42 protein-coding genes and 7 pseudogenes (1 of these 49 running past the window's edge) are annotated in these 51,677 nt (G+C 31.7%); 22 read left to right on the top strand and 27 right to left on the bottom strand.

Annotated features, from left to right (window positions below; all coding sequences use genetic code 11):
• Positions 1–362: 362 nt before the first annotated feature.
• Both MHB70_RS29980 and MHB70_RS29975 read right to left on the bottom strand, forming a co-directional pair.
• On the bottom strand, positions 363–1,952 hold the full coding sequence (locus MHB70_RS29980; protein WP_097927570.1) for a M56 family metallopeptidase: 1,590 nt from the start codon (positions 1,950–1,952) through the stop codon (positions 363–365).
• Positions 1,953–1,954: 2 nt separating this feature from the next.
• Complete coding sequence (locus tag MHB70_RS29975) at positions 1,955–2,305, bottom strand: BlaI/MecI/CopY family transcriptional regulator (RefSeq protein ID WP_371399626.1); 351 nt, start codon at positions 2,303–2,305, stop codon at positions 1,955–1,957.
• 759 nt (positions 2,306–3,064) lie between these two features.
• Between MHB70_RS29975 and MHB70_RS29970 the strand changes: the two genes are divergently transcribed.
• Together MHB70_RS29970 and MHB70_RS29965 are read left to right on the top strand one after the other, a co-directional pair.
• Positions 3,065–3,307 carry a hypothetical protein gene (locus MHB70_RS29970; protein ID WP_061530620.1) on the top strand — a complete coding sequence of 81 codons (243 nt, stop codon included), beginning with the start codon at positions 3,065–3,067 and terminating at the stop codon, positions 3,305–3,307.
• A 392-nt stretch (positions 3,308–3,699) separates the two neighbouring features.
• Positions 3,700–3,972: an HU family DNA-binding protein gene (locus MHB70_RS29965; RefSeq protein WP_061530621.1), complete on the top strand. Its 273-nt coding sequence runs from the start codon at positions 3,700–3,702 to the stop codon at positions 3,970–3,972.
• A 153-nt stretch (positions 3,973–4,125) separates the two neighbouring features.
• Here MHB70_RS29965 and MHB70_RS29960 read toward each other — a convergent pair whose 3' ends face one another.
• The 6 genes and pseudogenes from MHB70_RS29960 to MHB70_RS29935 form a co-directional block, all read right to left on the bottom strand.
• A complete protein-coding gene (locus MHB70_RS29960; RefSeq protein WP_090978987.1) occupies positions 4,126–4,812 on the bottom strand; it encodes an ABC transporter ATP-binding protein in 687 nt (228 codons plus the stop codon).
• A gap of 11 nt (positions 4,813–4,823) precedes the next feature.
• Positions 4,824–6,167, bottom strand: coding sequence for an ABC transporter permease (locus MHB70_RS29955; protein ID WP_061530678.1), 1,344 nt, complete (start codon positions 6,165–6,167; stop codon positions 4,824–4,826).
• Between the two features lie 328 nt (positions 6,168–6,495).
• Complete coding sequence (locus MHB70_RS29950; protein WP_255298245.1) at positions 6,496–6,618, bottom strand: hypothetical protein; 123 nt, start codon at positions 6,616–6,618, stop codon at positions 6,496–6,498.
• A 387-nt stretch (positions 6,619–7,005) separates the two neighbouring features.
• Positions 7,006–7,485: pseudogene (locus MHB70_RS29945) on the bottom strand (hypothetical protein); the annotation flags it as partial.
• A gap of 631 nt (positions 7,486–8,116) precedes the next feature.
• Positions 8,117–10,060 carry an FtsX-like permease family protein gene (locus MHB70_RS29940; protein ID WP_061530613.1) on the bottom strand — a complete coding sequence of 648 codons (1,944 nt, stop codon included), beginning with the start codon at positions 10,058–10,060 and terminating at the stop codon, positions 8,117–8,119.
• A complete protein-coding gene (locus MHB70_RS29935; protein ID WP_061530614.1) occupies positions 10,032–10,805 on the bottom strand; it encodes an ABC transporter ATP-binding protein in 774 nt (257 codons plus the stop codon). The genes MHB70_RS29940 and MHB70_RS29935 overlap by 29 nt, the downstream gene beginning before the upstream one ends.
• Positions 10,806–11,419: 614 nt before the next feature.
• Here MHB70_RS29935 and MHB70_RS29930 point away from each other — a divergent pair.
• Complete coding sequence (locus MHB70_RS29930) at positions 11,420–11,674, top strand: SunI/YnzG family protein (protein ID WP_000900581.1); 255 nt, start codon at positions 11,420–11,422, stop codon at positions 11,672–11,674.
• A 509-nt stretch (positions 11,675–12,183) separates the two neighbouring features.
• Here MHB70_RS29930 and MHB70_RS29925 read toward each other — a convergent pair.
• The 3 genes from MHB70_RS29925 to MHB70_RS29915 all read right to left on the bottom strand — a co-directional run bounded on the left by MHB70_RS29925 (position 12,184) and on the right by MHB70_RS29915 (position 14,278).
• Complete coding sequence (locus MHB70_RS29925; protein WP_061530561.1) at positions 12,184–13,365, bottom strand: DUF7018 domain-containing (lipo)protein; 1,182 nt, start codon at positions 13,363–13,365, stop codon at positions 12,184–12,186.
• Between the two features lie 425 nt (positions 13,366–13,790).
• Entirely contained in the window at positions 13,791–13,991 is a 201-nt protein-coding gene (locus MHB70_RS29920) for a hypothetical protein (protein WP_061530562.1), read from the bottom strand.
• Positions 13,992–14,077: 86 nt separating this feature from the next.
• Complete coding sequence (locus MHB70_RS29915; RefSeq protein WP_000420156.1) at positions 14,078–14,278, bottom strand: hypothetical protein; 201 nt, start codon at positions 14,276–14,278, stop codon at positions 14,078–14,080.
• A gap of 593 nt (positions 14,279–14,871) precedes the next feature.
• Here MHB70_RS29915 and MHB70_RS29910 point away from each other — a divergent pair.
• The gene (locus tag MHB70_RS29910) at positions 14,872–15,096 is read left to right on the top strand and encodes a hypothetical protein (RefSeq protein ID WP_000521113.1); all 225 of its coding nucleotides are present in this window, start codon (positions 14,872–14,874) and stop codon (positions 15,094–15,096) included.
• Between the two features lie 411 nt (positions 15,097–15,507).
• On the opposite strand, the gene MHB70_RS29905 is transcribed toward MHB70_RS29910, so the two are convergent.
• The 5 genes and pseudogenes from MHB70_RS29905 to MHB70_RS29885 all read right to left on the bottom strand — a co-directional run bounded on the left by MHB70_RS29905 (position 15,508) and on the right by MHB70_RS29885 (position 18,446).
• Positions 15,508–15,834, bottom strand: a complete 327-nt coding sequence (locus tag MHB70_RS29905; RefSeq protein ID WP_061530563.1) for a hypothetical protein — start codon at positions 15,832–15,834, stop codon at positions 15,508–15,510.
• 26 nt (positions 15,835–15,860) lie between these two features.
• On the bottom strand, positions 15,861–16,058 hold the full coding sequence (locus MHB70_RS29900) for a helix-turn-helix transcriptional regulator (protein ID WP_061530564.1): 198 nt from the start codon (positions 16,056–16,058) through the stop codon (positions 15,861–15,863).
• A 204-nt stretch (positions 16,059–16,262) separates the two neighbouring features.
• Positions 16,263–16,550 carry a hypothetical protein gene (locus tag MHB70_RS29895; RefSeq protein WP_061530565.1) on the bottom strand — a complete coding sequence of 96 codons (288 nt, stop codon included), beginning with the start codon at positions 16,548–16,550 and terminating at the stop codon, positions 16,263–16,265.
• A gap of 46 nt (positions 16,551–16,596) precedes the next feature.
• A complete protein-coding gene (locus MHB70_RS29890; RefSeq protein WP_061530566.1) occupies positions 16,597–16,773 on the bottom strand; it encodes a hypothetical protein in 177 nt (58 codons plus the stop codon).
• Positions 16,774–17,009: 236 nt separating this feature from the next.
• Positions 17,010–18,446, bottom strand: a pseudogene (locus MHB70_RS29885) (IS4 family transposase).
• Between the two features lie 210 nt (positions 18,447–18,656).
• Here MHB70_RS29885 and MHB70_RS29880 point away from each other — a divergent pair.
• From MHB70_RS29880 to MHB70_RS29865, 4 genes are all read left to right on the top strand, one after another.
• Complete coding sequence (locus tag MHB70_RS29880; protein WP_061530618.1) at positions 18,657–19,229, top strand: histidine phosphatase family protein; 573 nt, start codon at positions 18,657–18,659, stop codon at positions 19,227–19,229.
• Positions 19,230–19,414: 185 nt separating this feature from the next.
• Positions 19,415–19,798 (top strand): hypothetical protein, encoded by a 384-nt coding sequence (locus MHB70_RS29875; RefSeq protein ID WP_061530617.1) that lies wholly within the window; start codon positions 19,415–19,417, stop codon positions 19,796–19,798.
• A 371-nt stretch (positions 19,799–20,169) separates the two neighbouring features.
• A complete protein-coding gene (locus MHB70_RS29870; RefSeq protein WP_061530616.1) occupies positions 20,170–20,619 on the top strand; it encodes a GNAT family N-acetyltransferase in 450 nt (149 codons plus the stop codon).
• A 149-nt stretch (positions 20,620–20,768) separates the two neighbouring features.
• Entirely contained in the window at positions 20,769–21,056 is a 288-nt protein-coding gene (locus tag MHB70_RS29865; protein WP_061530615.1) for a DUF5316 family protein, read from the top strand.
• A gap of 350 nt (positions 21,057–21,406) precedes the next feature.
• Here MHB70_RS29865 and MHB70_RS29860 read toward each other — a convergent pair whose 3' ends face one another.
• Positions 21,407–21,718: a hypothetical protein gene (locus MHB70_RS29860; protein ID WP_061530623.1), complete on the bottom strand. Its 312-nt coding sequence runs from the start codon at positions 21,716–21,718 to the stop codon at positions 21,407–21,409.
• Positions 21,719–22,019: 301 nt separating this feature from the next.
• Between MHB70_RS29860 and MHB70_RS29855 the strand changes: the two are divergent.
• Together MHB70_RS29855 and MHB70_RS29850 are read left to right on the top strand one after the other, a co-directional pair.
• Positions 22,020–22,166: pseudogene (locus MHB70_RS29855) on the top strand (nucleoid-structuring protein H-NS); the annotation flags it as partial.
• Positions 22,167–22,172: 6 nt separating this feature from the next.
• Positions 22,173–22,400, top strand: coding sequence for a zinc ribbon domain-containing protein (locus MHB70_RS29850; protein WP_098088251.1), 228 nt, complete (start codon positions 22,173–22,175; stop codon positions 22,398–22,400).
• Between the two features lie 234 nt (positions 22,401–22,634).
• Here MHB70_RS29850 and MHB70_RS29845 read toward each other — a convergent pair whose 3' ends face one another.
• The 4 genes and pseudogenes from MHB70_RS29845 to MHB70_RS29830 form a co-directional block, all read right to left on the bottom strand.
• The gene (locus tag MHB70_RS29845; RefSeq protein WP_061530624.1) at positions 22,635–23,864 is read right to left on the bottom strand and encodes an NAD(P)/FAD-dependent oxidoreductase; all 1,230 of its coding nucleotides are present in this window, start codon (positions 23,862–23,864) and stop codon (positions 22,635–22,637) included.
• Positions 23,865–23,997: 133 nt separating this feature from the next.
• Positions 23,998–24,185: pseudogene (gene hfq, locus MHB70_RS29840) on the bottom strand (RNA chaperone Hfq).
• A 48-nt stretch (positions 24,186–24,233) separates the two neighbouring features.
• A complete protein-coding gene (locus MHB70_RS29835) occupies positions 24,234–24,548 on the bottom strand; it encodes a hypothetical protein (protein WP_061530625.1) in 315 nt (104 codons plus the stop codon).
• Positions 24,549–24,796: 248 nt separating this feature from the next.
• Positions 24,797–25,075 carry an AbrB/MazE/SpoVT family DNA-binding domain-containing protein gene (locus MHB70_RS29830; RefSeq protein ID WP_000648348.1) on the bottom strand — a complete coding sequence of 93 codons (279 nt, stop codon included), beginning with the start codon at positions 25,073–25,075 and terminating at the stop codon, positions 24,797–24,799.
• A gap of 331 nt (positions 25,076–25,406) precedes the next feature.
• Here MHB70_RS29830 and MHB70_RS29825 point away from each other — a divergent pair, with 331 nt between their 5' ends.
• Positions 25,407–25,625 carry a hypothetical protein gene (locus MHB70_RS29825; RefSeq protein WP_000739869.1) on the top strand — a complete coding sequence of 73 codons (219 nt, stop codon included), beginning with the start codon at positions 25,407–25,409 and terminating at the stop codon, positions 25,623–25,625.
• 690 nt (positions 25,626–26,315) lie between these two features.
• Positions 26,316–26,444: a hypothetical protein gene (locus MHB70_RS29820; protein WP_000721373.1), complete on the top strand. Its 129-nt coding sequence runs from the start codon at positions 26,316–26,318 to the stop codon at positions 26,442–26,444.
• Between the two features lie 33 nt (positions 26,445–26,477).
• Here the strand turns inward: MHB70_RS29820 and MHB70_RS29815 are convergent, their stop codons facing one another.
• The 3 genes and pseudogenes from MHB70_RS29815 to MHB70_RS29805 all read right to left on the bottom strand — a co-directional run.
• The gene (locus MHB70_RS29815; protein ID WP_088911273.1) at positions 26,478–27,140 is read right to left on the bottom strand and encodes a restriction endonuclease; all 663 of its coding nucleotides are present in this window, start codon (positions 27,138–27,140) and stop codon (positions 26,478–26,480) included.
• Positions 27,133–28,110: a DUF3991 and TOPRIM domain-containing protein gene (locus tag MHB70_RS29810; protein WP_061530238.1), complete on the bottom strand. Its 978-nt coding sequence runs from the start codon at positions 28,108–28,110 to the stop codon at positions 27,133–27,135. Before MHB70_RS29810 ends, MHB70_RS29815 begins: the two co-directional genes overlap by 8 nt.
• Positions 28,111–28,196: 86 nt before the next feature.
• Positions 28,197–30,521 (bottom strand): annotated as a pseudogene (locus MHB70_RS29805) (DNA topoisomerase); the annotation flags it as partial.
• On the opposite strand from MHB70_RS29805, the pseudogene MHB70_RS29800 reads away from it, so the two are divergent.
• The 5 genes and pseudogenes from MHB70_RS29800 to MHB70_RS29780 form a co-directional block, all read left to right on the top strand.
• Positions 30,510–31,115: pseudogene (locus MHB70_RS29800) on the top strand (Replicase RepFR55); the annotation flags it as partial. The pseudogenes MHB70_RS29805 and MHB70_RS29800 sit on opposite strands and share 12 nt — an antisense overlap.
• 1,639 nt (positions 31,116–32,754) lie before the next feature.
• Positions 32,755–33,309, top strand: coding sequence for a MerR family transcriptional regulator (locus MHB70_RS29795; RefSeq protein ID WP_061529998.1), 555 nt, complete (start codon positions 32,755–32,757; stop codon positions 33,307–33,309).
• A gap of 219 nt (positions 33,310–33,528) precedes the next feature.
• Positions 33,529–33,927 (top strand): annotated as a pseudogene (locus MHB70_RS29790) (RNA-guided endonuclease TnpB family protein); the annotation flags it as partial.
• A gap of 4,608 nt (positions 33,928–38,535) precedes the next feature.
• Positions 38,536–39,723 (top strand): ParM/StbA family protein, encoded by a 1,188-nt coding sequence (locus tag MHB70_RS29785; protein WP_000157618.1) that lies wholly within the window; start codon positions 38,536–38,538, stop codon positions 39,721–39,723.
• Between the two features lies 1 nt (position 39,724).
• Positions 39,725–40,162 (top strand): hypothetical protein, encoded by a 438-nt coding sequence (locus MHB70_RS29780; protein ID WP_061529997.1) that lies wholly within the window; start codon positions 39,725–39,727, stop codon positions 40,160–40,162.
• 70 nt (positions 40,163–40,232) lie between these two features.
• On the opposite strand, the gene MHB70_RS29775 is transcribed toward MHB70_RS29780, so the two are convergent.
• The gene (locus tag MHB70_RS29775) at positions 40,233–41,900 is read right to left on the bottom strand and encodes a helix-turn-helix domain-containing protein (RefSeq protein WP_061529996.1); all 1,668 of its coding nucleotides are present in this window, start codon (positions 41,898–41,900) and stop codon (positions 40,233–40,235) included.
• Between the two features lie 1,102 nt (positions 41,901–43,002).
• Here MHB70_RS29775 and MHB70_RS29770 point away from each other — a divergent pair.
• The 5 genes from MHB70_RS29770 to MHB70_RS29750 all read left to right on the top strand — a co-directional run bounded on the left by MHB70_RS29770 (position 43,003) and on the right by MHB70_RS29750 (position 50,647).
• Positions 43,003–44,694, top strand: a complete 1,692-nt coding sequence (locus MHB70_RS29770; RefSeq protein ID WP_061529995.1) for a hypothetical protein — start codon at positions 43,003–43,005, stop codon at positions 44,692–44,694.
• A gap of 1,118 nt (positions 44,695–45,812) precedes the next feature.
• Positions 45,813–46,121, top strand: coding sequence for a hypothetical protein (locus MHB70_RS29765; protein WP_001176242.1), 309 nt, complete (start codon positions 45,813–45,815; stop codon positions 46,119–46,121).
• 250 nt (positions 46,122–46,371) lie between these two features.
• Positions 46,372–48,969: a bifunctional acetaldehyde-CoA/alcohol dehydrogenase gene (gene adhE / locus MHB70_RS29760; protein WP_080451850.1), complete on the top strand. Its 2,598-nt coding sequence runs from the start codon at positions 46,372–46,374 to the stop codon at positions 48,967–48,969.
• Positions 48,970–49,149: 180 nt separating this feature from the next.
• On the top strand, positions 49,150–49,311 hold the full coding sequence (locus MHB70_RS29755) for an aspartyl-phosphate phosphatase Spo0E family protein (RefSeq protein ID WP_061529993.1): 162 nt from the start codon (positions 49,150–49,152) through the stop codon (positions 49,309–49,311).
• Between the two features lie 217 nt (positions 49,312–49,528).
• Positions 49,529–50,647: a TIGR04053 family radical SAM/SPASM domain-containing protein gene (locus MHB70_RS29750; RefSeq protein WP_097927567.1), complete on the top strand. Its 1,119-nt coding sequence runs from the start codon at positions 49,529–49,531 to the stop codon at positions 50,645–50,647.
• 151 nt (positions 50,648–50,798) lie between these two features.
• Here MHB70_RS29750 and nrdG read toward each other — a convergent pair whose 3' ends face one another.
• Both nrdG and MHB70_RS29740 read right to left on the bottom strand, forming a co-directional pair.
• Positions 50,799–51,254 (bottom strand): anaerobic ribonucleoside-triphosphate reductase activating protein, encoded by a 456-nt coding sequence (gene nrdG, locus MHB70_RS29745; RefSeq protein ID WP_061529991.1) that lies wholly within the window; start codon positions 51,252–51,254, stop codon positions 50,799–50,801.
• A protein-coding gene (locus MHB70_RS29740; RefSeq protein WP_061529990.1) for an anaerobic ribonucleoside triphosphate reductase crosses the window boundary here: on the bottom strand, positions 51,251–51,677 show its end. 1,439 nt of this gene lie beyond the right edge of the window; only the last 427 of its 1,866 coding nucleotides appear in the window; its start codon lies beyond the right edge, outside the window; its stop codon occupies positions 51,251–51,253. The genes nrdG and MHB70_RS29740 overlap by 4 nt, the downstream gene beginning before the upstream one ends.

The raw sequence follows: 51,677 nt of genomic DNA, 5'->3' as shown, positions 1-51,677 counted from the left end.
AAAGCATGTATGACAACATTTCACTTCCAATTATTAATAAACATAATAGGGTACAGAAAAACATCCTTTTAGTATAAAATTCTATGAGGTATCTAACAAATGAAAGTAGAACCTGCCTTACTATCCCCTTCAAGCCAAGTCTTGGTGTTCTATGAACTTTTGCCTATAGAATTAATATTTTGATACGCTTGCCAAATAATTTTTGATGGATAAATATATCTCACCGAAATTTTTTAGCAAACAAATGAAACTCATTTTTAAATAAAAACGCCATCCTTTCTATAGATTTCTATAAAAAAAATGACGCTTTCTATTAATTATAAGCATAAATTCATCTTAGATTTTTGGTAATATAACTAGACTTATTCCCATGCAGCAAATGCTACATAATGTTCTTTACCATATTTGTTTTGATATTCATCTGCGTGAATTATATCAACTTCTCCAACATGGTCTGGCTGAAATCCTGTTCCATCTCCATTATCAATAGATTTCACTAGAGAAACTAACATAAGCCCCGTAACTTCAGATTCTTTAGAAGTTTGCTTCACTGGAAGACCTTTAGATTTAAGATATTGCTTTTGTTTTTCGGTAAGTTTAAGTACTGCTGCTTTTGAAATATCTGTGTTCTTTTTACTTTGCTCAAGCCTGTTCATCTCTGATTGTTTTGCCGCTTCTTCTGCCTTGCTCTTTTCAAGCTTGTCCATCTCTGATTGTTTTGCCGCTTCTTCTGCCTTACTCTTTTCAAGTTTGTCCATTTCTAATTGTTTTGCGACTTCTTCTGCCTTACTTTTTTCAAGATTATTCATTTCTTCTGGTTTAGCAGCTTGTTCAATTTTATTTTTTGTAGCCTGTGATTCACTCTTAAGCTCCTCAGCACTTGCATTCATTAAACAAAAAGTAGATATACCTAATACAGCTGTCAATCCTAAAGCTGACCAACGATACGATTTTTTATTGAATTTTTTAATCATAACAATTCTCCTTTTCAATGCTTTTTTATTTTTACTTAGATTTGCTAAACTAGGCATTTGATAATAATTTGAATAGTGTTCTAATAATGTAATAATTGTATGCCCATATTCGATTTTTTCTTCCGAATCAATAAAGGTAAGAGCCAATGCATCACATGCGATTTCTTGATCTTCGCGCATTGAATAATAGGCATACCAAAGGATTGGATTAAACCAATTTAGTATAAGCAAATGATGCATAAGCCAATTAACCCCAACATCTTTACGTTTAAAATGAGCTAATTCATGATAGAAAATAAACCGTAGCTGATTATCATTTAATCGTTGTATATGCTGTTCACATAATAATATTCTAGGTTTTCTAAATCCAAGAAGTGTCGGACTAGCAATCTTGCCGGCTAATTGCAAAGGAATATCCTCTTTTATAGACATCGTTTCTTTACAACCTTTGAAAATATTTAAAATTCTTTCATCTGTTATAATTGGTTGCTTTTGTATGTATAAATATAAACGTCTATTTGCAATTAGTGTTAAAGTCCCTAAACAAAGAACACCAAGCATCCATACATATAAACAGATTTCATACATTGATATGTGTTTGGCACCCTGTTCTTTTTCTTTGGAATCTGTTTCAACTGGTAATTTATTGTAATCACTTGAATTAACGGTATACTTCGCAGGCTCATTCATCACTTTTAAACCAGAAGCATTCGATTCCTTCTGAATTAGAGAAGTAGAAGTTACATATCCATGTGAAAGTATGGAGTATAGACTATAAGAACTATCTGGTGACCAAGGTAAAAGTAATCTTACAATCAAAATTAACCACAATGCGTAATGCCATCTTGCTGTTAATTGATTCCTTAGTAGAACTTTGATACATAAGATAAAACCTACCAATATACTAGCCATAATAGTAGTTTCTAAAAGCCAATCAAAAAAAGTAGAGAGATACGTCTGTATTAACACATTTACCATAATTATTCTCCCTCTTTTTGATTACTTTTATCATCTAGAATACGTTTGAGCTCATCAATCTCTTTTGAAGATAGCTTTTCATCTTGTAAAAAATTAACAAGCAACGGTTTCAAAGCAGCACCGTAAAAACGCTTAATAAAAGATTTAGTTTCTACTTGTAAATATTCATCTTGTGAGATTAAAGGACCATACATGTACGTTCTTCCTATTTTCTGCTGAGAAAAAACAACTTGTTTTTGAACTAACCTATTAATTAATGTTCTAACTGTTTTTGGATTCCAATCCATTTGTCCTTCAAGAGCTTGAATTACTTCATTTGCCGTTTGTGGAGATTTTGACCAAAGGACTTTCATTACTTCTAACTCAGCTTCAGATATCTTAGGTATTTTTTTCACGTTTCCAATTCCCTCCTCCCTTTGATTACAAATGTAATCATAAAGTCGATACTACATTTGTAATCTTAAATTTGCAACCCCTATTTTAACATTGGAATAAATTACTTAAAATAGGGATATCATTAAATAAATATATGACTACAAATGTAATCCTATATTTAGATTACATTTGTAGTCTCGATTTGTCAATCTCATTTAATTATCCCCTAATACAACATCTCCATATGTTTTAAGTAAATCATTATACTTTAATTAGTTATGTATATTCTTCCCTTTTTCTTTGCAAGGTAACCTGTTCTAGTTAGTTGGATAAAAATATGGCGACATCCGTTCGCCATCAAGCTAATAAAATATAGATAGCCCTAAATCAAAAAATAGGAGTAAGCCAGTTATATTTATAAATCCAAAGTTCTTTTCATACAAGAAAACAAATATTTCTTCCCCATATTAATGAGAAATTTCTATTACTATCAATCAAACCGAAATTAAGGGAATTTAGTTTAAAAAAGCATTCTTCTTTTTCTAAAAAGCTAAATTATTAAATTAAAGAAAATATATATTTTTTGCTTCACTCATATATATAAAACAATTAACCCTTTTGCCTAATACCTACAAATTTGTTACACAAAACTGAGCTCCAAAAAATTTGAATTTAAAAACACCAAGGCATACAATGAATATTATATATACCCTATTTCTTAGAAAGAAGGCTTGAACATGAAAACCAAAGTAACTAAATCAATCGAAAATTTGCAAGTGAAAACATTTGAAATGATGACAAATTCTGTTTCTTTTAAATCTATTTTGCGTGGAACTGGCATTACTTTTGTAATTATTTTTGGTTCATCTTTGGTTAACAACTCTTCTTTATTTTCATTAAATTCTTTGATGGTGATATTGGGGTTCTTTTTAATCTTTATGCCATATATTTTTAATATTCCTGAGAAGTCTAATATTTGATTTAATTCCCGATATTTTATCATTAATTTTTAAATTTTAAGCACACAAAACAAGAAATTCGCACACTTTTAATTAAAAGGTGCGAATTTTTTCGTTTGGTTCTATTTCCCTTTAAATTTATGGTTATAAGGCACTATTTCTATTAATTAATTTTTATTTCTAGTTTATAAATTTGCAAATGGATAGCCTGTATCTTCTCTACAATACAATTCTCTTTATTTAATTATTTATATAGTATATATTTCAAAATAAAAATACCTAATCTCCCTTTACAAAACTGTAAGAGTATCTCCAACCTTTTAATATTATATTTATATAGAATTTGCCCCTTTCTTGAAAACATACTATACTATAAAATTAAATTAAAAAATATTATTTAATGGGGGTTCATAATGAATAAAACAGAACTAATTAACCAGGTATCCGAGAAAACATCACTTTCTAAAAAAGATGCTACCGCATCTGTACAAGCTGTCCTAGATCAAATTACACAATCTCTTCAAAAAGAGGAATCCGTACAGTTAATTGGATTTGGTACATTTGAAATACGTGAGCGTTCTGCACGTACTGGGCGCAATCCCCAAACGGGCGAAGAAATGCATATCCCAGGAGGAAAAGCACCTGCATTTAAAGCTGGGAAAGCTTTAAAAGAGGCTGTTAAATAAGGCTTAAATTACCTATCTAAAAAGGAATGGAAATTTTTATCTCCATTCCTTTTTAGATTAATCATATATTTTTTTCGGAAAATAATTAACTAGTTTTTTATCATTTTCACGATTTCCATACCCTTCAAACTTTTTTAATCATAGAATTTATTTTTAGATGCTAGGCGCATCTTTTACTGCTAATTTTTTCTTACTTAAATAAACAGCTCGATCCGACTTTTTTGCAACTTCCTGTGAATGCGTCACAACAATTACACATTTATCTTCTTGGTGTGCGAGCTCCTGGAACAACTCAATAATGTCATTTGCTGTTTCTTCATCAAGGTTTCCTGTCGGCTCATCCGCAATCAGTAAATCAACATTACAAGATAGTGCTCGAGCAATTGCTACACGTTGTTGTTGTCCGCCGCTTAGTTGCAAGACATTTCGTTTCGCTTCTACTTCTGTGAGTCCTACCTTCTCTAATAATTCTAATGCTCTTGCTTTTTTATTTTGTACCTTCACACCTGTAATTTCCATTGCCGTTAATACATTCTGAAGAGCCGTCATATAGGTAATCAAATTATAGGATTGGAAAATTACAGATACATATTGATTACGGTATTGATCCAAACCAATTTTTCGAATATCCTTGCCTTTATACAGTACATACCCATTTTTAGGTATATCCAGCCCACAACCTAAGCTAAGCGTTGTGGTTTTACCAGATCCAGATGGTCCTAAAATGGTGTAGAAATGCCCTGTTTGAAAAGAAAAATCGACATTATCTAGTATCGTTACTTTCTTTCCGTTACTTTCATAATAATAATTTAAGTTTTTAAATTGTAAAATTGTCTCCATACCGGGCCTCCTTATTCATCTTTTAAAAGGATTTGTTTTGGATTTAAACGAAGAATTGATAATGCTGGAAGAATCGTTGCCAGGATAGCGATCCCTAATCCAATTCCCCCTATTTTTCCTAAATCTTCAGTTGAAATACTTACATCAATATTATCTACTGGATCTACTTCTGCAGTAGGATTACCACTAAGTAGTGCTATAGGGTCTTCTGGTCTATCTTCATTCTTTTCTATTTCACTAGATAGCAGATTATCACCGATTTTTTGAGAAATTTTCTCTCCTGTTGATAAAGATAAACCAAATGCTAATATGGCAATACATACTGTCTCAACTAGTAATTGGCCCATTAACTTCCACTTTTTCTCACCTATAGATAACAAAATCCCCATTTCTTTTCTACGTTCCTTAATAGATAACATAATAATTAATCCTAAAATAGTTGCACCTGCAATGGAGGCAATCATTACAATCATTTTCGAAAAAGATGCAATATTTTCGATTGGACCAATCATTTGTTTATATACCATATCTTGTGCATCCAATTCATAGTAATCTGGTAATCCTAATTTTTTTGCTTCCTCCTTAAATGCATCAATATCCTTAGGGTCCTTTAATGAATACATTGCATTTTCCAATGAATTCATTAAAGAATACGGTACATATATTTGATTAGCAGGCTCTAATAAAGCAAAAGATTGTCCTCCAAAAGATGAGGCCTCTTCTTTAGACTCATATATACCTATAATTTCTAGCTCTTTCGTGGTAAGTTCCTGATCCATTACTTCACCTATTTGCAGTTTATCACCCACTTTTAAATTGTTTTTTTCAGCTAGTCTTTTTTCAATCATAGCAACGTTTTTCCCTACTGTTTTTGGCGTAATGCCCTTTCCTTCAACTAGTTTTAATTTTCTGTCTTGAGCAGCTTCTAATAAAGAAAAGTCTCTAATACCCTGTAAAGTGAAATTTAAATTATTATTTGGGCCAAATGATTGAGCTCCTCCAAGTGATTCGACATAATGGAGTTCTTTCAGCTCAGCATTAGCATTTTTTAGATAATTATAGTGAGCTACATACTTAGAGTTCTTTAATTTATCAGCTTCTTTCACTTCGATAGCAGGTACCATTCCTGCTCCACCAATATTTTGATCACTGTTTATATATTTGTTTATATCTATTATCAAATTAACATTTGCTCCTAATTGTTGTCTGGCCGAATCGGTGGCTTTACTTGATGCACTGTTAATTGTAAATCCAGCAAACACCAAATTAATTACAACTAGAAAAATAGCAAGTAATATAAGTGCCTTTCCTTTTCTTAATTTTAAACTTAAAAATGATCGTTTGATAAAATTCATGTTTATAACCTCCTAGAGATTTAGCATAAAGTAGTAATCTGTAGGTGGTATGGAGTTAAACTGGTTCTTTTGTAAAGATTAAAAAAAGTTTGATAGAACACATAGAATATCATCATACTAAAAAGTCAGGTGCAACCCATGTTAGTAAATAGGGCATCCTTTTCTATAGTATGGACACACTGCTTTATTTTTTATAATTTATATTATTTTACAAATAGTTAAAGAGCTCTTATTTACTTCTAAATTCTTGTCAATTTATCTTCTTTCACTATACTTATCTATTTTCTTTTTATAACTCAAACTTCTTCGAATCGTACTTTTCTAGAGTTTATTGCCATTCATTTTGTTTATATGGAATATGTTTATCTGTCTGTACACCTTCAACATTTTCTCCATCTGCTAATAATCTCCTGTACTTAAAAGAGTGCCCTGTTAATACTGTTTTAATCATTTTGTATTGCCCTCCTTTTGTTTGATTACTTGTATCATAAAACAAGTATCTGAAGTTTATATGTAGCCTACCTAGAGTGTATGTAAATTTAAAAAATCTCTAACAAAATGTTTGTATTGTAACGTTACCGCTAAAACTACTGTTTCAAACACCATGGTTTGAAGAGACAGTACCCCATGTTCTAGCCTCAATTCCTCCTACAGTTCTATATTGAGTAAAACTAGTTGATCCCTATCATATAAAAAGAGCACCACTTTTTGGATGCTCTTCGTTATAACTATATATTATTTAATTTCATTCTTTTGTTTCTACCATTTTTCCTTCTTCAGAATCTGTACCTGTACCTTCTGTTTTTTCAACAGTTTTTGCACCTTCTCGTTTTTCAGGGGCTCCCACTTTTGTTTCTACCATTTTTCCTTCTTCAGAATTTGTACCTGTACCTTCTGTTTTTTCAACAGTTTTTGCACCTTCTTGTTTTTCAGGGGCTCCCACTTTTGTTTCTACCATTTTTCCTTCTTCAGAATTTGTACCTGTACCTTCTGTTTTTTCAACAGTTTTTGTACCTTCTTGTTTTTCAGGGGCTCCCACTTTTGTTTCTACCATTTTTCCTTCTTCAGAATTTGTACCTGTACCTTTTGTTTTTTCAACAGTTTTTGCACCTTCTTTAGGAGTTGCTGGCACTGCATCTTTAGGTACATCAAAGTTTTGTAAGAAAGACGTTGTTCCATCTGCACCCTGTGTAATTACTTGATTTGAACTACCTTCATTTGATTTTAAATTATCCATTTTCGCATCATCTGCACCTACTGCACCTCCCGCTACTAATCCTGTACTTAAAATTGCTCCTGCTAATAATGTTTTAATCATTTTTCATTACCTCCTGTTTATTTGTAATATTCATCAAAAAAGTATCTAGAGTTAATAATTTTAGTTATTATCTTTATCTACTTGCTTTTTGATTACATTTAGCATAAGACAAGAATCTATAGTTGATATGGAATGTATCTGGAGATTATGTAAAGAAAAATAGATAATCAGTTGCATATCCTAATGGGTGTTTAGACAGGATTGAAACTTTATATGAGTTTGATAATTGAGTTACCTTTCATTTTTGGTCGTAAGGTTTATGGCTGGGGTGAAGCCTATCGAGGATCTAACCTTTTCTGATTTGAAAGTAAACTTTTGGTTAAAAGTTTACATTGGAGACACCTTATTATTATGATTGGAATTTTACATCTGGAATGAAATCCCAAATACAAAAGTGAAAAATATGGAAATGGAAATTTTGAAAACTTAAAATATACATTGCAATCTGAATATAAGGAGTGCGGCAACCATTCCTTCTTTTTGGATCCACTTACAAATGATTAAGTCAACAGTGTCAAGAGAAATTGGAACAAACACAGATTAATCTTGGTATCTTTTTTAACATATTGAAGGTGCAGACTCAATCATATTTAGTGATTGAGTCTGCACCTTCAATTTTTTGTTTCTCTTTTTATGAATATATTTTTGTACATATGCGTTTTATATAGTGATTTCTAATAATAAGGAAGTAAATAATTTGCATACAAATAAAGCTTACTAATACAACAATTGAGCTTTGAATAACGGACAGTTCCCTACTTACTGTTTGTCCTAATTGGTGAAAAGTTATAAATGCAAAACTGCTGTGAAACATAGCTACTACAATCGGCAAGAAAAATAGAATCATCATTTGTCTTGTCACAATTTGCTTTAATTCTTTTTGTCTTAAACCTAATTTTGAAAGCATCTGATATTGCTCTTTATCACGTTCTAAATCAGTAAATAGACGGAAATATAGAAAGCTTAGTGTAAATACGAAAAATACAATCCCCACCAATACACTTGAAATAGAAAGTAATCCATTTTGTTGTTTCAGTTCAAGCCATTTTACATACAAAGATGAAAAGGCATAATAATCATCTTGACTCGTACCAATGAACTTCATAAGTTTTGTAGAAATTACACTTGTTTCAGGCCAATTTTTTATGACAAAACCGTATATGGTGTAATCTCGGAGTACGCCTTCTTGTTGTACATTTAGAACTTTACTGTAAACAGCATCAGAGACAATAAAAGGGTTGTCAATCTCGGCGAATTCTGGGATATAAATTGTTTTTTGAACAGAAAGTGGTACTTCTAGTTCACCATGTTTTAATTCCAATGTTTTTTGATCCTCTGCACTTGTGGGATTTTTCTTTGGTAGTATAGCGATACTTTCAGTTTCATTTGTTAATTTTTCTATTTCATACCCTAATTTTTTAGCGTATTCATTATACGTAGAAAGATTAATTAACACCGGACCGTTTTGTGACCTTTTAAATTTTGTTGCTACAAGTTTATAAGAAAATCCAGATTCTTTTAATTGTTTCTTTATCTCTTCAATATGGGATTTTTCTTGTGTATTTCCATTATCCGATCGATAGGTAAATGCATATGGCGTCGCACTTTTTGCCAATTCAGGATTTGCGATTGCCGTACAAACTCCAATTGCTGTAAAAGATACAGCTGATATAATTGTAACGATAAAGAACGTTCTCGCATTATCTTTCATTCGGAACGCTAATTCTGAAATAACAAGGAGATTGGTTCTTTTAAAGAATGTAGTTTCTCTAATTTTTAAAGTGTATATCACATATACACACAATTGAGTAAAGAAAAAATAGGTTCCACATACAATTAATAAGACACCGACTCCTACGAGTAGAAGTAATTGTTTTAAACTCATGAAATCGACCGCGACGATACAGTAGTGGACGGCGGAGTAACCTGCTCCAATTAAGATTATTGCCAACAAGGATATCCAAACGGACGCTTTCGGCTCAGGTTTTGGTTTTTCCTCTGATTTTATGAGTTCTACAAGTTCATTCATTTTCACCATTTTTGATGTAAATAATGAAATGAGTAGGAATAAAACAAAAAAGGAAATAGCTGTTACTCCCATAGACTTAAATGGAAAGTACAATGATAACGTATGCTCTACTCCTAATAAAGACCCACTAACTAGTAAAAATAATTTAGAAAAAACCATCCCAAGTCCAATGCCTGCTAGTATAGAAGGGATTCCAATCAACATGTTTTCGAAAAAAATTAATTGATGAAGCTGTTGATGAGACATTCCATGTAACATTAATAATCCAAACTCTTTTTTTCTATTTTTTAAAAATGCGCTAACAGAATAGAAAATAAATAAGAAAGAGAAAACAAAGATTAAGTAATACGATAGTTGAAATCCTATTTTCCCAAATGTATTCATTATGGTACTTGCATGAGTCAGTTCGCCTTGTAGATTTGGATGAAAGACAAGTAGCCCATAAGTAAAGAAAATCATTACCGCAAATGTACTACTAAAAAAATGTCCAAGATATATTCGTTTATTCCGTATAACATTATTGAATGCGAGCTGTCGAAAAGTCATGTTTATTCCCTCCTAACATAGAAAGAATGTCCATAATATTTTGATAAAATAACGAACGATTGTCATTGTAGAAAATTTCATTATATAACTGTCCATCTTTAATAAAAATAACGCGGTCACAGTAACTTGCAGCAACTGGATCGTGCGTTACTAACATCATTGTTGCCTTTTCCTCTTTATTTAATTGTGTTAATATCTCCATTACATCTTGAGAAGCTTTAGAATCTAAGTTTCCTGTTGGCTCATCGGCAAGAACCAATTTAGGAGAATGAATGAGTGCACGGGCAATCGCTGTTCGCTGTGCTTGTCCTCCAGATATTTCATATGTTCGTTTATTCAAAATTTCACTTATTCCTAATTTTTTTGAAATAGATTCTACTCGTTTATTTATTATTTTCACATTCATGCCATCTAATACGAGCGGAAGAACCATATTCTCTTTTACTGTTAAGGTATGCAAAAGGTTAAAGGATTGAAAGACGAATCCTAATTCCTGTCTGCGAAATACGGCCAAATCATTGGGTGATAGTTGATAAGGATTTTTACTATTAATGAATACACTGCCTGATGTTGGCGAGTCAATAGTAGAAATCATATTCAATAACGTTGTTTTTCCACTACCAGAAGGACCCATAATCCCAACAAATTCTCCTTCTGTAATTGTTAAATTAATATTTGAAAGTGCTGTATGTGAAGCCTTGTCTGTGTATTCTTTACTAAGATCTTTTACTTTTACTATTTTCATATGAGAAATTCCCTCCAAATTTACACACTAAGAATGAGCGTTGATAGATGATGCCTGCCAACATTTTTATTTTTTTAAAATACGAGTAATTTACCATTAATTGTTGGTCTAGTTTCGTATTTCCTTATTTAAGCTGTAATACTTGGTCGAATGTTTTAAGCACTAAAATAACTTGATATTGCATCACAGGTATTTCATGAATGTTTCTGTTATTCATTGTAGTAGTAAGATTGTTTTTCTCATATTGAATTGCCTTACATTTTACTTACATGCTTGTCATGTTTCTGAAAATACAGTTTATAAGGTCCTCGGCAATGATTCTTTTTTGGTGAGGTAACAAAGAGGGATTTTTTATATGCACTTTACTATACCGAACTAGATTTCGGTATAGTTTTTATTTGCAATTCATTGTATCTTCTTTACCAAACACGTATAAAAATCAATAGTATGAAAGTAAACTACTGGCTAAAAGTTTACTTTCGAAAATAGATAAAAGATAATTTGTTATTCATATCGCCTATAAACATAAATATCCAATAAAGATATTTAATTACAAATATAATTATTTGATTTATAATTATATTTAGAAAACAGAATAGAAAGGTCTTGGTAATATGTTGGGTATTGATGTTATAAAAACAACAGAGGAATTAATTATTAAATGGCAATTGGCAAAAGTTAATATTCCATTAAATGAAATTATTGAAGTTACTGAAGATGATACTTATGCTGGCGTTGAAAAAAATGATGCAATTCGAATTGGGACACCTTATGGTACAACTGATCGCATCTTAATTAAAACTAAAAAGCAAGATTATGTATTATTTACTACTAATAAAGTTTCAATTTTAAATAAAATAAATGCTTAATAACTTGATTGATTTAATATAATTCTTTAGGGGGTCACGCCACATGCCCATCAACTTAAGAATACAAATCAGCCCCAAAACGAAAAAATGAGCTTTTTTATTACAAATTAGCATAAAACCTTGTTCTGGGGGTAGTTATATTTTCTTAGCTTGATAGCGATGGGGTCCTGCCAACATAACAAGAATTTCGTACGCCAAGGAATTATTAGGTATATTTTTTAAATATATCCATTTTAAAAATAATTTATACAAATAATATGTTATAAACACATGTACATTAACTGATATAACGTATAAGGCAGCTATTGGCTAATCAAGTGTACATATTTGCTTATGACGCAATAGATGTTTAACCAATAAGAAAAGTATTAGAGGAAACAAGAAATTGAATAATAAGATATCTTGCAATATATTTCTCTTTGTGAAAAGATAAGATCCAACTCTCCGATCTTATCTTTTTTTATTTGTTAATTTGCAATAGGGCTACCGCCATATGCCCATTTTCATGATTAGTTCGTTTTACTTTTAATACTCTCAGTTGCTTTTTTAAATAGTTTCATTGCCTGTTCTGCTTTGTTTTCTGCCTGTTCCAACTTATTATCATTTTGTTCTTCTAATGCCTCTGAGAGTAATTGCAGAGCATTCCAGTAATTATCCATTGCTTGCTTTATCTTTTTTTGTTCAACTTCTAACCCTTTAGGTGCCTCAAGGTATTTGATGTCTCTTACGTGTATTTTTGCCATATCCAAACTCAATTGGATTTCACTTTTCTTTGACTCATAATTCTTTATATCTGAATGCCCTATATCTTGTATCAGTCTCATAACTTCATCCATCTTATTTGTATTTTCTACGATGGCTGCTTTGTATTTATCAACTTCTGAACCACTAACTTTGTCGTTTAAATCTTCCTCACGATGACCCTCTTTCGCATGTTTCTGGTTCTCTTCCTTTACCTTTTGCTCTACATCAGGGTATTTCTCGTTTATCCCATTAAATACTGTCTCCCATTTAGAAACACCATCATCTATCCCAAACATACCGTTTTGTATGCTTTCTTTTGCTTTATTCTTATCATATTCACCATCATACTTACGGGCATCATACTGTCTAACTGCATCTTCTACTTTTATTAGGTGCTTTCTAATCTCTTCTACCCCTTCTTGTATTAAAAATTGGTAGTCTTCATACTTTTTAGGTGGTTTGATTTTTTCAAAACGGTTTATGTCCAAACTAATGTGACTAATTAAGGAATCTATCTCACCTATGTAGACACCCTCTTCTGTAAATAATTCATCAGTTTTCTTTTCTAATTTTTTTAAATGATACTGGAATTCTAAGTGTAGTTCAGTCAAACGATAAGGGTAATCTTCTTCAGATACCTTTACCTTGTTTTCACCTTCTGTGTCTGATACATTTGATTTACTTTCTTTACTACTTGATTCTTCTTCCTTACTTCCCTTTTCATACTCAATTCTAGACAATGCGTTTCTTAGTTGATTTTCAATCTGTTCATCACTATAGTGCAATTTCTTTAGATCAGATACCATTTTATCTGCATCATAATATTTATCTACTTTTCTATACTCTGACTGTGTAAGTCCATATGTATTTAATGTACAACCTACTAGCATGAAACTAACACTTAGCCCTGCTATTGCGATACCCTTAAATGATTTATTAATATTCATTTTAAACTTATCCCCTTTTTCTTTTAGTAATTCTTTTCTTCAACAATAGACAGACCTTCATGTGTTTTTGCATTGTCTGCTGCGTCAGTTTAGTTTTCCTAACTTATTGTTTCAGTCTTAACTTGAATTTCTTCCTTATAATTACAAAAGGGATATACCTAAACATATAACTGCTAGTAAAATATATCCTTATATTATTTTATAATGATAATAATTAATGAGTCAAAGTGATTTGCGAAAACTACCAACTCAGATACATACTTTTATAGAAATACAGTAGGCCTTTTTACATTAAAAAACTCACCATCCAACAGAAATGGCGAGATCCTTATATATTATTTAATATCTTGTTTTCTCTAATGCTTTTCTTCTTAATTAACAAATAACTGCACTATACGTTATATAAGCTAAAATATCTGAAAGGTTTACTCTGATAAAAGCCAAATGACTACAAATATTCCTGTAACTGCCGCACCTCCGAAAAATCCTACCCATATTTTCCCATGAGTACCATTAACAACTTCTTTTAAATCTGCTTTTGCCTTTTTCTTGTCTTCTCCTGTTGAAAAGAGATAACTAATAAAATGTACGACCAGTGAAACTAATGCCGCGATTATTTCTATCATTACTTATGTACCTCCCTAATATATATGTACCTTTAATTATCCAATAATTTTCTTGCACCTTGGATCAGCCTGAGTAACTGGAATGCTTAGTTCAATAAAAGCCAAATGACAAAAATTACTCCTATAACTGCTAAAGTTCCAAAAAAACCTACCAACATTTTCCCCTCAGGACCATTAATAAGCTCTTTTAAAACTTCTTTTGCTATTCGCTGACCTTTACCACTTAAAACTATCGAAAGAATAAAGAATATTACCACTAATACAAATGAAAAAATTATTAACTCCATGACTTATGTACCTCCCTGATATATGTGAACCATTAATTAACCAATAATTGCCTTATATATTATATCAGCTAGGATACATGGAAGTATAACAAATTATTTATATAACTTATTTTATTAATCGATATGTTAAAAAAAGACACCGAATAATTCCTTAGCGTACGAAATTCGCATTATTTTGGCGTGACCTTTAGGAAAAAGGCGACTAATGTAAAGTCGTCTTTTTTTCTTTTAATAAATTTGAAAGTAAACTAATGGGTAAAAGTTTACTTTGGAGTTTCGAATCATTTATAACAAATTTTGTAATGAATTTCTCAATATAGATATACTTGTTAATTATGGTTATAATATTCAAAATTAACAAAAATTAGAGTATAATAAAAATGTGATGGTTATCACTTATGTTTACTCCTTGTGCTAAAGATAAGATCGTATTCTCCGATCTTATCTTTTTTTGTTTGTAGAAATTTAATGCAAAAAAATAGAATCCTTATTATAAGGATTCTGTAACAGGAAACAACAAATATATAATAAAGAGAATTACTTATATTATAATTTAATAATCACAAATTAAATATTTGGGAGTGTGGTGGGGTATGGGGAAAGTAAAGGAATTGGAATCAATAATAAAAGAATTAGAAGAAGAGATACAATGGCGGGATAATCATATTATAGAAATTAATTCTGATAATACACGGGTATTAGAACAGTCAATGGAAGTAGCAAGACTTATTGAGTTGTATGATAAATTCATTAGGAAAATGAATTTAGAAGATGAATTAAAGGTATTCTTGAAAGAAGAGATAAACAGTTACAATTAAAGAACAACACGCAATATTAACGGTTCTGGTGCAAAAATTTTAATATACATGTAGGCCATATACTTACCTCCTAAGGTTTAACCCCTCTTTTATCAACATGTTAATTAATATAGAAGATTTGAATTAACTATGAACCAGAGAATACCGATTAAATTACATGTAGCTTGCTTTCTCAAAGTATGGGCAAAAACACCTGTAAAATAAATAACCAGTTCCTTAACGTACAAGGAACTGGTTAAAATCTCTCCAATTTGTGTCTAAACGTACAATTTTCTTTTTTTGATATGGTGAGCCCTAATGGGGTATCGTCAGCATTTCGGAAAAAAACTACGCTAAGAAAAAAATATAATAAGCTGCCCATATGGACAGCTTATTTACATAATTATCGTTCTCGGAAGTTACCCTTTTCTTCTATTTCGTAAATAATCCAATAACAATGATAACAATTAAGATGACTACCCACATGATAAAATGCATGTTTCTTTTTACAAATTTTTTTGTTGTATCAGAGTCATCTGTCTCTTCAAAGCGTTCTATTTTTCTTTTTTGTACAACTAGTGTCAAAAAATACACTGCATTCCCTATTGATAAAATCAAAAAAGCATTTCCTAAATGACCATTTCTAAAGTTATCGAATAATGACCAAATGAGTAATAAAACAGTATAGACCATGAACGCATTTTTACTGGCTTTCGCTATATGATATTGCTCCATTTCGTCTTGTTTTTGTATTCGCATTGTTCTCAAGCTCCATTATTTAAAGATTATTCGAGTGTAAAAATTTCCTCCATTTTCAGATTAAAGTAATGAGCTATTTTCAGTGCTAATTCTAAACTTGGATTGTAGTGATTATTTTCAATGGCTACAATCGTTTGTCTTGTGACCTGTAAGTCCTTCGCCATTTGAATTTGTGTAATTTCATGTTGTACTCGTAGTCCTTTAATATTATTTTGTACAGCCATCGTTTCACCTACAATGTAAAGATATCTTTACTAATAGATTATATAAAAACACGATAAATCTAAAGATATATTTACACCTTATTTTGGAAAAAATAATACCCAAAGCATATTTTAATTACTTTGGGTTCATGAATATCGTATACATGGTTGGTTAACATAACGTCTCATTATCCGTACTTATTGTATCTACGAATTGAAAAAACCTCATTTTAAATGAGGTTTTTTCATAAATAAACGTACACAAAGTATAGATAAAATAGTCAGTACCAATGGAATAGCTGTACTGGAAAAATAATATTTGGAACCACCATTATCCTGTAAAATAGAAATTTTAAATAGGTCAATATCCAATGTATAAGCAATGATTTGTTCTGTGATTAACCAAAAACTATATATTACTAAAGAAAACCAAGGATAATCTATTTTAAAAATTCTTAGGAATATATACATACCCAGCGTTCCAGCTAAAATAGACAGAATAATATCTAACATAAAAACACCCCTTCCCCTACTTCACATAACTCCCGTTATCTGTAGTTTAATTTATATTGTTTATCTGTTTTTTGATTTCATTTTTACCAATTTGATAACCTGAAATTGCCCCTAGTGTCAATAAGAAAAAAACATTCCATTCAGATCTACCTGTAGCAAAATTAAATACTAAACTACATACAAATGCCCCAATAATAAATAAGAATAATTGATTGAATTTCATTATTAACTCTCCCTTTTAATTAACAAATTAAGAACATAACTATATTCTCAATAAAGGTAAAGAAACCCTTTTATATAACGTGTTTTCACTAAGTTGGGGTACCGCCACATGCCCATCAACTTAAGATTATAAACAAACTGAACTTTCGTTTAGCTGGATTAAAACATTCTTAAAATAGAAGTATATTCTTAAAAATGCGCATACCAAATAAGCCCTAACGGGTTTCACTTTTTTAATTATGCAATTTTCATTTGTTTTCTCAATCCATTATACTCATAGACAACTCCCATAATATCAAATATGGTCTTCTTCTCATATCTGTGAGAAGAAGACCATTCTTTTGTAGAAGATGAAACAGGCGGATTAAAATCTTTGTTATTTCTTGGGTGTTTTGCTGTGTGGCTTGATAAAGAATGTATAGATGGTCTTGAATCATTCCAATGGCTTTATATTCGCTTAATTCTCTTTTCTTCTTTTGTAAAATTAATTGTCGCATCTTAAACATAGTAGAAGAACATAGAAAAATAGCGATAAGTTTTCCGTAAATGTGGCATTCTAATCGCTCTCGTTTGATATTGTGCCAATCATGGATTTGAAATAAGGATTTCCAAGTTTTAAAGATAATTTCAATCTGCCAGCGAAGGGAATAAAAATCATGTATTTGTTCCATCGGAACCCATTCCAAAGGTGTATTGGTAACATAAATGTTCATACCAGCTAATCGTTTGCTTTTCTCTGAGTACGTAATACCCTTTTTATTTTCCGTATACACTTGTTTTTTCTTACGTTCTCGAAGTTGTTTTTCAGTTAAACGATATATAATAACTCGTGTAAATAGTTTTTTATCCTTTCCAATATAAGCATCTGTTATTTCATAGATCTGTCCTGGTTTTAAGGTATTCATAATGTGTTCTAAATCAACTTTGATGTACTGAGACTGTTTTTTTACTGTCCCATTTCGAAAGTATTCAGGAAACTCATTTTTGATATATACCATATTATTTAGTTTAAGCCGCGATATATAATACACGCCACGTTGGTCTATTTGATCTAAATCGTCCAGTGAATAATAGCCTAAATCCCGAATACATAGATCGCCAGGTCGTAAGGTCGCTAAACATTCTGTTCCAAAGGTCTTATCATTATTCTTCGCCGGTCCAACTTGAAAATTTAAAAACTGTCCGCTATGTAAATCATATTCTAATTGAATCTTTATACCCGCTGTTTGTGCACAACCCCCTGACCCAGGATACACACTAGTTAAATGTTTTGGCACTTGAAAAATCGTTGCATCTAAAATACGAATCCGTTGAAAATAGGTAATCGAAGAGCTTGGAATCACTGATGTTTCACAAATTCTATTTTTTAATAATATGGAGAAAATATGTTTTAAAAAGCAAACAGCCTTCTTATTGAAACGTTTATTTAGTCCTTCTGGACTCATAAGAGTTCCTGTAACAGCATGAAGTTGACTACACAATCCGCACTAAAGAATCACTCGCTACCCGTTGACTTATCCAGGCACAGATAGTAGCTAAATCACGACCTGAAAACTTACGTTTTCGTTGTACAAAGTCTAGTTCTCTAGCAAGCTTCTCTAAAAATGAAGGACTAAGATGTTGATGTAATTCTTCAGCAAATAATTGTAGTTCACTTTGAATCGGGAGATTCATAAAAAACGTCATCCTTTCTAATCTAGCTTGTTTAGAAAGAATAACGTTTTTTTATACCTTAGGATAGTGAAAACTTCGAGTTTTTCTTACAAATATCGTGAATTCATTTCAAATTAGCGCATTTTTCTGTTAATTAAAAGGGACAAACTTGGATATATATGCTAATATCAGGGAGGAATTGTAAAGAAAACTGAAAAAATGGAGGCAATTATGAAAACTTTCATATATATGGTGAGACACGGGGATTCACCGAAATTTGGAAAAGAAGAGACAAGAGAATTAACTGAAAAAGGAAAATTAGATGTTCAACGAATAACAGATGCATTACAAGGTGAGGAAATCGACGTTGTTATCTCGAGTCCATACAAACGCTCAATTCTAACTGTTCAGCAGTTAGCGAAGCAAATAGGACAAGAAGTTATAGTATTTGAGGACTTAAAAGAGAGAATTTTTATTGCTGAAGAGGAACGAATGTCGGATAAAGAATTATTCCCTTTGATAGAAAAGTCATTCATAGATCCCAACTTCGCTTTAATGGGAGGAGAGTCGAATGTCGACTGTCAGAAACGTGCTATAAAAGTTTTAAAAGAATTATTAAACACCTATCGAGGACAGAAAGTAGTATTAGGCACTCATGGAGCTGTAATGACTTTGATGATGGGATATTATGAAAGTAAGTATGATTTTAATTTTTTATTACAGACATCAAAACCAGATATATATAGAATGGAATTCAATGGGCAGGAATTGGTGGAAGTTAAAAGATTGTGGGAAATTTCATAGATTGACTTTATTCATCCATAGCTTACCTAAATGACGTGTATCATAAGAAAAAGGGTTACTGCGGTAACCCTTTTTCTTATGACATTGACGGGGATTGAGTTCAACAATATAAAAATTCGGTTTCTTAGCGCACAAAACTCACGTTTTGTTCTTGCTATCTCGAGGTGAAATGGGAGGGAATGTTTTTGAGCAGGATATTTTTAAAGTTATTTTTTAAATCAATCCTATTTGTTTTCTTATGCGGTATTGTTGTTTTTTCTATATTTCAGATTATTTTTGTCTGGAGTGTTTCGACAGGATTAGGAAGAGATGATATAGTCGGGTTTTCTGATAATAAATATGTAATCGGTCGTCCACCTGTTAGCTATAATTTATATAAAAAAGATAGTGGGGAAACTATATTAGATAATGTTATTGGTTATAAAAAAGGAAAAACTAAAAGCTATATTCGGAATGAAATTGAGTTTGTAGTGATAAATGAGACAAAGGGTAGCTATGAATTGTATGAAATAGAAAAGGCTTCAAAAAAGGATATAGAACGGCTGAAAGAAATGAAGAAATTAGAATAAAAGAGACTATCTGAAAGATAAAAATGTCCACTAGTTATTGTTAGATCTAAAAAATGTTTTAGACTGATAACTGGGATTTATTTTATGAAAAGAATTATTATTAAAATAAATCATTAGGGGTTCAGTCCCATGCTCTCAAGCTAATATTTTGAAGTGTCCTCAAAACGAAAATTTTCTTCGTTTTGGGGAACTATCAATTTCTTAAGTTGATGGGCATGGGGTACCGCCAGCATTTTTGAAAAACCCCATGCTGAGCAAAAAATAAAATAAGCCATCCATTTGGACAGCTCATTTACATAATTCTCGATATAGGAAGTACAGTATTCTATACTTAAATAAAAATACATTACTGGAGATGTAAAAAAACGGAAATCATTAATGAACAGATAACCCTTGAAGAAATAGAAGTGATAAGAAACCCATTAGATAAATTGCATGAATACCATAATAGTAAATCAAAATTTTTTTCTGGTGATTATCCAAGAATTACATTTGAGGAACGTATTAAAGAATATGAAAAAAACTTAAAGTATGGAGAATACAGGATCGAATTATTGATTGAAGCGGAAACAGACAATATATTAGGATTTTATATAGCATATAGTAAAAAAGTAAGCGGGAAGATCGAGGTTCTATTTGTTGACGAAAAATACCGAAGAAACGGATTGGGTTTGAAATTAATGAATAGTGCAATGGAATGGTTTAAAGAAAAACAAATATATGAAATTGAATTAACAGTAGTGTACGGGAATGAAGTTGTATCGTTTTATGAGAAATTGGGATTCTATCCACGTTCAATAATTATGACAACTAAATCATAATTTAATCTAACTTTATTTTAAGTCTACAGGTGAATACTCTATACATGACCGGTTAACATAACGTCCTATTATCGGAATTTGTTTAAAAAATATAGACTTAATGATATGGTATTATATGGATATCAATTTTTTTTGAAAGAGGGATGATAATGATAAAAAGGGGACTCATTCCGGGAATAATCCTATTACTTATTGTATCTGTAGAAGCTTATTTTAGTGGGGATTGGAGTCACATTTATTATGTATGTGGCGCTTTTGGATTAATTAGTATTGGTTTAGCTTTAGCTTATTTCCTTGATAGCTTAATTTTAGGTAATAAAGGAACTCTATTTTCAAATAAAGAAAAGCGCAAAATTGGTCGTATCGATCAATCAAAAAGTTTTTTAATAATGGCTATTCCAAATCTTTTAGCAGCACTAATTTACATCGTCATTTAATGTATATCGTATACAAAACCAGTTAACATAACATAAAATTATCGGTAGCAAGGAAAAAGGCGGACCCTTACTCTCACAGGGAATCCCCTTTTTCATTTTCTATAAAGCTATTCATTTTTTTATACATTCCTACCCTGGCGCGGATTTAGGGTTCTCATTTGTTACTGGGTTCGTCGAAAAACTGTATAAAACCTTGCATACTCTTAGCTTGTTTTTTCTATGGAATGCTGGAGGTACCCCATGCCCATCAACTTAAGAAATCGGTAGTTCCCCAAAACCAAGAAAATTTCGTTCTGGGGACACTTCAAAATATTAGCTTGATGGCCATGCTGCGTTACCCCTACTAAACATTAATCTTTCGGTTCATATAAGTAAAAATCGTCTTCTTCAGGAAACTTTATAATAATAACTTTTCTATTTTCTTTTTCAAATACAGTAGTAGCTCCTTCTTCATGCGTTTTTTTCCACCCTTTAGCTCTTATAGACATTAAAGGTAAATAACCAAAAGTATATTGATAATCTGCTGGCTTATCATCTTCAACATGGTTAGAAAAAATAAACACAGGAAAATCTTTAATTTTCGACTCCTTCGTCATTAAGAATGTAGAGAGAATCAGTAGTAATAAGCCCCCAAACATTATCTTTGTTTTTTTAAATTTCACAATTTATCACTCCTATTGATATTGTACTAAATATCATTATAGAAAAATATAACAAATTAATTCATTTGGCGAGATAAACACAAAAAGTAATATGTGTTGATGTGTAGAGATAATAAAATCAAATAATTTCGAGTGTAGAAATAAAGTAACCATCTATCTGTTGAATAGATGATTATGGGGTGCTGACGCATCGCCATAAAGCTAAAGTTTTACACTATCCATTATGTAAAAAAGAATAACGTCTTCTATGAATTATGGGTATAAATTCATCTTAGATTAATAGTAATGTATGGTGACCCCTATCATACCTTACATGATCTCTGGTGTACTTAATGAACATCCACGTGTCGCCATGGCTTACCGTGATAGCGCCGATCGTGACAAATTCGTAGATTTTTATGACAAGGTAACATCACCCGAAGTCACTCTGGTTCCAGCATCGGAATAGGTTAGATTGCTAAAGGTACCTCTATTGTTTCTCGTAGACGAAGCATACACTTCTCAAACATGCCCTTGTTGCCAAAGAAGAAAGAAAGTGCGGACACGTAACTACGTTTGTGTGTGCGGCTACGAAGAACACTGGGACATTCACGGTGCCCGCAACATTTTGGCAAAAGAACTGTACGGAAAGATGTGTCATATCCCGGAAGAAACGAAGAGAAAGTATTTGTGGATTGCGTAAGCAAAAAGTAGTAGACGGTGTGTTCCCACCCTTCTGCATGTGCAGAAGTTGCTTAGTCAAATGAAGAAAAGGAGTCCCTGCATAGGTGCAGAGAGGAGATGGAAAATCCGCTTATCATGGGACCTTGTCTTTGTTGATGCTAAGAAATCCCCACTTCAAGCGGAAGCGAGTAAGTGGGGGAGGTTCATAGTGAATTATTTTTGTACTTAAATCACTTAATCTCTAAAATCATTGCTAGATTGATTGCATAATTCGTGCGAGTTCTTTTTCTAAAGCAGCGGGCTCGTTTGCATAATTGTAAATCCCTAAAAACTTCTCTATAGCCTCTGGATGGGAACTGATTAGCTTGTTGACAGCATCCTGTTGTTCAGATATGCGTTCATTCTTCGAAATTTGGCATCCCATGTGAAACCGAACCATAAACTCATCTTCTATTGCCTTTTGATATTCTTCAGACATTTGATTTGATTGATCGGTTTGTCCCTTATATTTTGATAGAATATTGGATAATATACGTGCTCCACATATAGCATCATGGATACCCTGCGCCATGCCAGGATCTTTAAAACAAACTGCATCTCCAACCAACGCCCATCCTTTTCCCATTCCTTTATACCAGTAATTATCATATCCGAGAATGCCTTTGACCGGTTCTACTAGTTCTGCATTTTTCAAGCGCGCCCCAATTGTTGTATTCGGAAAGTTATCTGTAAAGAAATTGCGTAGACAGCTTTCCGGATTTAATTTCAACCGTTCTATCAATTCCTTATTTTCTAATGGGAAAATGCCGACAATTACATATAAATCATCATTTGTCGGAAAGAGAATGGCTGTGTTATCTTTTATCTTGTATACTTCAAATTTAGGGACATTATCGTGGCGAAATCCAGAGAAATACCCGAAATAGATGCCGACTGTTGCCGGAATACTTATTTTGAGTTCACTTTTTACCAGCTTGCGAATAATAGAGGATCGGCCGTCTGCCCCGACTACCAGGCGAGCTAAAAATTCTTGTTTCTCGTTGTCGCCGTCTAAACCTTTCACGCCTATCACTGTTTCGTCATCACGGATGACATCCGTCACACGAAATCCTTCTAAAACAGTTACATTCATTTGGGATTTGGCTTGTTCAAGTAGAATATGATCGAGATAAGTTCTTCTAATACAATAACAACTTTCCTCTCCGTAAACCTCAGGGATGAGACCTTCTATCACGGTATCCTCAAATTGAAATTTAATATCCCGTACCGGCGGTGCTTTTGTTTCCAATAACTTGTCCAGGACACCGGTTTCTCGAAGAAGAGCGACAGTATTATTGAAAAAGGTATGGGTTGATAATGTGTCCCTTGGAAAATTCGCTCGGTCCACTAACAACACATGGAAACCTGCCTTAGCAAGATAAATTGCCAGGGTAGAGCCGGCACATCTAGCACCGGTAATGATGACATCATACGTCTTATTCATCGTATCACTCCATTTTCAAGTATATCTTCAGCTATTTTTTCGTTTAAGATAAAATCCATTCCAGCATCCTTTATGTCAAATCGAAATAAAAAAATCAATATATCCCTCTCCTTTTATATAATACAATCATTTTTTATATAGCAAGTGTAGAGATTGCTTGTTTGTAGATTAGTTGTTGTTTACCATGAACCATCATTAGGACGGTAAATTTATCAGTTTCAAGGATTTGCCCACGTATTGGAACGCCATTCATTAAAAATACAGTAACTTCCCCTTTTTTTCTTTCAATTGTTCATACATATCTTCTTGTAAATTAAACATGAAATGCGCCCCCTGGTTTCTTTGTATTTACTTTTCTTCTAATACCTGCTACTTTTCACTGTTGGATATTTGTGATTCCCATTCACTTTCTATTTTTCTAAACCATTTTCCTATTTTGCTTAGATAATATCTTTTTACTTCACCATTAGGAATCCAAATTTCACGTTCCTGTATTTGATTTATCACTTCATGAAGAATCTCATCATGTTCATACTTCCTAGGTTTTCTATAATGTGTTTTTACAAACTGTGTATATTCTCTGCGTAACCAATTAGAAATATGTTGCCTTTGTCTTTGCTTGAGATGTGACCATTTTTTATTTGTTTGAAGGATTTTCCCATTTACTTTTATGTGGTTTTTCATCGACACTCATCCCCTTTTACTAGCAAAACGAATATATAACTATCGTATCATATTTAAATCGAAATACTGCTCTAGGTACATATTTCGCAAGAAATCTATCCAAAATACACAATACATTCTCCAATTGGGTGATTAAGTCTACACAAGATTAAATGTAGACTATTATTGTGTTGTTTTAGTTTTTTAAATCATTACGGTACGTGAAATTATTATGTTAACCATAAAAAAAAGCCCCTTGAAAGGAGCACTTATTTTACAAGATACTGTTCTAATTCTTTTAGTAATAACTCTGCACCTTCTGGACTTAATGTTATCTTACCATTTGCTAATGCTATGTTACGATTTGACACTTCTCCTGTTAATGCACAAACATGACCAGACTGATACTTCTGTAAAATGATGTCTTCCCCTTCTACAAAAATCTCTAATGGTGATTTTTCTTTAATCCCAAGCGTATTTCTAAGTTCCTTTGGAATTACTATACGCCCTAATTCATCCACTTTTCTAGTTACTCCAGTTGCTTTCATCCAGCATACTTCCCCATTTCATTATCAATTTGTACCCAAGTTATTCTTTACTATTGTAACAGGCTTTCACCATACATGAGAAACATAATGAACCAAAAACAGACAATCATATTAAGAAACTATTTAACCCCTTGCTGAAAGGAAATACGACCTTCTTCCATCCTACACGCCCCTATTCTCTACAACTTTTTATATGTTAAAATATAGAGGAAAGAAACCAGCCAATTTCTTTCCTCGACGGTCACTCATGACTTTGCTCTTTGTTTGCTTCTTGCAAATGAAGAGCTTTTATTTTACGTACTTAAATTTGCTTAAAAAGGAGATAGAGATTTTGAAAAAGAATTTAATATTGATCTTTTGTCTATCTATTTTATTCATATTGTCTGCTTGTCAAAAAGAATACAAAGGAAAATATGTGAAATGGGGCGACACTGTAGAAACTGTTGACACAGAAAGGTTTGAAAGAAACAACATTCCATATAAAGTAGAGGGCAATAAGGTGTATGTTCCAGAAGATGCATTTGATGATGCTGTAGTGTGCTGTTCTTAGGTGAGCATAAAACCGTAGAAATGGTTAATTTCTATGGTTTTTATTGCATTAATTTAAAACTCTTTCGTAGTGGCCCATCATACCTCGAACCGTTTCGTACTCCAATATGTGATAAATAAATGGATAGAAGCGAATAGAGGATTTTTGGCACGATAACAAGATTAGTAACCGAAATGAAGCAATTCGTCAGATCGTAGACAAAGGGTTAAGTCGTAAATAATGGCTACCCTTTTTATTTTCCCTAAAAAACCTAAAAACGCATGTAAAGTCCGTTTCTCCCTTTACATGCATTTTTACACCAAATACAACTAATTGTATTGATGAGAGTATAAAAGTCTCATACAATCAAATCTGAAGAGTCATTTTTAGTTAAACTGACTTTTTTCATGTATCCTAGGGAAATCTCCAACAGTAATAAATTTATTGACACTCTTTGAGAGTATCAATAAAGATGACGTTTTAACCAGGTTAATGACAGATCATTTAATTGAAGAAGAATCAGACAAAAAAATTGGTATATATTTTATCAATCGGCCTTTGCAAGAAATGGGCAAAAATACCCAGAAAAATATCAAATACTGGACATGCTTTATATCTAATAAAGAAAGAAATCGTATAATTATTAATCATTATATCTACATTCATGATAATATTAAAAATAAGGTAACTAATACTGTGGAGGGCTACAGCATGAAGAAAATAAAAAAACTCTTAAATAATCCTTTCGTGAAATATCCATTTACTATAATTTCAGCCATCGCAATAATAAAAGTAGGATATGATTTAGGATCATTTTTAATAGAATTAAAATATATTTAAGTAAAAGAAAAAGAGCCGGATTTTCATCACAGCTCATGTATGAATTGGTTCTGTATGTGTACATGTGGGATATTGTGAACAGCCAAAAAACATATTTCCTGTTTTATTCGAATTTCGGATGACTAAATCATGTTTACATGTTGGGCATTTCCGTTCTGCAGGCTCTATCCCCTGATATACATCTTCAGCCGAATGCTCCGGGTTGATTTTATTTATTAATTTTTGAAGTTCTACACGATCTATAAGTTTTACATGGCATGCCTCCGCTAATTCTTTCGCCTGTCTTGTATATACACTGTTTGTTACAACCCAGCCCTCGTGTGCTTTGTAATAGGCTTGTGCTGCATATATCTCTTGTACGGCACTGATGCCGACTCTATTTTTCATCCCGTAGCGTTTTGCCTGGATGACAATACGATTTTTCCCCTTCAATACCAGATCCGCCCCGAAATCATTTGACTGTTTTGTGACTGTTGGAGAATAACCCAACTCTCGAAAGAGAGCTTTTAGGTATACTTCGAATTGATGTCCGTCCATTTTGTCTATATAACGAATACCAGACTTAGCCATTCGCTTTAATATTCTTCGCTCCTGGATCTTCCGGTACATGAATTTACAAATACGAAAAAGAACATAAAGGATAAAACCATACATCAAAATTTGTAATATGTTTGGCATTTCTGGTAGATTAGACACTTCGCTCCACCTCTTTAATTGGTTTCATTTTCTTTGGTTGGGCTGTTTCTTTTGGCTGTTGCCCACTCACTTGTTTCTTCCGGACATCATTCCAATCTTTTTCATTCGTTGGAATATCCTCTTTAATATCTACAAAGCATTTCATTGTCTGAATGAAGTCTTTCCCAGCCTTATCATTATCAACTGCCATTATGACCTCTTTAATATCGTGCCCTTCTTTTTTCGCATCCATTAAAGATTGAATCACTGTTTTTGACTTCAATCCATGCATAGAAACCAGGCGAGCGTTTTGTATCTTATTTTGCTTGATACTCCAATGAGATAACATGTCGACTGGATCTTCATAAAAATAAATCTTATCCGGTTTACCTACATCAACCGTAAAACCGGCATAGATTTTTTCATAATTCGGGACAATTTGCTTAAAGCTTCCCCTTTTATTCTCCATTTTGACCGTACCTTGACGGTTCATTCCAATGACTTGCCCTTTACCGCCATCTTCCCTCCATTTGAACACCACATTATTTTTCTTATCTTGGGCGATAAGATCCTTTTTAATCAACCAATTCACCAAGCGAGGATCTATTTTCCGTTCATTAACCAGATATTCTTTAATCTCTGTTTGCTTATTTACTTCCAGGTGTTTGGGATAACTAAATGGCTGCTGCTCTTTTTGGCGCTCCTCTTCAGCTTTTGAACGATCAAACTCTTTGTAGTCCCCCTTCTGAATGTCCATCACGGCTTGTGGGAATGTCATATCATAGTACATCATCGCAAAGCTAATCGCTCCATATCCTTTTTCTCCTCGACTATTCCAGGCATATTTATTCCCTTTGATGATGAGACTGTCATGTTCCGTATGCCGATAATAATTTCCTTCTTTCTTAAACGTTTCTCCTTTTGCTTCCAGATATGAAATCAAGTCAACTTTTCTTGCTTTCATCGCATCCTCCGCACTGACATATGCCATTACGGAATCCCCCCCTTTACTCTATAAAATGAAATAAAAAAGAGGACTATTCCGTTTCCTAGTCCTCTTTTACATACATTCAATTTTTATTTGCCGAATAAGAATTTTAATCGCTTCTCCTGTACGCTGTATGATAAACGAGCGTCAAATTTCTTCCCGTTTTTGTTTGAGATAAACCCTTTGATCTGATCCGTTACATTCTTTTCTAATAACTTTTTCACATGGTTACTACTTAAATTTTTACCAGAGAATGTACCAAAAATAATGAAGTCACAGCCTTTTTTGTATTTCTCACATAAGTAGTTACTTTTCCCTACAAGAACCCTACTCTTACACAATGGGCACTTACCAATGGTACGATCTTCAGTCGTTGGAAAACGGAATTTCAAACTTCCGTCCGCTTCCATATAGATAGCTGCTGTAAATTCTCCCTTTTCTCCTTGAAAGCCGTTTATAAAATCCGTTGTTTTATACTGAAGTAGCTTCTTCATTTGATTGCCAGGGATTGCTTTCCCTTTCATTTTGGCTGGTAACATAAAATCACATCCATTTTTATGCTCCGTGCATCCATAAAATGTTTTACGATGAAGCATATCCCCTTTTTTACATTTTGGACATTTACCAAATGACAGCTCCTCTTGTGTTGGGAATTGAAATTTAACTTTTCCTTCATGTAACACGAGATAAGCGGAAAACTCCTTCTCATTGGACTTAAATCCTTTTAAAAGATCTGTTTTCTTATCTTCAAACAGCTTTTTCGCTTGTGCTTCCGGAATCGCTTTTTCTTTAATTTTTTTCGGTAAGGAGATTTCACATTCCGGATAATTACTGCACCCGTAAAAATTGCCTTTATGAAGGATTTTTCCTTTTCTACAAGGGCATTTGCACACCTCAATTTGCTGGTTCCAAGTATTAATAATGCTATCCGACACCTTATCATCCATTGCGTCTAATTGTTCCACCGTGTCTTTTACAAACGTATTTGTTTTCTCCACAAATTCCTCATATTTCATTTCATTCTTTTCGATCATGTAGATCATCCCTTCCATTTCAGCCGTATAAGCTGGATTTTTGATTTCATCTACCGGAAAAGCATCTATAAACGCACGACCAATATTAGTGGTTCGAATCTGACTGTTGGTAACATCAATATAGCTTCGCTCTAACAGTTTTGGAATAAACGTTTCTTCCGTTGCGACTGTCCCAATCCGTTTTCCTTTCATAAGTTCTTTCAAATGTTCATCATCTAATTTACGCCCTGCCGTCTCCATAAAGGTTAAAATGGAACTTTCCGTATGAAAGGCTGGTTTCTTTGTTCGAGACTCAATCAAGTCATACTGAACGATTCTGAAAGAATCTCCTTCTTGTAAAATAGGTATCTGGAATACTTCAACTGACCCCTCTTCTATATCCTCTTGAAACACACTTAGAAACCCTTTCTCTTGTAGGATCTTTTCTTTTGTACTGTATATGTTGCCCTCTTGATCTATAAAATGTACTTCTCTTACCAGGTAGATTGCTGGTTTCATAAAATTCCCGATAAATCGTTTTACAATTAAGTCATATAACTGTTTTTCTAATGGATTTCGGTTGGTCCCGACATATAATTTTGTCGTTGGGATGATGGCAAAGTGACTACTGACTAATTCGTCATTAAATGTAGTGTGTTTTTTTGTAATAGAAGATGGGATTACTTGTTGTACGAGATTTGCATAAGAGCTTTTTTCTAGTGCTCCCATTACTTCTTTCACTCGTTCCACTTGTTCTGTAGGTAAGTGCCTAGATGAAGAACGAGGATATGTGATAAAGCCTTCTTCATACAAACTCTGAATATGTTTTTTTGCTGTTTCCGCATTTATCTTCAGTTTGGCGTGAGCATCTTTGTAGATATCCGTTAAGTTATATAGTAATTTTGGTTTCTTTTTTCTCGTGCTTTCTTTAAATTCCGTTACAATTACATTCGTTTCTTTCAAGCTATCTCCAAGCTTTTGTAGTGGGGATGGATCTATCAGTTGATCTTCTGTTTTCATTACTGGTGATAAACCATTTGCGGTTAGTAGCTTCAAATTGTAATAGGTTTGTTCTTTATAATTTTGAATAGCGATTTCCCTTTGACGGATTTCATTCAAGATACACATTTGAACACGACCAGAAGCCAATAAGAATTGGTTTCTTGCTAGTTTGGATGTACAGCCTCTTGTAACATTAATCCCTAGAATATAATCCAGGTATTGCCTTGCTTTAGCCGATTGTGCAAGCCCGTCATAGTCTGCTCCTGGTTCTAATCGGTTTAATGCTCCTTCTAATTCTGCGGCTTCATAGGAAGAGATAAAAAGACGGGATTCTAGCTTGTTCACACCTGCATATTCATATAATTCACGATAGATAAGCTCCCCCTCTCTATCTGCATCTTAACAATACATAATAATTATTTAAAAATCGTTGAATATTTCAAGATGAGATGGGCTGTAGCAATTGATGTTTGTGCTACTTTTACTAGATTTTTAAAGAACAAAATTAGTAAAAAGTCTGATGTGACAGATCTTGAATTTATGCAAAAAAACAATTTTAAACCTTCACCTTCCTTAGATTTTTTCGGCATTGAAGAGCAATCAAAACCTGCTGTTAATCATGAGGAACAAGGAAAAAATAATAGATTACAAGACTTAAATGATTATTTGAGTGAAGATCAGAAAAAAGCGTATTACTACATTTTGAGTCAAGAGCTAACATACCTATCTGAAAATGATGCATACACAATTGCTTTAAGATTGCCACCGGATATAGATCGCTACATAAGATGGGATTTTGAAGAATGTGTGCAATGGTTCCAGTTTAATAAAGCTGAAAACAGTAATCCTGCACATTTCATAAAAATGCTTAATCAAAAATCTAAACAAAATCAAGATCGTAGAAAACGTAATGCACAAAATACAAGCTCACTCCTAGATACAAATAATAGTCATACATTTGTTTTTTATAATTTTTTAGATGAGAACAATTAAAATCAAAAAAATCTAATTACAAATAGCCTTGCTGAAAAAAAACATATACAGCAAGGCTATTTGTAATGTCTTCCTATCGTTCTTTATTGCCTTATTGGTCTTCAATAAAATAATTTCAAAAACTATATACAATTTCTATGGACTATATTTTTTTTACTTCTAATTCAACTTTAAAATTTACACCTCATGAATATAGTATATTCAATTATTTACTAAACTATTTACTTAGAAATTTACTAAGCATAAATCTCCAATACCTTGATACAATCACCATAATGCCCCCAAAATTAATTCTAATGTTTTTATTTATTTTAATTTCTAAAACAAGATTTATTAAATATAGTACTTTGCATCTCTTTGTAACTTTTTAGGGAGGCTTAGCATATCTTCTAAAGGATTCCCTAATTTTTTATTTAATTCGGCATAACTTACTTCTTAAACAATTGGCTAAACTATGATTCTACCAGCTGAGTGGAAGCAATGGCCTGTTGTTATTCATAAATCTTGTTCAATAGTATTTGATTAATTTGTTCTAATTTGTCTAAGTGCTTTAAAAATTAAAAACTTCGTACTCATTGATTTCACTATTTAAAATGTATAGTAACTTGTTTCATACACTGTCTTAACAACTGATTTCATTATACAATTGTCTTCTTCCCCCTCTTCCACTATTGTACAATCTACATTTTGCTCCAACATCTGTCCTACTACTTTTAACAACTCTTGAAATCTTTCATCCTAACTATTATTTGGTAAAGTAAAATTAACGAGACGAAATTTCATTTTAATATATTTATAGATTTCACTTTTCTTAAACAGGATTTATTTACTGTAAGTATCAACAAAATAATATGAAATTTTTTCTTTCAATATATTTTAACCACAAGTATCCTTGTCAAAATAATAAACGCCTATATCTATTGCCCCTCTCCCTATATACATCTAAATTTCATATCGAATTACAAGTGTATATTATTCAAAATTCTGGTCCATACTAATATACATAAAACCTAAAACTGAGTTTTTTATAGCTATGTCTATTTAATATTTAAACAATACATCTAATCTCTGAATAACCCTCATTATTTTTCACTTTTACAAATAACCTTATTTGAGATTCAAAACACAATAAATAATATCTAGTATCTTTTTAATTTTCAAGTAATACATACTATGCAAGCTTTTATACAAACATAAAACGCTACTTTAACGCATAGCGTTCACATATAAATAAAGTTTTTTGTTTGCTTTTTAGGCATTTGTAATAAAAAAATAGTACTTAATTGCTAATTCTATTAATGAAAGCTTTGATTCTATTACAAATATCTAGTAAAATTCTTATATCAGCAACAAACTTCTAATATTAATAGTTAGTTTTAAATTAATTTCCTGCTTACATTAATGTTGTATAAATACTTGTTCACTTCCAATAATGAACGCTATTAGAACGAATAGCGTTTATTATTGAAAAAACATTAACGCTAGATGTATAGATTGACTTAATATATAAGTATGTATACAAACAAACTGATATGAGTACAAATAATTAGGTGGCTGCCTATAAAACTTTTACTCTTAAAGGAAAGATCTTTTCAAGAACGAATCAATATCTTACACACAAATAATGGAGGTGTGAAGTTTGGAATATGGATATTTTGCACAAGAAGTAGCAAAACAACTAGATATAAACACCAATACACTTCGCAGATGGTCAATTGAATTAGAAAAAATGGAATATATATTTGAAAGAAATGAGCGTAATCAACGAATTTACTATGAGAATGATATAGATATCTTAAAGCAAATGAAAGAATACTTAAATCAAAACTGGAAACTAGAAGAAGCTGCAACAAGAAGCATGGAAAATACTGAAGAAAACGTTGAGAAAACGGATAGCGTTCACGAGGAAAATGAAGTTCAAGTAACGCTCAGAAAACGTTCAGAAACAGATATTTTAATGATTCAAGAAAAATTTTCTTACATGTTTGAGCAGCAAGATAAAATTGTACAGCAAAACCAAGATATTATTAAATTATTATTACAGGAACGCTCAGAAAAAGAAGACAAGGATTTACAGATTCAGTTATTACAAGAAAAACTGGATAAAGCAATTGAACTATTGAATGAAGATCGCCAAGAACAGCAAGATAACACCAAAAAAACGTTCATTCAACGTTTTTTTGGTAGGAATTAAATCAGATATACTTTTTTATCCAATACATATCTAATTGAGTAAAAAAAAAAGCGGTAGCTACCGCTTTTTTTTTTACTCATCCTCACAACATGAATACGTAGTCTTATAAAAAATTTTTATAATATGTTTTTTATTTCTTGTTTAATATTGAGAATGTACTTTTATATAACTTTTGTTACTTACTATAACTAAAATAAACAGCCCGTAATAATTGCATGAATTCATGAACATGATGCGAGTATACGGGCTGATTACTTACATAAACTTTCTAGTGAAATCTTCAAAAAGCACGATGTCATTGGTAAAGAATACATACGATCTAGTGGCATGCCAAAAATAGAAAGCTTACAAAAGCTCTTGGTCACAATTACAAACACTCTTGGCATATAAAGCAAAGTGGTATGGCAAACAATTAGCTGTATTATCTAAAACATTTGCTTCACGTCAATTATGTTCCAATTGTAACTAGAAAAACAAAGATGCTAAAAATCTAACCATTCTTGAGTGGGATTGTCCTTATTGTGGCACACATCATGATAGAGATGTAACACAGTGCTCAACCTTAGAAATGAAGCAATTCCTCTTTTAACCGTAGGAACTATGAGGATGGCCTACTAAATTAGAAAGCGTTAGGCTTTTGTACTTAGGGATCCCTCACTTAAAACGCTCCGGAAGATGTTAAGTACTGAGTGGTTCAACATATTTTGCTTACATGAATTCCAAGATGACCACAATTGCATATCTTATTGGACCTTTCTTATGGATTACAAAAAACACTCTATATTTCTAATATCAACATGTTAATCCTATTTCCTAAAATTACTTAAGTGTTTTCTTTGACGATTTTTAGGGAGTTTTGACTAATCCTCTAATTCCTCAACTACATATTAAACCCATATATGAAACTGCATGTTTTTCTAGTATTCTTTAATTCATTTTGCCAGACTAGATTTTTATTTACATTGTCATCAATTGCTACATTCATTATTACTAGATCCTATGCTTTCACCATTTACAAAACGTTAAATTAACGTTTGTAAGCGCTCATCTCGTTTTTTCTTATTGAATTAAACTACTTGCCATCTAATATCCTTACAGATCGTTTCGGATTCAAAACACTAAACACACATTCTCTAATTTGTTAGGCCGCTATCACATCGTTCCATGGCCTTTTAGACAAATCACATCGCTCTTATAATTTAAATCTTTGCTACTAAGATATGTGCCATATGAAGAACACGCCCATTAATGTCTATGTTTTTGTAATCATACTTCGAACATCTTCAGCTAACATCAACAACTTTTTTTCATACCACTTCGCTTTAAATACTTCATGACATATAGCATTATGAAACTCTATGCTTCATTTAGTCAAGATCGTTATTATAACGTTCATTTATTATTACAACATAGAAACCTACAACTTTATTATTGAGCTATTAATTGATACACTTGTTATCATTTTTATATATTGCTTTAGCATAAATTGCATCCTTTGAACAACTCGGAATATTGATATTAAAGAGATAGACGCTGAAATAACGGATAGCGTTCACATTAGAAATCACTAAAATAACACTCGACAACATTTAAGTAGAAGACAATTTCAGCACAACCACAACTACATATTTTTTTGTCCTTTTTTACTGATTCAAAAAATACTCCATATATCTCCAGCCTACTTTAATATATTTGTCAGATTGTATTTGTTATATGAAGTGTAACATTCAATTAAGATAAATCTTAAGATCTGTAATAATAAAACCGCATTATACAATCGCCGCATTCATTATTACTAATTCATACGCGTTATAAACACTGTTAAATAAAACATATCTATCTTAAAATCATATAATACGTTTAGATGTAAATATATCTTAACGTATTATATTAATGAAGGGGATTTCTTGTAAACGCTATGCGTTCACATTTCACAAAGCGTTAAATTAACGTTTCTCAAGCGCTCATCAATTTATTTCTTCCTATTATATTAAACATCTTGCGCCTTAAACAGTCTGTAAGAATGTTTAAGGCGCAAGATCCACTAAGTGAACTTCTTAATTTGTTAGGTGACTATTCTCGTAATTCCTATGCTTTATAAATGAACTACTTCGTTTTATGATTTAAACTTGTGCTAATACCTTTGTAATAATGTGTGTTATAAGAAGGACACTCTCATTAACATCTATAACACAGCAAAACCTAGGCCATTTTTTAAAATATGCCCTTGGAAGATTATACTTTGCTTCTTGCAAATTAATTCCTGTTTAAAGAATTTAATACGATATATTTTTACTTCATTTAGTTGGAATTGTTGTTATAACATTCAGTACAAATTATAGAACACCTTATATATTTTAGTTTGCTTTTATCATTTAAATACTTATTTTATTAATTGATATGCCTGTTATGAGTAACGCACTTTATACAACTCTTAACGCTGTAGTTAAAGGATTAGTCGGTGAAATAACGGACAGCGTTCACATAGAAATTAACACTAAAATAACACTTCGATAACGTTTGAATTGTACAAGAATCCTGATCCCTTAAAATATTCACTTAACCTTTATAGATTAAAGTTAGAAGTTAGAATTAATAATTTAAATTTGTAACGTCCTCGATTTGGTGACATCATTTAAAAACATAGTTGCTTTAAAGTAGTATTCATATTAAATGGGTCGCAACATTGTTAAGTGGGTGTAGTTCAATATTAATAGTATTGTCATATTAAATACTCCTATACAAAAAAATAGGTAGTAGTGTTAATAATATATTTCGATAGCGACATGACCGTTTTTATAACGTTCATGAACCCCGCAATTTATGATAGAAATTTCAACTACATCCGTAAATCCATATTATATTTTTTTTATAACTATATTGTAAAGCTGCGAAATGAAATAAATAGATTTGTTTTTTTAGTTAATCCTAGATTAATATATCTATTATGATATATACCTAAAAGTAAGAAATTTATTCGAAAAACCTCTAAAATGAGTGATTAGAAACACGAAATCAGATACAACTATAACTTTCTCCTCATTCCATTTCGCTTTGAGTTTCAACATTACTGAAAATTGTATCTAAGATTCTTCAAAAATTATTGGCTTCTTTATGCTACATATGCCAGTTTTCAGAATCCTTCGTTCTTCTGAAAAGAGTGCGCCTTGCTTTTGCTAGATAGTTTCTACTGTCCGAACGAATTTAGTTTTTTTATAACTAGAAAAATTCTTTAATTCCTAATCACATATCATTTCCAACAGAAGTACAAACTTTCATTAATTCTTTTATGTACCGTCTAACAATTCTACTAAATCATGATCTTCGCAAACTACGTTCTACTATAGATATTTTTGCTTGATCATCTACTATAACGATATTTCCATTTGTTTGTTTCTTGTGGAAGATTTTATTTTGTTTGGACTAGAGTCATTCATTTCAAAAAAACATATGCTTACGTCTACCGTACTTCTCTCCGAACTTAGGTTGATATTCCACATCTTCATATGTTTAAGAAAAGAATCTTCTTTTAAATTGCAATCATATTATCTCTTAGCCGAAGTTTCTGCTTTACCCATCAAAAACATCGAATTAATAACTATATAAATATGCCACTAAAAATTGCTTTAAGAACGCGCCAACATCAAATAACAACGCCTAAATAACACTTCTAAAACGTTCATAAAATAAAAATTTTGCATTTGCTTCAACTTAAGAATCTTAAATATATACTCCAAGAAGAATATAAGATGATATAAAATTTTTGTTAAAGAACTTGGTATCTCACCATACAAATTTAGAGTTAATTTCAAAAATAAAACAAGAGCAGTAAAGGTCATTCATTTTCTATTTAAACTTCTTACTTTTAAACTTTAAACCAGTATTCCCGCGATTGGTATAATTGATTCTCCGTGAACGCTATGCGTTCACGGAGAATCAATTACTACATTCCCACTAAAAAGCAGTAAAAGAATGTAAACCGAACAACACCTTAGATATATACCCGATCCCAATTCTTATTATATTTGTTACTTCAGAAAGAAGTTTTACTTTTAAAAGTATGTTACAAATGGATACCCTAAAAACACCTTTCTACATAGTTTTATATTGCCACTATGATCTAAGTAAGTATGTAGAAACTACTTTGATATCTATGTCATTATTTATATAGAAATATCTCAATTGAAATTATTTACAACATATACCAAACTACTTTTTTAAATATTGAACTCAAAAATTAAATTTATAGATTTTATCATTTCGCAAACTATTTTCTCTTTAAATTCTACTTTAAATACTGCTATTACAGTGTTTAACGCTTTAAAAACGCCTTGTGTTCATCTGCTAAGTTCGCCAGATAAACACCATAATAACGTTTGTTTAGCAAATATATATGAATCTGTAATTAATCCTGTTCAATTTTTATATTCAAATCAAATTTCATAGATTCTCTATTCTTTTAAAGGAGTGCTACAGATACAAATAGAACATATACAACAAAAATACATACTCAAGGTATTTTTTGTCATAGATATCATCAAAATAGCCAAAAACAAACTTATTTAATAATGATCCCCATTTAAAACCGTCTTTAAATGCGTTATTACACCCAAAAACATCTAATCTTATAATCTAAGTTCCTTTATTAGCTATTTGTTTATAAAAAACATTGGAATTGTTGATTTGAAGGGGTTTAACGCATTAAAAACGCATAGCGTTCACACAATATTAAACACCGAAATAACACTTTTATAACGTTTATTTGGCTAACCATTCTTACTATTTAAGTATGTATAAGTCATATTCGCAATTAATCTTATTTGCATTCTAATTTTCTTTCTCTCGATTAAAATGTATACCTCATTCCGCTAGATATCCTCTAAATTCCCGAAATATATCATCAATAGTCCATCCATAAATTACAGAAATAAATTGATATTTCAAAAGACATCTTCGACAAACGTATCCCTCCTGAAAATAACACATTAGATATATCTTAAACATATTTAAAATATATCTAATATATATAAAAATATCACAATCACCCAAAATTAACTTAAATATTTCAACTTAATATCTAATATATATCTAAAATATATTCATTTTATATTTTTGTTATATTTTTTCTTCATAAACCTTATAAAAGTCTTGTTGCTATAGGTTTTATAGGTTATAATATATTTATTAGATATAAATTAGAAATAAAATTCCTAGAGGTGATGTATAATGGCAAGTTTAAAAGGCAAAACTCTTCATATAGACATAGAAGGTGATATTGGGAACGATTCGTTTAAAGGTTACATCAATGGTGAATACATAAAAATGAAAAATGTATATCAAAGTGTTTACTCAATGCCTAATGTTACTGAGACAAACATCCAAAAAAACGTAGTTAATTTAGTAGATAATATGTTCGTGAATATTGCTAGTAAATCAATTCGAAGATCTGGAATGTATTTCATTGGTAATCGTGCGATGTTAACAGGGAAAAACCCTAAAAACATGAACATTAAAGTAGGTCAAAAATACAATGATGATTTACCACTAATTAATATGCTAGGATTAATTGCAAACAAATCAGTTCAACTTGAATGGGAACGCACAGAACAACTACCACAATCAATCAATGTGACTGTTGACCTTATTTCAGCTATCCCAGCAAGCCAATGGACACCCGTAAACGCTAAACATTTAGAACAACGTTTTACTAATTCGAATCATGTTGTAGTGGTTTATGTAGGAGAAGAGCAGGTAACGGTTAGCTTAACATTTAATAGTGCAAACATTACACAAGAGGGTGTTCCACCGTTATTTGCAATTCTTGAAGGGGAAGAGGAGATGTTTACTGATTTCACTAAACTATATGCAAAAAAACTTGAAATCAAAAAAATTGACGGCTCTTTCTTTAAAAACAAAAAGATTTTACATTCTGATATTGGGGACGGAACAACTGAGTATATCTACACAGTGGGCGTGAATCCAGTAATTGATGCTTGTAGCGGTGAAAGACGCGGTGTCGGTCATGCTACAGAAGAAGCTGTAAAATTATTAAATCAAGAACGTGGCACAAACATTAAACGCCAACAGTTCTCTCAAATTCTTCAAGATATAGATCATAAATACCATGAAGAGGCAACAACACACTTTAATATTACAAAAGTAGAACAAGCAGAACTAATCCTAGAAGATACAGATGAAAAATATGTAAACAATACAGCCAGTGAAGCTGAAGTTTTATGTGTGTATGGTGGGGGAAGTATTACTTTTAAAGATGAATTGTATAATCAATTATTAGAGTATTGTGAGCGAGTTGGAATGTACTTATTGTGGATTCCGGAGAAATACGCTGTAGATATGAATGCTAAGGGGATGCAAATTATCAAGAAAATTCTTTCTCGAAAAAAGGTGAAATAGTATGTCCGACAAAAAAAGAGAGTCCTTCTTCTGGAACCTCAAGAAGATTGAGAATGAAGAATTCTTTAAATGGTTCGAGTCACAAAGTAATATAGCCGATTCTTTATATAAACTTGTATGCTATTTTATTGATAAACACGGATTACAAGACGTGGCTGATTATAAGATACAGCAACAAATGCAAAAAGAAATTTTACTTCAAGATAAAGACTTTTTAAATGATGTTAAGCGTATACTATTAAACAATTCAAATCTTACTATTCAAAAAGAAAACCAAGCAAATGAAAAAGAGTCAGCAGATCAAAATAAGATTGTTTCATCTCTTGAAAAAAATTCTACTTCTAAAGATTCACATATAGAAAATGAATCAACAACTGAAAAAGCGGTACTAAAAGATGAATATGAAGACCTGGATACAGCCAATTTATTTGGTAACTAGCGTTACGCATCCATGATAAAAAAGAGTCCCTATTTTAGGGACTCTTTTTTATCATGGATGCAAGTTTTTTCTACATCTTATCAATAATAGTTTGTCTTTTATACCACTGATTTAATTTATCTTTAGCCGTGCCTGAAAGGCGTTTTGTTTTCTTATTATAGAACCTAGAAAGGGTAGGTTGTGATATACCTATTTCTTTTGACAGATCTCGCATTGTAATATTTTTATTCACATGGAAGAATGATATTTTTTCTCTAATTGAATTTTCATACTCATCAACATCTAAATTGTTATTTTCTATTTTCACAGGAGACTCTTCTTGTATGATATCTACTGTTTTTTTCTTCACTATTTTTTCTATTGAATTCATTAATTCTTTCGGCGGTAAAATTATTATACCTAACTGAGCATAATAGTTCTTAAACCAATTCTTCTTTGTTAACATTTCCTCTTTTAAATCTTCACTGTACTCCCAATGTGATATTACCTTTTCCTTCTCTAAATCAATAAGAACATTTTCTAACTGTTCACGAATACGATTTGGCTTTTGATTTTGATTTACACCCATGACTGCCAGTAATCCCTTATCTCCGCCTATAGAGTAAGGCCTTTTTAAACTAGAGAACATTTGACGAATTCTCCATTGCCAAGTTAAATAACGAATCAATCTCTTATGATATTTATGTCTATAACTATTATATTCCAACGCTTTTTTTGATAACAGTGCCGTTGTACTACTAGAACCATATAAATAACTTGATAAGAAGCTCCCTGGCTTAATCCTGCAAGATTCTATCCCCATATATTCGTTAGTGTTATTATCTCTCCAGAGTACCACAGAATCTAATACAAAAAGCCTCTTAATAACTTCTCGCTTTACTTCATAATGTTTACCTGCTTCAGCTCGATCATTTAATACAACTACCTCATTATCATCATTTAAATAGATAAAAATACTTGCTAAGGCAGCGATACGTTTAGCAACCTTTATTTTATCTTCGGCTCGATAATATTCTGTGTTATTTGCCTTTGCTTTAGGTATGCTACACATTTCTAATACCTGATTATATGAAAAGTCTATGAATTCATCAGGGGACTTTGCCTCATTTAACCATTGGATAGTAATTGCATCTAGACAGTCAGCAGTTAAATCATCCATATTACTCATTACACCATCAACCAATGTATTCCAACGGGCGGCTTCTTCAATATTTATTAATCTTAAATCTTCATCTTTATGTGAAGAAAGTTGCGCAACTCCACTACTATCTTTCGTTTCAATTGGATAAGATTTCAACTTTGTATTTTCATCTTCTTCAAATTGATTCTTTGCTATACCATCTCTTAATTTATAATAAACCGCAGAATTATTTACTTCATAATAATTCTCGTGCTCTAAACCCTTATTAGATTCCTTTGGTTGCTGCAAGGTTTCATTGTTAGCTCTTGAAAACTCTTGCTCCACAAATAATCCTATCGCCACATCAATTTCAATTTGGTAAGTTTCTATGTTAGTGAATATTTCCAAAGAGGAGATTCCCTTTTTTTGCTGCTGTTCAAGCCACTGTACAAGCATTGAAAATGATGGGGAAAAATAGTCCGAAGTTACAATCCTACTAGTATCTTCTTTAACTTCTAAGTAATAAGCATTCCATTTATACCACAATTGTTCATTATGTTTATAGATAGGTGCTGATATTACTAATGCATCTTTAAACAATTGTAGAACATTATCCATATACATCCTTCTCCTTATTTAATTTACACTTGAGAATGATTTAAACTTAAATCTATATAGCCTTATGATGTTCCTATTCATGAAAATAAAAAAGAATACAGTAAGTTCTATCCAACCATCCCTTAGTGATAATCTAGCACGTATGCTTATAACCACCTCTTTTACTGATTATACAAGACTGTATCCATTTGGAAAAGGTAAGACGTTATATGAAACCCAATATTTTTCAAGGGATTAGCTGAAACATGAAATTCTTTTGCGATATCATGTCCCTTTTGACTAAACATGAAAAAGCTAGGTTATTCATGTCTTAACAGTTTCGCTGTATATATGGTAAAACTCATTAAATTTTGCATACAAAGTGAAAATTTATAGCGGTATCATGTCCCTTTTAATTAAAACATGAAAAAAATCCAGCCTTAAATGTTTCATGAAATTAAACTATATATTTTTTGGTAACCCTTTCTATCCTTGATACAAAAGGGTTTCTTCTATATTCAAGGTATGAAACAAGAAAATTTATAGCGGTATCATGTCCCTTTCTTGTTTCATAAATCCGCTTAAATCCCTTATATACCATACATTTGTACAACACCTTCACAAATTTCAGGGAATTATAGAACATGAAAATTCATAGCGGTATCATGTCCCTTTCTATCTGAAAAGATGAAACACTCCTAGCGGTATCACGTTCCTTTTATTAACACCAAATTTCATAAAAATCCCTTTAATATCAATGTTTATTAACGATTTTCATTTAAATTCTAATAAATAGAAATATGAAAATCCACAGCCCTATCATGTCCCTTATATTTTTGTGAAAATAAGCTTCCAATCCCATTAGACCAACGTTTATTAGCATTTTACAGCTCATGTTCTTGTTTATTCAGAACATGAAAATCCATAGTGATATCATGTCCATAAAAAAAATAGAACAAAACTTGAAACCCCTTGATATGAAAGGGATTAACGTACATTTCATTTTTTCATGTTTGCTCTTAAAGGGGCCCATTTCATCAAATTTTGATTTGCTATAATTAAAATCGGTATATTTTATATTGTACGGATATGTATATTTTAATTTGTATAGGAGGTGAAAAAGATGAGCAAATCATTTGTTATTCGTAATCAACGTAGTCTAAATGGACAATCTACTAATGCAGTTATAGTTACATTAAAATCTTGGCAAGCACTTGTTGATGCATTGGAAGGAAAATACTATAGCTATAAAGATACATACCTTGAAGATATTATTAATCAAATGTCGTATGAAGAACGTATTGCGGATATCGATGGATTTGTCGCACAAGCAAAGCCATCTTTTTCACGTCATACTATTTCAAAGACAATGGGAAGAAAACATAAATTGTATGGTATTACAAATGCAGATCTTGAAGTATTTCTTTACCTACATAAAAAATGCTATACGAATGGTATTATTCCAAACGTAACAGTACATATGCTTTGGGAAGACTATAAGCAATACAAAGAAGAATTGGCATGTATACAGCATTCTCAATTCTATATTGCATTAAAAAAATTAAGCCTACATAACATTATTACAATAGAAAATGAATTAGATAGTCGATACACAATTAAAATAACTCATTTTATGAATGAAGAAACAGAAAAAGCAAATCCTTATGTATACATTAGTCCTGTAGTCTTTACAAAGGCTTTCTTTGAACTTTCAGTAGCATCTAAGAAGCTATTCTTAGATATTGCTATGCAACAGCATAGAGAAACTACATTAAAACGTTCTTTAGACAAACAGGATGAAAGGGGTAATAAGACTCACTTTGGTGGGATGTACCGCTTTTTACATAAGAAGTATCCACATCAAATTCGTGCAGTTATGAAAGAATTAACCACTGTATTGTCTTGTACAGGGACTCCACTATTCAAAATCTGTAAACTACAAAAAGGGGTTCAAAACAAGAAAAAATACACGACTTTATTTTTATCTATTCATTCAGACTTCTTATGTGGAAAAGAATCAGGAGAACTACAGTATCGTGATCCTTTTACTCCAAAGGTTACGTATGCACGTAAAGCTCGTTTTATTGAATCTACACTACAAGAAATGCATATTGGTGAATTTACACGAGACATGAATAAATTTATTCATGTTCTTAAAAATACCTGTCATCGACAAATTCGTAGTGTAATACATAGTTTGCGTGACATGATTGATCGCACTGAAAAATATCCAAGTAAGTTAGTATATACGCTAAAAAAATTACTAAATCAAACATCACAGTATCATATTCTTGATACTGCAGCTAAAGAAGGGATTTATCCTCTTATTACACAGTACGTCCCAGCAAAACAAAAAGAACAAGCTATATTTGATTTCGGATTGCATTTCTCTATGTACTCTCGCCGAAGTATTAAGAAGCTGTTCCGTAAAACATTTGAGTTATTAAATTACAAATTTGCCGTACCTGTTACAGAGGAATCTTACCATCGTAATTATCTAAGATATCAAGAAGAGACATTATTTAGAAAATACGCTTATGAACAAGGTGCAAATCTAAATGCTTATATGGCTTTAGAAATAGAAATGCGTGAACTTCTAAAAGTAAAAGGACATAAAGAACGCTTTATTCCTAGTGATGTACGTGAATTGTTCATTGAAAAGATAGATAAATTACCAAAAGAAAAGCTACGGGTAATTGAAGTACCTGGTAGCATAAATTTAATTACCTTTATACGTGCCTTAGAACAGCTGATACGTGCTGGAATTCAAGTAACATCAACTGAACAGGTATTAAAAGTAATGGAAGAACTGTAATCATTTTTAGCTCTCTATATTTGAAAAAAATCAAAGTAGAGGGCTATTCGTGTTGCCTCTATCATTCAAAGCCTTTCTATTAGACACATTTATATACTTTTCTACAAGATTCTATTGAAAATAGAATCTTTTTTTATGCACTTCTATACAATAAATGTTATTCATCATTCTTAATTTCCACAATAGTAACTTAAAAATACATCCAATTCCTATACAAATAGAGAACTTACTCTACATAAAATCATAAGAAAAAGTATATTTTGAGTGGATATGTTTATAAAAAAGATCATTTGTGAATAAATGTATCGTACTATTGTTGCTATATAAGGATTCTATAAGTAAGTCTACTAAAATTCATCAAGTTTTATGTGATTAAATATGAATAACTGAATTAAGTGGATTAAATAATAATTAATGTGTATAGATTGTGTACAGATGACTACAAATTGGGGACAAATATTGAGAATATCTTCTTATTTACAATCGAATAAATATACTAGTTTTTGTATTATTTTTCTTCACTTTTTATGTAGGAATAGTGATATTATTTTATGATTTTATGTAGAAAGGATAGTACGACAAAGTCTATTTTTACACTCCCATTACATACCATTTATGATTTTTTACAGTAGGGCATGTTAAAAACATTGTCATAGCAAGCTTTATTCTATATTTTATGAACCTATATAAGTTTTATCTTTATATTTTTAATATATATAAGATATATATTTATATAAGATTTTAAGATAAGGGGGAATATTTCAGATAGGATGGGGACAACAAATATATTTTTTAATAAAAAAATTATTTGTATTATATATACTATTATTTTTAGAATTTATTAATAAAAAGTTTTAGCCACTATACACATTGAATAATAATAGATAAATTACATATAAGTGTTAAATATTTTCTTTAGTAGAATTACCACAACAAAGAGATATACGTACTAAAACGAATTAATATCTCTTTACCAGGAGATGAATTACTGTTGCCTTAGGAAATTAATAGTTATAAACTTATAGGCAAAGTCGAGATCATAGCTATAAGTTTGTAAAATAGATTATATATTTATTATACTTTATTTAATTTTTTATACATGAATAGGAGTGATATGTATGCAACTAAAAAATGTAACACCTATGGGATTAAATGATGAGGTGTTCAAAACAATTATTAATAAAACTGAAAATACATTTCCAACATTTTTTTTTATTAATCCATCAGGTAGTGTTGTCATACCAAAATATTTGAACAAGGATATATGTATGTATGCTGTTTTTGGTGAAACAATGGTTATAATTGATAATGAAATCGAGATATTAAGGCATCAACAAATATTGTATTTCAATGCTGAGGTATACATTGAATTGAGAAATAATACTACTGAGAATGTAATTGTATATATTGATTGTGTAAATAAGTAATTATTGATTAGAATCATTATAAATATTTGTGAAATGCTTCACAAAAAATACACAAAAATAATTAGTCATTTCATGTATAGTAGGAGTAGTTGAAAATTTCGCATTATTATTTGTGAAATACTTCACATGATTTGAGCTTTTCTTAATATGCAAGACAAAAACAATAAGTTCCAACATTTTGAATCTATTTTTATAGTGATCTGGAGGCTTTAATATGACAAACAAGACAGATGAAAAAGAAGTACAAGCAATGGTCAACGTAGGAATTAAAGATGAAAATGAAGTACAGGAAGTTGTTAATAGTTTAGTTGAAAATGGAAAAGAAGCACTAAAAGCGCTAGAATCTTATACGCAAGAGCAAGTAGATCATATTGTTCATGAAATGGCACTATCTGGATTAGATCAACATATGCCATTAGCAAAAATGGCGGTTGAGGAAACTGGTCGAGGTGTGTATGAGGATAAATGTACAAAAAATATATTTGCGACTGAATATATTTGGCATAGCATAAAAAAAGATAAGACTGTAGGAATTATCCATGAAGATCCACATGAAGAAGTAATTGAAATTGCCGAACCTGTGGGTGTAGTTGCTGGTGTGACACCAGTAACGAATCCTACTTCAACTACTATGTTTAAAGCAATTATTGCAATGAAAACAAGAAACCCAATTATATTTGCTTTTCATCCATCTGCTCAGAAATGCTCTGTTGCAGCAGCTAAAATTTTAAGAGATGCTGCAATTAAGGCAGGGGCACCGGAGAATTGTATTCAATGGATCGAAAAACCTTCTGTTGAGGCAACAAAAAGATTAATGAACCATGAGGGGGTTGCACTTGTTCTTGCAACTGGAGGCGCTGGAATGGTCAAATCAGCATATTCTACAGGGAAACCGGCCTTAGGAGTAGGACCTGGGAATGTACCTTGTTATTTAGAGAAATCAGCACATGTAAAACGAGCTGTAAATGATTTAATCTTATCAAAAACATTTGATAATGGTATGATTTGTGCCTCTGAGCAAGCAATCATTGTAGATAAAGAAATCTATAATGGTGTAAAAAAAGAAATGCAAGATAACAACTGTTATTTTGTTACAGAAGAAGAGAGAATAAAATTAGAGAAGCTTGTTATTAATGAAAATACATGTGCGGTAAATAGTGATATCGTTGGGAAATCAGCACACTATATTGCATCATTAGTAGGGATTAAGGTACCAGAGGATACAAAAATACTTGTAGCTGAAATTAAGGGCGTAGGTGCAGAATATCCACTATCACGTGAAAAATTGAGTCCAGTATTAGCTTGTATCAAATCAAATTCACGTGAGGAAGGATTTAAATACTGTGAGGAAATGTTAAATCTGGGTGGCTTAGGGCATTCAGCGGTTATCCATTCCACAAATAAAGAAGTACAAAAACAATTTGGATTAAGAATGAAAGCTTGTCGTCTTATTGTAAACTCACCGTCATCTCAAGGTGGAATTGGTGATATTTATAACGCATTTATTCCATCTTTAACTTTAGGATGTGGATCATACGGTAAGAATTCTGTTTCTCAAAACGTAACAGCTACACATTTAATAAATGTAAAGCGTTTGGCAAATAGAAAAAATAACATGCAATGGTTCAAATTACCCCCAAAGGTTTTTTTTGAAAAACATGCGACACAGTATTTAGCTAAGATGCCAAACATTTCACGAGCATTCATTGTAACGGATCCAGGAATGGTAGAACTAGGATATGTCGATACAGTTACACATTACTTACAACAACATTTAAATGATGTAAAAGTAGGTGTTTTCTCAGAGGTAGAACCAGATCCATCAGATGAAACTGTTTTCAAGGGTGCTGAGATGATGAGAAGTTTCAAACCTGATGTAATTATTGCATTGGGCGGAGGTTCAGCAATGGATGCAGCAAAAGGAATGTGGCTATTTTATGAATACCCAGAAACAAAATTCTTTGGAATTAAACAAAAGTTTTTAGATATTAGAAAACGTACATGTAAATTTCCAACACTAGGGCAAAAAGCACAATTTGTTGCGATTCCAACAACATCAGGAACGGGTTCAGAAGTAACACCATTCGCGGTTATTACAGATAAAAAAAATAATATAAAATATCCACTTGCTGATTATGAATTAACACCAAATGTAGCGATTATTGATCCACAGTTTGTAATGACAGTGCCACCTCATGTAACAGCAGATACTGGTATGGATGTGTTAACACATGCGGTTGAAGCATATGTGTCTATTATGGCAAATGACTATACAGATGGATTGGCCTTAAAAGCTATTGATCTAGTATTTAAATATTTACCAAGAGCATATAAAAATGGAAATGATGAAGAAGCGCGTGAGAAAATGCATAATGCTTCTGCAATTGCAGGTATGGCTTTTGCAAATGCATTTCTTGGTATTAATCATAGTTTGGCGCATAAGCTTGGACCAGAATTTCACATTCCACATGGACGCGCTAACGCAATCTTAATGCCGCATGTAATTCGATATAATGCTATTAAGCCGAGAAAACATGCATTGTTCCCAAAATATGAGCATTTTGTGGCAGATGAACGTTATGCACATATTGCAAGAACATTGGGGCTGCCAGCAAGTACAGTAGAAGAAGGTGTGGAATCTCTTGTACAAGCAATTATTAGCCTTGGAAAAGAATTGAATATTAATATGAGCATTGCAGGACAAGGGGTAAAACAAGAGGCATTTGAAAATGTTGTGGATGTCTTATCGGAAAGAGCATTTGAAGATCAATGTACACCAGCAAATCCGAAACTCCCATTAATTTCAGAATTAAAAGAAGTATATAAACAAGCATATAAAGGTGTGTAATAAGTTAAGTAGATATAACTTTTTTAGTTCATAGATTTTGTATTTGATATTTGTAAATTTATTGTATATGGGTGTTAAGGGGAAATAAATCTTATAAACAGTTGTGTTCTAAATAGAACATCTAACAAAAATGCTGCCTAGATGACCTGTATGTAGGTAAGAAGGGAGTGTACAAAAACTATGTCTAATTGTAAGAAGTTAGATCAAGTAACTGAAAAAAAAGGTGAATTAATATCGCTTGTTAAGCAGTATGGATTCAACCATGAAAAGGTACTTTGTTATAGTAGAGAATTAGATTTATTACTATATGATTTGATGAAATCTAATAGAAATAATAAATAAATTAATTTTATATAAAAAAGAAATTAAATATAAATATTTTAGATATATTTTAAATAAAAAGCGCTCTCCTATTTATAGGGGAGCGCTTTTTTATCTCGATTTCATCTATTTTGGTGAGGATTTTTTAATTTTAAACCCTTATGCGTGATAAATCTCACAACATAAATGCTTATATAATTTTACACTATAGTATGTAAGTTAATGGGAGGTTTTCTTTTTGAAAAATCGTGATTATAATAAAAACCCATTTATTGTAATATGGGAGTTAACAAGAGCATGTGAATTAAAATGTATTCATTGTCGTGCTGAAGCTCAGCATTATCGTGATCCTTTTGAGTTAACGTTAGATGAAGGAAAAAAACTAATTGATGATATATATGAAATGGATAATCCAATGCTGGTTTTTACTGGTGGGGATCCATTAATGCGTTCAGATATATATGATATTGCGGAATACGCGGTGAAGAAAGGTATTCGGGTATCCATGACGCCCAGTGCTACTCCAATGGTTACTAAAGAAGCCATTAAAAAAGCAAAAGAGGTTGGGATTGCTAGATGGGCATTTAGTATAGATGGACCAACAGCTGAAGTACACGATCATTTTAGAAGAACAGAGGGTTCATTTAAATTAACAATGGATGCGATTCATTATTTAAATGAATTAAAAATCCCTATTCAAATTAATACAGTTGTTTCTAATTATAATTTGAATGTACTTAAAGATATGGCAATTTTAGTAGAAGAATTAGGGTGTGTGTTATGGAGTGTATTTTTCTTAGTTCCAACAGGACGTGGTAAGGAGAAAGACATGATTTCACCAATTCAACATGAAAGAATATTCCGCTGGTTATATCAGCTTAGCAAAACGGTTTCTTTTGATATAAAAACCACAGCTGCTCAGCACTATAGACGCGTTGTTCTTCAACAAAAAATGAAGGGAATTAAAAAAATAGATCAAATTATTCAATATAGGGATGTACTGATGGAAGGGGTGACGGGCGGAATTAATGGATTTGGACGCGCTCCAAAAGGAGTGAATGATGGAAATGGAGTTGTATTTATTTCTCATATCGGAGATGTATATCCAAGCGGGCTATTGCCGATTAAAACTGGGAATATTAGATCAACATCGATAGCAGAAATTTATCGAAACTCTCCTGTCTTTCAAAGTCTTCGTAATCCGGACAAGTATAAAGGAAAGTGCGGTGTTTGTGAGTTTCGATATGTTTGTGGGGGATCACGTTCTAGGGCATATGCAATGACGGGGGATTACATGGAAAGCGAACCTTTTTGTGTATATGTTCCAAAATCATTGCAAAAAAAGTGTAAGAATTGAGCATGAACACTTTTTTTATCCTGTTCTTATGAAATTTTTTTATTGCATATATTAATAAAAAATGAGCAGAAAGTATCTGCTCATAAATATTTGATTAGTGATGACTAATAACCAAAAAAGATTAAGAAATTTATATTTAATTAAAGCCATATTATAATTTTTTTAGTTGTATAATACGCTGATTTGAACTTCCACGAAAAGGAAGTGTCAAATCTCTTTTTTCGATTTCAAATCTTCCATCAACTAAAACATCTCCATAATGCAACAACTCAATCATATCATTGTTTTGTGAATTTTGTATCTCTTCTAATGTATAACCAGTGTAAATCCAGAGGTTTTTGTTTAAACTTTTCACCGCTTTTGCAACTTCTTTGACCTCGATAGCTTGAAAAAATGGATCACCACCTGAAAATGTTACGTCAGTTAGAGGGTTTTTGGATATTTCTTTTATAATTTCTTTCACACTCATCTCGGTACCATTGTAAAGATGCCATGATTTTGTGTTATGGCAACCTAAACAATGATGTGGACAACCGGCAAAAAACACAACTGTCCGTAGCCCTTCACCATCTACTACACTATCATGAATAATATTCATTACCCTCATTTATGTTTCACACGATCTGCTTCTTCACTACGCTTTGCATTATTCCATTTGGACATGTCCCCCACAAGATATCCAGTAATACGGCGAATTCTTTCAATATGATGATCTTCTATATTTCCACAGCTAGGGCACTCATTTTCAATAACTCCAGTATATTCACAACATCTACAACGATCCACCGGATGATTAATTGAACCATATCCTATTTCATACTGTGCCATTGCTTGAACAATCTGTTTTAAAGCCATTTGATTATGTGCTGCCGCCCCATCTAATTCAATATACGTAATATGACCGCCATTGCAAAGAGCATGAAACGGCCCCTCTAAACAGATTTTATTAATTGCTTGAATAGGATAATAAACTGGAATATGAAATGAATTTGTATAGTAATCATGATCGGTTACACCTGTAATAGTTCCA

This window comes from Bacillus sp. FSL M7-1020 (assembly GCF_038050415.1).
Taxonomy (GTDB): Bacteria; Bacillota; Bacilli; order Bacillales; family Bacillaceae_G; genus Bacillus_A; species Bacillus_A toyonensis.
The sequence above is the reverse complement of the archived record's forward strand: the minus strand, read 5'-3'. Positions and strand labels throughout refer to the sequence as shown.

What these genes read in the sequence shown, in the direction of transcription:
- MHB70_RS29980 (WP_097927570.1), bottom strand. Translation starts at nt 1,952, where the DNA reads ATGGTAAATGTGTTAATACAGACGTATCTCTCTACTTTTTTTGATTGG.
- MHB70_RS29975 (WP_371399626.1), bottom strand. Translation starts at nt 2,305, where the DNA reads ATGAAAGTCCTTTGGTCAAAATCTCCACAAACGGCAAATGAAGTAATT.
- MHB70_RS29970 (WP_061530620.1), top strand. Translation starts at nt 3,065, where the DNA reads ATGAAAACCAAAGTAACTAAATCAATCGAAAATTTGCAAGTGAAAACA.
- MHB70_RS29965 (WP_061530621.1), top strand. Translation starts at nt 3,700, where the DNA reads ATGAATAAAACAGAACTAATTAACCAGGTATCCGAGAAAACATCACTT.
- MHB70_RS29960 (WP_090978987.1), bottom strand. Translation starts at nt 4,812, where the DNA reads ATGGAGACAATTTTACAATTTAAAAACTTAAATTATTATTATGAAAGT.
- MHB70_RS29955 (WP_061530678.1), bottom strand. Translation starts at nt 6,167, where the DNA reads ATGAATTTTATCAAACGATCATTTTTAAGTTTAAAATTAAGAAAAGGA.
- MHB70_RS29950 (WP_255298245.1), bottom strand. Translation starts at nt 6,618, where the DNA reads ATGATTAAAACAGTATTAACAGGGCACTCTTTTAAGTACAGGAGATTA.
- MHB70_RS29940 (WP_061530613.1), bottom strand. Translation starts at nt 10,060, where the DNA reads ATGACTTTTCGACAGCTCGCATTCAATAATGTTATACGGAATAAACGA.
- MHB70_RS29935 (WP_061530614.1), bottom strand. Translation starts at nt 10,805, where the DNA reads ATGAAAATAGTAAAAGTAAAAGATCTTAGTAAAGAATACACAGACAAG.
- MHB70_RS29930 (WP_000900581.1), top strand. Translation starts at nt 11,420, where the DNA reads ATGTTGGGTATTGATGTTATAAAAACAACAGAGGAATTAATTATTAAA.
- MHB70_RS29925 (WP_061530561.1), bottom strand. Translation starts at nt 13,365, where the DNA reads ATGAATATTAATAAATCATTTAAGGGTATCGCAATAGCAGGGCTAAGT.
- MHB70_RS29920 (WP_061530562.1), bottom strand. Translation starts at nt 13,991, where the DNA reads ATGATAGAAATAATCGCGGCATTAGTTTCACTGGTCGTACATTTTATT.
- MHB70_RS29915 (WP_000420156.1), bottom strand. Translation starts at nt 14,278, where the DNA reads ATGGAGTTAATAATTTTTTCATTTGTATTAGTGGTAATATTCTTTATT.
- MHB70_RS29910 (WP_000521113.1), top strand. Translation starts at nt 14,872, where the DNA reads ATGGGGAAAGTAAAGGAATTGGAATCAATAATAAAAGAATTAGAAGAA.
- MHB70_RS29905 (WP_061530563.1), bottom strand. Translation starts at nt 15,834, where the DNA reads ATGCGAATACAAAAACAAGACGAAATGGAGCAATATCATATAGCGAAA.
- MHB70_RS29900 (WP_061530564.1), bottom strand. Translation starts at nt 16,058, where the DNA reads ATGGCTGTACAAAATAATATTAAAGGACTACGAGTACAACATGAAATT.
- MHB70_RS29895 (WP_061530565.1), bottom strand. Translation starts at nt 16,550, where the DNA reads ATGTTAGATATTATTCTGTCTATTTTAGCTGGAACGCTGGGTATGTAT.
- MHB70_RS29890 (WP_061530566.1), bottom strand. Translation starts at nt 16,773, where the DNA reads ATGAAATTCAATCAATTATTCTTATTTATTATTGGGGCATTTGTATGT.
- MHB70_RS29880 (WP_061530618.1), top strand. Translation starts at nt 18,657, where the DNA reads ATGAAAACTTTCATATATATGGTGAGACACGGGGATTCACCGAAATTT.
- MHB70_RS29865 (WP_061530615.1), top strand. Translation starts at nt 20,769, where the DNA reads ATGATAAAAAGGGGACTCATTCCGGGAATAATCCTATTACTTATTGTA.
- MHB70_RS29845 (WP_061530624.1), bottom strand. Translation starts at nt 23,864, where the DNA reads ATGAATAAGACGTATGATGTCATCATTACCGGTGCTAGATGTGCCGGC.
- MHB70_RS29835 (WP_061530625.1), bottom strand. Translation starts at nt 24,548, where the DNA reads ATGAAAAACCACATAAAAGTAAATGGGAAAATCCTTCAAACAAATAAA.
- MHB70_RS29830 (WP_000648348.1), bottom strand. Translation starts at nt 25,075, where the DNA reads ATGAAAGCAACTGGAGTAACTAGAAAAGTGGATGAATTAGGGCGTATA.
- MHB70_RS29820 (WP_000721373.1), top strand. Translation starts at nt 26,316, where the DNA reads ATGAAGAAAATAAAAAAACTCTTAAATAATCCTTTCGTGAAATATCCA.
- MHB70_RS29810 (WP_061530238.1), bottom strand. Translation starts at nt 28,110, where the DNA reads ATGGCATATGTCAGTGCGGAGGATGCGATGAAAGCAAGAAAAGTTGAC.
- MHB70_RS29785 (WP_000157618.1), top strand. Translation starts at nt 38,536, where the DNA reads ATGGCAAGTTTAAAAGGCAAAACTCTTCATATAGACATAGAAGGTGAT.
- MHB70_RS29780 (WP_061529997.1), top strand. Translation starts at nt 39,725, where the DNA reads ATGTCCGACAAAAAAAGAGAGTCCTTCTTCTGGAACCTCAAGAAGATT.
- MHB70_RS29775 (WP_061529996.1), bottom strand. Translation starts at nt 41,900, where the DNA reads ATGGATAATGTTCTACAATTGTTTAAAGATGCATTAGTAATATCAGCA.
- MHB70_RS29770 (WP_061529995.1), top strand. Translation starts at nt 43,003, where the DNA reads ATGAGCAAATCATTTGTTATTCGTAATCAACGTAGTCTAAATGGACAA.
- MHB70_RS29765 (WP_001176242.1), top strand. Translation starts at nt 45,813, where the DNA reads ATGCAACTAAAAAATGTAACACCTATGGGATTAAATGATGAGGTGTTC.
- adhE (WP_080451850.1), top strand. Translation starts at nt 46,372, where the DNA reads ATGGTCAACGTAGGAATTAAAGATGAAAATGAAGTACAGGAAGTTGTT.
- MHB70_RS29755 (WP_061529993.1), top strand. Translation starts at nt 49,150, where the DNA reads ATGTCTAATTGTAAGAAGTTAGATCAAGTAACTGAAAAAAAAGGTGAA.
- nrdG (WP_061529991.1), bottom strand. Translation starts at nt 51,254, where the DNA reads ATGAGGGTAATGAATATTATTCATGATAGTGTAGTAGATGGTGAAGGG.